The sequence below is a fragment of the Collinsella aerofaciens genome (assembly GCF_032584215.1).
Classification (GTDB): domain Bacteria; phylum Actinomycetota; class Coriobacteriia; order Coriobacteriales; family Coriobacteriaceae; genus Collinsella.
Map to the genome: position 1 here is coordinate 1 of NZ_JAWHPN010000021.1, position 42,169 is coordinate 42,169.

The 42,169-nt window shown below is 58.8% G+C and carries 32 protein-coding genes and 2 rRNA genes; 4 read left to right on the plus strand and 30 right to left on the minus strand.

The window, feature by feature from the left end:
* Positions 1–232 precede the first annotated feature (232 nt).
* From RX395_RS07035 to uvrA, 25 genes are all read right to left on the minus strand, one after another.
* Positions 233–1,261: an ABC transporter ATP-binding protein gene (locus tag RX395_RS07035; RefSeq protein WP_022094888.1), complete on the minus strand. Its 1,029-nt coding sequence runs from the start codon at positions 1,259–1,261 to the stop codon at positions 233–235.
* On the minus strand, positions 1,261–2,352 hold the full coding sequence (locus tag RX395_RS07040) for an ABC transporter ATP-binding protein (protein ID WP_022094887.1): 1,092 nt from the start codon (positions 2,350–2,352) through the stop codon (positions 1,261–1,263). Before RX395_RS07040 ends, RX395_RS07035 begins: the two co-directional genes overlap by 1 nt.
* 2 nt (positions 2,353–2,354) lie before the next feature.
* Positions 2,355–3,290, minus strand: coding sequence for an ABC transporter permease (locus RX395_RS07045; RefSeq protein ID WP_035138881.1), 936 nt, complete (start codon positions 3,288–3,290; stop codon positions 2,355–2,357).
* A 14-nt stretch (positions 3,291–3,304) separates the two neighbouring features.
* On the minus strand, positions 3,305–4,342 hold the full coding sequence (locus tag RX395_RS07050) for an ABC transporter permease (RefSeq protein ID WP_161144843.1): 1,038 nt from the start codon (positions 4,340–4,342) through the stop codon (positions 3,305–3,307).
* A 156-nt stretch (positions 4,343–4,498) separates the two neighbouring features.
* Positions 4,499–6,175, minus strand: a complete 1,677-nt coding sequence (locus RX395_RS07055) for a peptide ABC transporter substrate-binding protein (protein ID WP_316366497.1) — start codon at positions 6,173–6,175, stop codon at positions 4,499–4,501.
* Positions 6,176–6,468: 293 nt separating this feature from the next.
* Positions 6,469–6,723, minus strand: a complete 255-nt coding sequence (gene secG / locus RX395_RS07060) for a preprotein translocase subunit SecG (protein WP_006236144.1) — start codon at positions 6,721–6,723, stop codon at positions 6,469–6,471.
* Between the two features lie 164 nt (positions 6,724–6,887).
* Positions 6,888–8,441 (minus strand): 2,3-bisphosphoglycerate-independent phosphoglycerate mutase, encoded by a 1,554-nt coding sequence (gene gpmI, locus RX395_RS07065; RefSeq protein WP_316366499.1) that lies wholly within the window; start codon positions 8,439–8,441, stop codon positions 6,888–6,890.
* 5 nt (positions 8,442–8,446) lie between these two features.
* Positions 8,447–9,214 carry a triose-phosphate isomerase gene (tpiA, locus tag RX395_RS07070; RefSeq protein WP_022094882.1) on the minus strand — a complete coding sequence of 256 codons (768 nt, stop codon included), beginning with the start codon at positions 9,212–9,214 and terminating at the stop codon, positions 8,447–8,449.
* Positions 9,207–10,397, minus strand: a complete 1,191-nt coding sequence (locus RX395_RS07075; protein ID WP_035138885.1) for a phosphoglycerate kinase — start codon at positions 10,395–10,397, stop codon at positions 9,207–9,209. The genes tpiA and RX395_RS07075 overlap by 8 nt, the downstream gene beginning before the upstream one ends.
* A 140-nt stretch (positions 10,398–10,537) precedes the next feature.
* Positions 10,538–11,563 (minus strand): type I glyceraldehyde-3-phosphate dehydrogenase, encoded by a 1,026-nt coding sequence (gap, locus tag RX395_RS07080; RefSeq protein ID WP_316366502.1) that lies wholly within the window; start codon positions 11,561–11,563, stop codon positions 10,538–10,540.
* A 193-nt stretch (positions 11,564–11,756) separates the two neighbouring features.
* Positions 11,757–12,686 carry a DNA-binding protein WhiA gene (gene whiA, locus RX395_RS07085; RefSeq protein WP_117800625.1) on the minus strand — a complete coding sequence of 310 codons (930 nt, stop codon included), beginning with the start codon at positions 12,684–12,686 and terminating at the stop codon, positions 11,757–11,759.
* 6 nt (positions 12,687–12,692) lie between these two features.
* Entirely contained in the window at positions 12,693–13,613 is a 921-nt protein-coding gene (gene rapZ, locus RX395_RS07090; RefSeq protein ID WP_022094878.1) for an RNase adapter RapZ, read from the minus strand.
* A 101-nt stretch (positions 13,614–13,714) separates the two neighbouring features.
* The gene (locus RX395_RS07095; RefSeq protein WP_022094877.1) at positions 13,715–14,401 is read right to left on the minus strand and encodes an N-acetylmannosamine-6-phosphate 2-epimerase; all 687 of its coding nucleotides are present in this window, start codon (positions 14,399–14,401) and stop codon (positions 13,715–13,717) included.
* A 140-nt stretch (positions 14,402–14,541) separates the two neighbouring features.
* Entirely contained in the window at positions 14,542–15,507 is a 966-nt protein-coding gene (locus tag RX395_RS07100; RefSeq protein ID WP_022094876.1) for an ROK family protein, read from the minus strand.
* A gap of 171 nt (positions 15,508–15,678) precedes the next feature.
* Positions 15,679–16,599, minus strand: coding sequence for a dihydrodipicolinate synthase family protein (locus RX395_RS07105; RefSeq protein ID WP_035138887.1), 921 nt, complete (start codon positions 16,597–16,599; stop codon positions 15,679–15,681).
* Between the two features lie 68 nt (positions 16,600–16,667).
* Complete coding sequence (locus tag RX395_RS07110; RefSeq protein WP_316366506.1) at positions 16,668–17,519, minus strand: acetylxylan esterase; 852 nt, start codon at positions 17,517–17,519, stop codon at positions 16,668–16,670.
* A complete protein-coding gene (locus RX395_RS07115) occupies positions 17,512–18,489 on the minus strand; it encodes an acetylxylan esterase (RefSeq protein ID WP_316366508.1) in 978 nt (325 codons plus the stop codon). The genes RX395_RS07110 and RX395_RS07115 overlap by 8 nt, the downstream gene beginning before the upstream one ends.
* 80 nt (positions 18,490–18,569) lie before the next feature.
* A complete protein-coding gene (locus tag RX395_RS07120) occupies positions 18,570–19,397 on the minus strand; it encodes an ABC transporter ATP-binding protein (RefSeq protein WP_316366510.1) in 828 nt (275 codons plus the stop codon).
* Positions 19,398–21,413, minus strand: a complete 2,016-nt coding sequence (locus RX395_RS07125; RefSeq protein WP_035138893.1) for a dipeptide/oligopeptide/nickel ABC transporter permease/ATP-binding protein — start codon at positions 21,411–21,413, stop codon at positions 19,398–19,400.
* Between the two features lie 3 nt (positions 21,414–21,416).
* Complete coding sequence (locus tag RX395_RS07130) at positions 21,417–22,373, minus strand: ABC transporter permease (protein ID WP_035138896.1); 957 nt, start codon at positions 22,371–22,373, stop codon at positions 21,417–21,419.
* 157 nt (positions 22,374–22,530) lie between these two features.
* Entirely contained in the window at positions 22,531–24,144 is a 1,614-nt protein-coding gene (locus RX395_RS07135) for an ABC transporter substrate-binding protein (RefSeq protein WP_035138897.1), read from the minus strand.
* A 363-nt stretch (positions 24,145–24,507) separates the two neighbouring features.
* Positions 24,508–26,448: an excinuclease ABC subunit UvrC gene (gene uvrC, locus RX395_RS07140; RefSeq protein ID WP_316366513.1), complete on the minus strand. Its 1,941-nt coding sequence runs from the start codon at positions 26,446–26,448 to the stop codon at positions 24,508–24,510.
* A gap of 6 nt (positions 26,449–26,454) precedes the next feature.
* Positions 26,455–28,035, minus strand: a complete 1,581-nt coding sequence (gene murJ / locus RX395_RS07145; protein ID WP_316366515.1) for a murein biosynthesis integral membrane protein MurJ — start codon at positions 28,033–28,035, stop codon at positions 26,455–26,457.
* 105 nt (positions 28,036–28,140) lie between these two features.
* Positions 28,141–28,641 carry a Cys-tRNA(Pro) deacylase gene (gene ybaK / locus RX395_RS07150; protein ID WP_316366517.1) on the minus strand — a complete coding sequence of 167 codons (501 nt, stop codon included), beginning with the start codon at positions 28,639–28,641 and terminating at the stop codon, positions 28,141–28,143.
* A gap of 135 nt (positions 28,642–28,776) precedes the next feature.
* Positions 28,777–31,653, minus strand: coding sequence for an excinuclease ABC subunit UvrA (gene uvrA / locus RX395_RS07155; protein ID WP_316366519.1), 2,877 nt, complete (start codon positions 31,651–31,653; stop codon positions 28,777–28,779).
* A 193-nt stretch (positions 31,654–31,846) separates the two neighbouring features.
* Between uvrA and RX395_RS07160 the strand changes: the two genes are divergently transcribed.
* The 4 genes from RX395_RS07160 (at position 31,847) to RX395_RS07175 (ending at position 37,969) form a co-directional block, all read left to right on the plus strand.
* The gene (locus RX395_RS07160; RefSeq protein WP_316366521.1) at positions 31,847–34,000 is read left to right on the plus strand and encodes an LTA synthase family protein; all 2,154 of its coding nucleotides are present in this window, start codon (positions 31,847–31,849) and stop codon (positions 33,998–34,000) included.
* A gap of 145 nt (positions 34,001–34,145) precedes the next feature.
* Entirely contained in the window at positions 34,146–34,976 is an 831-nt protein-coding gene (locus tag RX395_RS07165; RefSeq protein ID WP_022094864.1) for an Mrp/NBP35 family ATP-binding protein, read from the plus strand.
* Positions 34,977–36,248: an NAD(P)/FAD-dependent oxidoreductase gene (locus RX395_RS07170; protein ID WP_316366523.1), complete on the plus strand. Its 1,272-nt coding sequence runs from the start codon at positions 34,977–34,979 to the stop codon at positions 36,246–36,248.
* An 80-nt stretch (positions 36,249–36,328) separates the two neighbouring features.
* Positions 36,329–37,969 (plus strand): NAD(P)/FAD-dependent oxidoreductase, encoded by a 1,641-nt coding sequence (locus RX395_RS07175; RefSeq protein ID WP_316366525.1) that lies wholly within the window; start codon positions 36,329–36,331, stop codon positions 37,967–37,969.
* Between the two features lie 65 nt (positions 37,970–38,034).
* On the opposite strand, the gene uvrB is transcribed toward RX395_RS07175, so the two are convergent.
* From uvrB to RX395_RS07200, 5 genes are all read right to left on the minus strand, one after another.
* Positions 38,035–40,275, minus strand: a complete 2,241-nt coding sequence (gene uvrB, locus RX395_RS07180) for an excinuclease ABC subunit UvrB (RefSeq protein ID WP_316366527.1) — start codon at positions 40,273–40,275, stop codon at positions 38,035–38,037.
* 51 nt (positions 40,276–40,326) lie between these two features.
* Positions 40,327–40,908 (minus strand): lytic transglycosylase domain-containing protein, encoded by a 582-nt coding sequence (locus RX395_RS07185; RefSeq protein WP_022093787.1) that lies wholly within the window; start codon positions 40,906–40,908, stop codon positions 40,327–40,329.
* The gene (gene coaE / locus RX395_RS07190; protein WP_035138906.1) at positions 40,901–41,542 is read right to left on the minus strand and encodes a dephospho-CoA kinase; all 642 of its coding nucleotides are present in this window, start codon (positions 41,540–41,542) and stop codon (positions 40,901–40,903) included. The genes RX395_RS07185 and coaE overlap by 8 nt, the downstream gene beginning before the upstream one ends.
* 191 nt (positions 41,543–41,733) lie before the next feature.
* Positions 41,734–41,849, minus strand: a 5S ribosomal RNA gene (rrf, locus tag RX395_RS07195).
* A 142-nt stretch (positions 41,850–41,991) separates the two neighbouring features.
* Positions 41,992–42,169, minus strand: a 23S ribosomal RNA gene (locus RX395_RS07200); the annotation flags it as partial.

Sequence of the window (42,169 nt, forward strand, 5' to 3'; positions counted from 1 at the left end):
CAAGCCCATAAGGAGGGCCTACGAGGCATGGGTCGAGGCGGGGCTCCCGCTCGATTGGGACAGGCAGGCCTTCGAGGCCGAGCGCAAAATGGATTCTAAAAAACACCTTGCCAAATAGGAGCGTCAGGACGCAAGAAACCCCCGCCGCACGAAGTGCGCAGCGGGGGTTTCTTGCATGTCCGAGGACGTTCTGAAAAGTAACTTCAGGGCGGGCCCGGACGATAACAACCGACTACAGGTCGATGTGCGATTCCTTGATCGGGAACGGCTCCGCGAAGTGGCACGCGCAGCAGTGACCCGGTGCGACTTCCTTAAACTCGGGAAGCTTCTCGGAGCAGATGCCCTGCGCGATCGGGCAGCGAGTGTGGAAACGGCAGCCGGTCGGCGGATCCAGCGGTGACGGCGGATCGCCGGCGAGGATGATGCGCTTACGGGTCTTCTGGATATCCGGATCGGGAACCGGCACGGCAGACAGCAGCGACTGCGTGTACGGATGGTGAGGCTCGCTATAGAGCGTCTTCCAGTCCGAAACCTCAACCATCTTACCCAGATACATAACGGCAACGCGATCGGAAATGTGCTGCACGACGGACAGGTCGTGAGCGATAAACAGATACGCGGTACCGAACTTGTCCTGCAATTCCTTGAGCAGGTTCAGAACCTGGGCCTGAATGGACACATCCAGAGCGGAAACCGGCTCGTCGCAGATAATCAGCTTGGGCTTCAGAGCGAATGCGCGGGCGATGCCGACACGCTGGCGCTGGCCGCCCGAGAACTCGTGCGGATAGCGGTTGATGTGCTCGGGGTTCAGACCGACGACGTCCAGCAACTCGCGGACGCGCTCGATACGCTCTTCCTTGGTACCCACGCCATGAATGGTCATGGGCTCAGAGACAATCTCGCCGATGGTCATACGAGGGTTGAGCGAAGCATAGGGGTCCTGGAAGATGAACTGCATCTCGCGACGCATATCCTTGATCTCGTGCTTGCTCATCTCGGCAACGTCTTTGCCCTGGAAGAACACTTTGCCTGCCGTCGGCTTGGTCAGGCGCATGATGGTGCGGCCAGTGGTGGACTTACCGCAACCAGACTCGCCGACCAGGCCAAAGGTCTCGCCCGGATAAATCTCGAACGAAATGTCATTCACAGCAGAGACGACACGCTTGGAGAAGCGCTTGGCGAACATGCCGGACTCAGCGGGGAACTCCTTAGAGAGGTGCTCGACCTTAAGCAGCGGAGTACGCTCGTTGGTATCTGCCATTACGCCTCGCCTCCCTTCTTGGAATCCTTGCGGGTACGGGACGTCTCAGGAGCGTTCTTGAGGAACTCGGGGTCACCGGAGTAGTGGCACGCAGAGTAATGACCAGACTCGGTGACAACGCGCTCGGGGCGCTGCTTGCGGCACTTATCGGTCGCATAGGGACAACGAGGCGAGAACACGCAGCCCTCGGGCAGGTTCATGAGCGAAGGCGGGTTGCCGTGAATCGGCGTAAGCGGCTTCTTCTCTTCGATGGCCTGCTCCGGGATGGAGCGGATAAGGCCCCAGGTGTAGGGGTGGCGGCTCTCGTAGAAGATTTCCTCAGCAGTACCGAACTCGACGGGACGGCCGGCGTACATAACCATGATCTTATCGGCCATATCGGCAACGACACCCAGGTCATGGGTAATCATGATGATGGCGTTGCCGTTCTTCTCCTGCATCTCCTGCATGAGCTCGATAATCTGAGCCTGAATGGTAACGTCCAGGGCAGTCGTGGGCTCGTCGGCAATCAGGATATCGGGATCGCAGGCAAGAGCCATAGCGATCATGACACGCTGACGCATACCGCCGGAGAACTGGTGCGGATACTCATTGACGCGCTTCTCGGGCTCGGGGATACCCACGAGGTCCAAAAGCTCGGTAGCGCGCTTGAGCGCCTCCTGCTTGGAGTAGCCACGGTGCAGACGAAGACCCTCGCCCACCTGCTTGCCAATCTTATAGACCGGGTTCAAGGAGGTCATAGGATCCTGGAAGATCATCGCGATGTCGTTACCGCGAATGTGCTGCATCTCTTCCTCGGTCATTTCGAGGATTGAGCGACCGCGATAGCGAACGTCGCCGCCCTCGATCTTTCCCGGAGGCATCGAGATAAGGCCCATGATGGTCATGGCGGTCACGGACTTACCGGAGCCGGACTCACCGACGACGCCCAGGGTCTCGCCGCGATCGAGCGTGTAGGAGACACCGTCGACAGCGCGAACGACGCCATCCTCGGTGTGGAAATACATCTTAAGGTCATCGACCTCGAGCAGATGCTGGCCCTCGGGAACCGGCTGGTCCTTCAGGTCCACATAGTTCTTGTTCTTCTTCATCCTTATGCGTCCTTCATCTTGACGTCGAGGGCGTCGCGCAGACCATCACCCAACAGGGTGAAGGCGAGCACCGTCGAGAGAATTGCCAGACCGGGCATGATCATCATCCACGGAGCAGTCAGAAGATACTGCTGACCGTCCTGAATCATGGAGCCCCACGAAGGCGTAGGCGGAATAACGCCCATGCCGAGGAAGGACAGAGCGGACTCGGTCAGAATGGCACCACCAATGTTCATGGTCGCATAGACCACGATGGAGGCGACAGAGTTCGGGAAGATGTGACGTACGACGATGCGAGCGTCAGATGCACCCATCGCGCGCGCAGCGTCAACATAGTCGTTTTCCTTGACCGTCAAGATCGCAGAGCGGAAGACGCGCGCAATCGAAGGCCAGCCAAGAATGCCGATGGCGATAAAGACGTTCTGAAGACCACGGCCGATAACGGCGATCATGGCGACAACGAACAGCACGTACGGGAACGCCAGGAAGATGTCCGCACAGCGCATGATGATCGTATCCCAGATGCCGCCGTAGAAACCGGCCAGAGCACCCATGACCAGACCGATCAACGTGGAGATCGCGGTGGCCATAATGCCGACGGACAGCGAAACGCGCGCACCGTAGATAACGCGGACGAGAATGTCACGACCAAGGGCGTCGGTGCCAAACGGGTGCTCGGCACACGGAGCCAGCAGTGACGTCTCGGCCATTGTAGTCGAGTCGGAAGCCGTCGGGGAACCGAGCCAGGGCTTAGCCCATAGATCTGCGGTCAGGGCAACCACAACGACGATGATGATCCAGCAGACACCGATAACGGCGAGCTTGTTCTTGCGAAGACGCTTAAAAGCGTCGCCCCACAGCGTGCGGGACTTGGCGGGAGCAGATGCGGCCTTGGTGGCGGTAGCCTGCTCCTGAGACTGAGAATCAGTTTCCTGCATGAGACGTACCTCCCTTAGGCCTTATCCGACGGACCGCCAAGGCGGATGCGCGGGTCGAGGAATGCATAGCTAATGTCGACGAGCAGGTTGATCACCATGACGACGACAACGATGAGCGTAACGCCGCCCATAACGATGGGCCAGTCACGCATGCTAATGGCGCGATAGACCTCATAGCCGATACCGGGCCAGTTGAAGACCGTCTCGGTCAGGATGGCGCCCGAAAGCATGCCGCCAAAGTCGACACCAATATAGGTAACGACGGGGATGAGTGCATTCTTAAGCGCATGCTTGACGATGATCGCACGATTGGAGAGACCCTTGGCCTTTGCCGTACGGATGTAATCCTGATTCATGACGTCAAGCAGCTGCGAGCGCATGATGCGCGCAGCATAAGCGGTCGAAACCGAAGCCAGCGTAATGGTCGGAAGCACATAGTGCATCCAATCCTGATACTGAGAGCTGGAACCGCCGGCACCCGAAATCGGCATGGAGATTGCACCGCCCGTGGCGTCCTTGAGGATGACGCCAAAGAACAGCTGCAGCAACATACCGAGCCAGAAGGCCGGGACCGCAACGAGGATCGACGTGGTGAGCGTTACCAAAATATCCCAGAAGGAATAACGCTTTACCGCCGAAATGATACCCGCACCGATACCCATAATTGCCTCGAGCACGATGGCGCACGCGGCAAGTTTGACCGTATACGGATACTTCTGGGCAAAGATATCCGTAACCGGCAGCTTGCGCTGATACGAATTGCCCAGATCGCCATGAAGCAGGCCGTTCATGTAATACAAGTAACGGTCCACGAGCGACGTTTGAACGGGGTCGCCGTTCTCGTCAAGGATCGCGTTGCCGTCCTCGTCCGTCTGGACCAGGTGATAGCGGACGCGAAGCTGAAGCTCCACCTCGGGGGACAGAGCCTTGTCTCCACCGATCAGCTTGATCGGATCTCCCGGCACGATATTCTGGAGGGCGAACAGAATCAGCGTAACGCCCAAAAACACCGGGATGAACTGAAGCACACGTTTAACGATGTACTTACCCATACCACTCCCCTATCTAGGGATTAACCTAAATGGGATGCCGATCGCCAGACCGGCATCCCAAAATTACCATCAGCCAGTTTACCCCAGGTTAGGGAGAACTGTATGTTTCCCATGAGGTCTACGTAAATACTTGACCCTCACGGAAGCTGCAAACTCTTAGGCGAGCTCAGCGGTACCCAGATCGGCGTGCTTCTGCGGATCGACATAGAGGTGCTTGATGCGATCGGAGCCGGCGATGGTGTGCGTGTAGAACATAATCGGGATGACCGGGCAGTCGGCAGCGACCATTGCGTCGGCCTCCTGCATCTTAGTGACGCGCTCCTCGTCGTCAACAATAGTACGAGCCTCGTCGACCTTGGCGTCGAACTCGGGGTTGTTGTAACCGGAGCGGTTGTCGCCACCGAGGGAGTCGGAGTGGAACAGCGGATACAGGAAGTTGTCCATGATCGGGTAGTCGGCAATCCAACCCAGACGACCGAACTGATAGTTAAAGTTCTGATACTGCTCGAGCAGGGCAGACCACTCAGGGGTATCGGAGACAGCGGTAACGCCAACCTTGGCGAGGTCGCCGATGATGGACTCCATGATCTCCTTGTGACCGCCGTCCTGGTTGTAGGACAGGGTCACGCTAATGCCACGATCCCCGTTAGCGCCAGCGGGAGCAACCTTGTCGAGGTACTCGTTAGCCTTGTCGACATCGTAGGCGCAGAACTCCCATGCGCCCTCCTTGTAGCCATCGATGCCCGGAGGAACAATGCCGTCGGCAGGGGTACGGGTACCCTTGAAGATGGTCTTGCAGATGGCCTCACGGTTAATGGCCAGGGAGATGCCCCTGCGCAGGTCGGCGTTGTTGAACGGCTCGGCCGTGGTGTTGCAGGTCAGATAGTACGTGGAAGGCTCAGCGCCGAGCAGCATGCGCTCGCCGTCACCCATGGTGTAGCCGTCCTTGGACACGCCGCGATCCTTCTTGGCGGCATCGATCTGAGCGACGGGAACGTCGCAGACATCGAGGTTACCGGCCTGGAACTCCTTGTAAGCGGTCTCCATGTCCTTGATGACCTGGAAGTGGATGCCATCGATCTTGGCCTTGTCGCCATAGTAATCGTCGAACTTCTTGACGTTGATCTCCTGACCATCCTCCCACTTGCCGTCCATCATGAACGGGCCGTTACCGACCGGGGCAAGATAGAAGCTCTTGACATCGGACTCGGCGCACTCGGGAACCGGGGCCAGAGCCGGATGAGAGGCGACGAAGGGGAAGTCAGCGTAAGCGGAAGACAGCTTGACGACGAGGGTCTCATCGTCGGGGCACGTAACACCGCTGAGCTCGGTAGCGTTACCGGCAAGCAGGTCGTCATAGCCCTCGACCATGGAAAGGTGATAGGAGACCTCGGAAGGGCCGTACTCGGTAGCGATGGCCGACTTGGTGTTGACTAGACGCTCCCAACCGAGCTTGAAGGACTTGGAGGTAACGTCGTCACCGTTGTGGAACTTGGCCTTCTTGATCTTGAAGGTAAACTCGGTGGCGTCGTCGTTGGACTCAAAGGACTCGCAAGCCAGCGGAACGATCTCGCCCTTCTCGGCGTCGTAAGAGGTCAGAGCGTCAAAGAGCTGATACTCGACCTGAGTGCCCTGGTCCTCCTGGACGTTGTAGGGGTCGATGCAGACCGGGTTGTTGATGTAGAAGTTCAGCGTCGAACCGGACTCAGAACCGGAAGCGTCGCCGCCCTTCTTGCCGCATGCGGCAAGAAAAGCCATGGAGCTCGCAGCAAGGGTACCGCCAACGAAGGCGCGACGACCCATAACGGGCTGGTGGAACATAGAATCAGCCATGCCATCCTCCTTATGAGATAGGACAAAGAAATGTTCAGTCGGACACATGTCGAGACAATCCGATCCGAACCATTAAAACGCCGCCCGTTGCTATGGCTGGTTATGCACAACGGACCAACGTTTCGCAATACAGTAGCGCATTTTATGCACAATTTGGGGCTAATTCCGGTCAACGGTCAAGAATTTCTTTAGTTGGGCGAAGTATGTGGGGATATTTTGACTCTGTTACAAATATGTAAACAAAAAGGGTCCCGCACCTGCGAGACCCATTGCAAACGTATATACGCCGATGCTTAGTAGCCGACGATGCCCTGCGGGAAGAAGAACATGCACAGGACGACACACACGGCAAAAACGACGGCCATAATTACCGTCAGGCGATCGAGGTTCTGCTCCATGACGCCCGTGGCAGAGCTGGAGTTATACAGCGAGCTAGCGATCATATCCGAAACGCCGGTGCCCTTACCGGAATGCATCAGGACGAGAATCGTCAACGCCACGGCAGAGACAGCCCAAACGACAAACAGAAGAATCTGGAACGGACCCATAGATAAGCTCCTTAATAGAACAGTTCAAACTCCAGTACTGTACCACAATCCCCCGCTCTCCCCTACCTGCCACTCAAGGACGGGGTGGAAATGGCAGAAATACCAAAAAGGGGGTTGTCCGGTTGTGGACAACCCCCTTACTAGAAAACGGTATTTGTTTTCTATTAGGCCTCGGTGGCGAGCACGCGGCCCGTCATCTCGGCGGAAGGCTCAATACCAGCCATGGTGAGCATGGTCGGAGCGATATCGGAAAGGCGGCCGTCCTCGATACCGGTGAGCTGTGCCTTCTCATCAACGATGATGAACGGCACGCGGTTGGTGGTGTGAGCCGTAAACGGATGCTTGGAACCGTCGGAAGCAACGTCAAACATGTGATCGGCGTTGCCGTGGTCGGCGGTAATCAGTGCAAAGCCGCCCTTGGCGAGAATCGCCGGGACAACCTTGGACAGGGCATCGTCAACAGCCTCGACAGCCTTAACGGCAGCGTCGAAGACACCGGTGTGACCAACCATGTCGCAGTTCGCGAAGTTCACGATGTAGAAATCAGCGCGATCCTCGTTGATGGCGGCGACGAGCTTCTCGGTAACCTCGGGAGCGCTCATCTCGGGCTGCAGATCGTAGGTAGCAACCTTGGGGGAAGCGACGAGCACGCGCTCCTCGCCCTCCTTGGGCTCCTCGATGCCACCGTTGAGGAAGAACGTCACGTGGGCGTACTTCTCGGTCTCGGCAGTGTGCAGCTGCTTCAGGCCATTGGCGGCGATAACGTCGGCCAGGACGTTCTCGGGGAACGTCTTGGGGAAGGCGACCTCGACGTCAAACGTCGGATCGTACTCGGTCATCGTCACAAAGTGCGAAAGCTTGATTTGCTCGCGCTCAAAGCCGTCGAACTCCTTGTCCGTGAACACGCGGGTCATCTGACGAGCGCGGTCGGGACGGAAGTTGAAGAAGATGGCCGCGTCGCCCTCGTGAATGCCCTCGTTGTGGGCAGCGAAGGGCTCGACGAACTCGTCGCCGCGCGGGTCCTTCTCGTAGTAGGCCTTGATACCGGCAACGGGGTCGGTATCAGCATCGGACGCGTTGACCATGACGTCGTAGGCGCGCTGGATGCGCTCCCAACGGTTGTCGCGGTCCATCGCCCAATAACGACCCGAGACGGTGGCAACGCGAGCGTCGCAACCGGTCTCCTCGGAAATCTTGGCCAGGAAGGCGCAGAACTCGCTCATGTAGCCAGCACCGGACTGCGGGTCGACGTCGCGGCCATCCATGAAGGCGTGGACACGAACGGTCTTGACGCCATGCTGGGCAGCCATCTTGACCAGAGCCTCAACGTGGTTCATATGGGAATGAACACCGCCAGGGCTCATAAGGCCCATGAGGTGGAGAGTCTTGCCGTCAGCCTTGACATCGTCCATAGCCTTGACGAAAACCTCGTTCTTGGCGATGGAGCCGTCCTTGATGGCATTGTTGATGCGCGAAAGCTCCTGGAACACGATGCGGCCGGCACCGATGTTGAGGTGACCCACCTCGGAGTTGCCCATCTGGCCGTCGGGAAGGCCCACGTCCTCGCCCGAAGCACCGAGCGTGGTGTGGGGGTACTTCTCGTACAGGCCATCAAGGAAGGGCGTCTTGGCAGCGGCGACGGCATTCTCGCCATCGGCCGGAGCAAGGCCGCAGCCATCCATGATAATCAGGAGTGCAGGAAGATGACGTTGTGCCATATGTCCTACTCGCCTGCCTTGACGACCATAGAGGCGAAGTCGGCAGCCTTGAGCGAAGCGCCGCCCACGAGGGCGCCGTCAACGTCGGGCTTGGCGACGAGCTCGGCAATGTTGCCGGGCTTGGCGGAACCGCCGTAGAGAACGCGGATGCCGTTGGCGAGCTCCTCGCCGAACATCTCCTTGAGGGTCTCACGGATAGCGCCGCAGACCTCCTGAGCGTCCTCGGCGGTAGCGGTCTTGCCGGTGCCGATGGCCCAGATGGGCTCGTAGGCGACGACGACCTGCTTGGGGCAGGTGATCTCAAGGCCAGCAAGGCCAGCCTTGACCTGGTTCACGACGTGCTCGACATAGGTGCCAGCCTCGCGGACCTCAAGGGACTCGCCGCAGCAGAAGACGGGAACAAGACCGGCGGCAACGAGAGCCTTAGCCTTCTTGTTCTGGTCCTCGTCGGTCTCGTGGAAGTAGTCGCGACGCTCGGAGTGACCGATAATGCAGTAGGTGCAGCCAGCGGACTTGAGCATGTCGCAAGAAGACTCACCGGTGAAGGCACCCTTGGCCTCCCAGTACACGTTCTGTGCACCGAGGGCGATGGGGGCAGCTTGAATGCGGTCATGAACCGTGGTGATGTCGATGGTCGGAGGGCAGACGAGCACCTCGACGCCAGCCGGAACCTCGGGCAGAGCCTGAGCCAGCTCGTCGGCGAGCTTGGCGGCCTCGGCGACGTCGTTGTTCATCTTCCAGTTACCAGCGATAAGAAGGGTGCGATTAGGCATCGAGAAGCGCCTCCACTCCGGGCAGGGCCTTACCCTCGACGAGCTCCATGGAAGCGCCACCACCGGTGGAGATCCAGCTCATCTTGTCGGCCAGGTTGAACTTGTTGACAGCTGCGACAGAGTCACCACCGCCGATGATCGAGGTGCAGTCAGCCTCGGCGAGAGCCTCGGCGATAGCCTGGGTGCCGTGAGCAAAGTTGTCAAACTCGAAGACGCCCATGGGGCCGTTCCAGAACACGGTCTTGGCGCCCTTGACAGCCTCGGCATAGAGCTCCTCGGTCTTGGGACCGATGTCCATACCCTCACGATCGTCGGGGATAGCGTCGGAAGCAACAACCTCGGGGACAGCGTCCTCGCCAAAGTGATCGGCAACACGGTTGTCGATGGGGAGCAGGATCTTGACACCCTTCTCCTCGGCCTTCTTGAGCATCTCGCCGGCGCGCTCGACCCAGTCCTCTTCCTTGAGGGACTGACCAACGGACAGGCCCTGAGCCAGGAAGAAGGTGTAGGCCATGCCGCCACCGATGATCAGAGTGTCAGCGGAGTCGATAAGGTGATCGAGAACGCCGATCTTGGAGGAAACCTTGGAACCGCCGACGATGGCGACGAAGGGGCGCTCGGGCTCGGCGAAGATGCCGGTCAGCGTGTCGACCTCCTTCTCGAGCAGGAAGCCGGCGACGGCAGGCAGGTAAGCGGCGGGGCCCACGACGGAACCCTGGGCGCGGTGAGCGGTGCCGAAGGCATCGAGAACGAAGACGTCACCATAGGAAGCGAGCTTCTTGGCGATCTCGGGATCGTTCTTCTTCTCACGCTTGTCAAAACGGACGTTCTCGAGAACGAGGACCTTACCCGGCTCGACGGCGGCGACAGCCTCAGCAGCCTTCTCGCCGTAGGTGTCAGCGACAAAGGCAACGTCGAGACCAGAGAGCTCAGCGAGCTTCTTGGCGACGGGCTCGAGGGACAGCTCGGGCTGGAAGCCGGTGCCCTCGGGACGGCCGAGGTGGCTCATGAGGATGACGCGAGCGTTGTGCTCAACGAGGTAGTTGATGGTGGGCAGGGCAGCCTTGATACGGGTGGTGTCGCCAACGACGCCATCCTTGATAGGCACGTTAAAGTCAACGCGGACGAGAACGCGCTTTCCGTCGACATCGATGTCGCGGACGGTCTTCTTGGTAAAGGCCATGTTTGCTTCTACCTTTCGTACGTGTCTGCCTCCCATTACGGCAGACGATTTCTTATAAAAAGGGCGCGACCCTAGGGTGTAAGCCCTATAAGGCCGCGCCCTTCTTTAGACGCTCAACGAGCTATTCGCTAAAAGCTAAATTAAGCAACGAACTTCTCGAAGTACTTGATGGTGCGGACCATCTGAGAGGTGTAGGAGTTCTCGTTGTCGTACCAAGAGGTGACCTGAACGAGGGTCTGGCCGTTGCCGAGGTCAGAGCACATGGTCTGAGTGGCGTCGAAGATGGAGCCGTGGGTCTCGCCGACGATGTCGCGGGAGACGATCTGGTCCTCGTTGTAGGCGTAGGTCTCGGGGATGGTCTCGGCGTAGGCCTTCATGGCAGCGTTGACCTCCTCGACGGTGACCTTCTTGTCAACGACGGCGTAGAGGTTGGTCAGCGAGCCGGTCGGCGTCGGGACGCGCTGGGCGGCACCGATGAGCTTGCCGTTGAGCTCGGGGAGAACCAGGCCGATGGCCTTGGCAGCGCCCGTGGTGTTCGGGACGATGTTCTCGGAGCAGGCGCGGGAGCGACGGAAGTTGCCCTTGCGCTGCGGGCCGTCGAGCGGCATCTGGTCGCCGGTGAAGGCGTGGATGGTGGTCATGATGCCGGACACGATGGGAGCGAAGTCGTTCAGACCCTTGGCCATCGGGGCGAGGCAGTTGGTGGTGCAGGAAGCAGCGGAGATGATGTTGTCCTCAGCGGTCAGCGTCTCATGGTTGACGTTGTACACGATGGTGGGCAGATCGCTGCCGGCCGGAGCGGAGATGACGACCTTCTTGGCGCCAGCGTTGATGTGGGCCTGAGCCTTAGCCTTGCTGGTGTAGAAGCCGGTGCACTCGAGAACGACGTCGACGTCAAGGTCGCCCCAAGGCAGGTTGTTGGCGTCGGCCTCCTTGTAGATCTTGATCTCCTTGCCGTCAACGGTGATGGAATCCTCGCCAGCAACGACCTCGTGATCGCGAGCGTAGTTGCCCTGCGTGGAGTCGTACTTCAGCAGGTAAGCGAGCATATCGGGAGAGGTGAGGTCGTTGATAGCGACGATCTCGGAGCCCTCATGACCGAACATCTGACGGAAAGCCAGACGACCGATGCGACCGAAGCCGTTAATAGCAACCTTTACTGCCATTGTGTCTCCTTTCGTAAGGCCCCCGCGAGCTACAGCGCCCGCCGTTGAGGCCCACAAACTAACCACTCGCCTAATATACCTTTTTTTTGACTTGAATTTCACGAGAATGCTCGAAATTGAAAATCAAATTTACGTTAAAACGTTTTAAAGACTAAAATAGCAGCTAAATCCATATATAAGTCGTTACTTCAAACTACCTGTTTGCTTCAATGAGCTTTTCAAGCCGTAAAACACGATGGTAGAGGGCTGACTTCGACAAGGGAGGGTCAGCCATCTCCCCCAAATCACGCAGCGACAGATCAGGATAGCGCTCGCGCAGGTCGCAAAAGACCGCCAAGGCATCCGGAAGCGCATCGCGAAGGCCACGCTGCTCGAGCTCATCGATAAGCGCAAGCTGATGTTGGGCAGCACCGGCGCTTCTGGTCTGGTTGGCGAGCTCGGCATTCACGCGACGGTTCACATCGTTCTTAACCAACTTGACCGCGCGCGCCTCCTCAATCTCGGCAACGCTGCGCTTGGCACCAATCAGCTTTAATAGATGCTCGATTTCCTCGGCGCTCTTAATGTACACGGCATATGACCCCCGCCGTGCATTAACACGAGCATGGACCCCAATCTGCTCCAACAGATCGCAAAGTCCCTTGGCATATTGCTCGCCCTGCACAGCGATCTCCAGATGAAAATCGCCGCGTGGATCGGCCACGAAGCCGCCCGCGATGAGCGCGCCGCGGATATAGGCAAGTCTACAGCAAGGACGGGCAACGATATGTCGGGGTACGCCGGCGACAAGTCCTCCCCTACGGTCGAGGATACCCAGCAGAACCAAGGCCTTATCCAGGTCTGGCTGATCAGGCAAGGTGATGAGGTAGTTTCGAACCTTATGCAATACAGATTTACGGACGGTGAACTCCGTTTTGAGCTTAAGGATACGATGCGTCAGCGTGATCATCGTGCGCGCGACGGCTCCCGTCTCAGTCGCAACCGTCAAACGATACCGCCCAGAGCCGGTAAGCGAGAGCGTACCGCTCACGCGCGTGAGGGCGGCAAGCGTCGACAAGTCGCAGTATTCACATTCGGGTTCGCAGCGCGCAAGCTCGTCGCGCACCTCAGCGGTAAACGACATGCAGGCCTATGCCTTCGTGTTGGCGCGCGACAGGTCGCGGTGAGAGATACTCACGTGGTACTGAGCGCCTTCCAGGTAACGGGCCGTGGCCTCGGCAATGGCAACGCTGCGGTGCTGGCCGCCCGTGCAGCCGATGGCGATAGAAAGCTGCGGCTTACCCTCCGCGATATAGCCCGGCATCACCGTATCGAGCAGCTGTGTCCAAGCCTTCCAAAACTCCTGCGTCTTGGGATGGTCCAGAACAAAATCGGAGACCTTTTTATCGAGACCGGTCATCGTGCGCATCTCGGGATCGTAGAACGGATTGGGCAGGAAGCGGACGTCGATCATAATGTCCGCCTCGACGGGCATGCCGTGCTTAAAGCCAAACGAGAACACGTGGACGTCCATGAGCTGCTGGTCGGACAACTCGGAAAATGCCATACGTAGCTTGTTGCGCAGCGCAGAGGTGCGCAGACGGCTCGTGTCGATAATCATATCGGCTCGGTCGCGCACGCCCTGAAGCTGAAGGCGCTCGCGCTGAATGGCATCGGCCGTAGTCTCCCCCGGCTTGGCAATGGGATGACGGCGGCGATTTTCGCTGTAGCGACGAATCAGCACCTCGTCAGAAGCCTCCAGGAACACGATGTCGCAGCTCATCTCGCGCTCTTCGAGCGCGGCGACCGCATCGAGCAACTCGTCAAACAGTCCCTGGCTACGCAAATCGCAGGTGACGGCGAGATGCCTGCCCACGCCCGTATTGATGCCGACGAGCTCGGCAAGCTGGGCGATGAGACGTGGAGGCAGGTTATCGATGCAAAAATAGCCCATGTCCTCGAACACGTGCATGGCCTGCGTGCGGCCCGATCCGGACATTCCGGTGATGATGACGATATCGGGGATGCGCTCCGAGCGCTCCGCCGCATCCATGGCATCTCCCTTTTGCATGTGCTGCCTCCCGAAAACAAGCGCGGGACCCAGCAACCCGGATCCCGCGCGGTCAATTGCCTATATTGAGTATACCGCCCCGAGCGGATACGAGGCCTGTCTTACGCCTCAAGCGCAGCCTTGAACCAACTCGTAATACTCGTGGGGTGCGTGATGGCGGTGCCGACGACAACGGCCCAGGCGCCAGCATCGATCGCGGCGCGAGCCTCCTCGGGCGTATGCACGCGACCCTCGCAAATGATGGGAAGGCCGGGGAATTCCTCGGTCGCCTGACGCAGGAGCGGCAGATCGGGGCCATCGGCCATGGTGCAGTCGATGGCGGCGACGCCGTGAGAAAGCGTGGTGGATACCAGGTCAAAGCCCATATCAACAGCACGGCGAATATCCTCGATGGTGGCACAATCCGCCATCAGGAGCACACCTTCCTCGTGCAGCGGACGGAAAGTATCCTCGACCGTTTTGCCATCGGGGCGCGGACGATCGGTGGCGTCGATCGCCACGATATCGGCACCCGCAGCAACGCAGGCGCGAGCGTGGCGCAGCGTCGGCGTGATGTAAACGCCCTCGTGCCCATCCTTCCACAGGCCGATAACAGGAACCTCACAGCGACCCTTAATGGCGGCAATGTCGGCAAGGCCCTGGCAGCGAATGGCGGCGGCGCCGCCGAGCTCGCAAGCGCGAGACATTTGAGCCATGGTCTCAGGCGTACGAAGCGGCTCGCCCATATACGCCTGAACGCTCACGACGAGCTTGCCCTTCAGGGACTGGATCAAAGGATCAACGGTCATGTTCGACTCAACCTTTCTCAAAACAGCCTTCTGAGACACCGCACCTTGACGTTCAAACCGTCGCTCGCGTACCGAAGTACGCTTCGCTCCTCTTTCACGTCAATCTGCGGCACCTCAGAAGGCGCACTTGGTAGTTATGTTTACTTCAACGAGGCAAGAAGATGCTCAGCGGCACCGATGAGCGGAGCATCGCCCTCCAGAGAACCGATAAGGATCGGCGTGTCCTGAAGCGGATCGAGCGCCTGGCTGGCATAGCCCTCGTGTACCGAATCCTTCCACGTCTGTGAACGCCAATCGGGACCTTGGTGAATCACGCCACCCGAAAGCACGATGACCTCAGGGTCCAGGATGTTAGCGAGCGAGCCCAAGCTGGCACCCAGCGCAAAGCCGGCGTCATGGATGACCTCGGTCGCCTTTGCGTCGCCCGCGCGGCACAGGTCGTTCACATCGCGACCGACCGAAGGACGGCTGGGGTCGACGCGGCCAAAACGCTCATCGTACATTCGACCAATGGAAGTGCCTGAAGCAACCGACTCCAGATGGCCAGAACGCCCGCAGGCGCAGGGAATGCCGGCGGCAGCCGAGCACTCGATGTGGCCCATATGGCCAGCAGCACCATGGAAGCCTTGCATCACGCGGCCGTTCTCGACATATGCGCCGCCGATGCCCGTACCGATGCCAAGACACAAGACGGAGAACTTGCCCTTGCCGACGCCCCAGTGGGCCTCGCCCAGAGCATGAGCCTGCACGTCGCCTACAACGGCAACGGGAAGACCGAGGTCCTCGCGCAGACGCGGCCCCAACTGGACGCCGGACCAGCCGGGCATGATCTCGTTGGCATACGCGATGGCGCCCGTCTTGGGATCGACGACGCCGGCAGCACCGATACCGACGCCAAGGACCTCGACATCGGGATTCGCCTCGAGAGCAGCCTTGATGGACGCCTCGATACGCTGGAAGACGGCCTCGCCGCCCTCTTGGGCCTCGGTGGGAACCTCGGCCTCAAAAACGGGATGAGGCACGCTGCCGTCAGCCGGGTACTCCATGATGGCAGTCGCGATCTTAGTTCCGCCGATATCGACAGAGCAGACGTACTTGTTCTCCATGTCGCTCTCCTTAGGAGATAAAAAACAACTACAGGAAATGAAGGCTGCGTTATCGCCGCAGCTTGGTAAAGGTTTCCCAGGTGCCCGAGGTTGGGGTGAAAGTGGTCGGGCGTTGACCTAATGGGTCACGACCGACCACTTGAGCCCCAAGATCGGGTGCCTGGGGAAGCTTTACAGGAGACCGTTGTCCTGGAGGACCTTCTTAATAGCCTCGACGTTCTCGCCGGTCATGGCCTTCACCGGGCGCGGCATGGTCGGGCTGTCGAAGATGCCCATGAGGTTCATAGCGGTCTTGAAGGCGCCGACGCCACCGGCATAGCCCTGGACGCCCGAGGTGACATCCCAGATGTGCGAAATCTCATTGAGGCGATCCTGCTCGGCCTTGACGGTAGCCCAGTCACCAGCCTGAGCGGCCTTCCACTGACGCACGTAGCCCTCGGGCTCAACGTTGGCGAGACCCGGGACGGAACCGTCGGCGCCACCGAGGTAGGCGCCGTCGACAACAACCTCGTGACCGGTGAGAATGCTCATCGGATGGCCGTTCTTCTCGTTCTCCTGAACGAGGTAGCGGAACGAGATGTCATCACCCGAGGAATCCTTGACGCCGGCCAGAACGCCCTCGGCACCGAGCTTGGCAAGGAGCTTCCAAGGGAGCTTGGTGTGGACACACACGGGGATGTCGTAGGCGAAGATGGGCAGGTCGAGTTCCTCATGCAGGATGCGGAAGTGCTCCTCGACCTCGGTCATGCCCTGCAGGGCATAGAACGGGCAGGTGGCGACAAGCGCATCGGCGCCCAGCTCCTGAGCGACCTTACCGTGCTCGATCATGCGCTCGGTCTCGGTGTCGATGATGCCGACCAGAACGGGAACGCGGTGGTCGACGATACGGACGGCCTCGGCGATGATCTGACGGCGACGCTCGTCGGTGGAGAAGACGACCTCGCCCGAGGAGCCCAGGAAGAACAAGCCATCGACGCCGGCATCGATCATGCGGTTGATGCTGCGCTCAAAGGAGGCAACATCGAGCTGGTGGTCTTCGGTATCGGGAACAACGACGGGAGGGATAACGCCGGTGAATTTCTGAGTTGCCACAAGAATCTCCTTAGTTGTCTGGCGGGCAGCCCTATGCCGCCCACTCTTGTTGGCAGTGTCCAGGCCGTCTAGGCCAAAGAACACGGGTAGAACGTTTGGTTAAAGAAGTCGACGACTTCGTTTTCGAACGCATTGATGCGCTCGTGAGCGTATTTTGCATAGATGATATGCCTCCGGTCACACTCAAGACCGTTGAATACGGCAAACTGATCCTTGGGGTCGCTCGCGGCATCCATAAGCGATGTGCCCATGAGAACCGATCCGCGCACCCGAGACGACAGCGCCTCAAGGCCACCGGGAATTGGATTGGCAACCGCCGTGCAGGCAAGGCCACACTTATCCAAGGCGGAGACCGCCAAAGCGACACCGCCACCAAGGCCCTCGCCCCATGCAAAGATGCGGTCGGGGTCCATGCCATCAAGATTGCGCGCCACCTTCGCCAGCGCGCAACCCCAACGGACGCGCTCGACAAAAGCGGGCGAAGAAATCCCCCGCTGCAGGTCGTCCGCACCAGCAACATCGTCATCCAGCGCGAGGACGGCATACCCCATGGCGGCAAATCTCGTCATGTGATGCCAGCCACGCACAGGCCGATCGATGTCGTGGAACATCAGGCACAACGGCACGCACTCAGATACTCGGGCACGACCGACAGGCTCGATCAAACGAGCGTGAATCGCATCGTCACCGAGCTCAAAGGAGACCTCCGAGTAACGGGCGCAGGGGTTAACAAAGTCAATCGCCGTAATGGTCAGGCCTTGAATCTCAAGATTCGAAGCGCATGTCTCTAAATCAGAAACATCTGCTTGGACATCACCGCGCCAGTCCCGATATTCTGCGAGCCTTGACGAAACCGTTCCAGGAATTCCCATGAGCCCGGGGACAATCAGCTCATTGACATTGCTCTCGCACTTAGACATGAGCCTCCCCTCCCTTGCAGAAAAACGGAATGATCAGATCGTCAAAATCCTGAATCTCCTCGTGGCCAAAGCCTTCAAAGAACTCATGACGCTTTTCACAGGTCAGGTTGTTATAGACCGCAAACTGCGTCGCTGGCGGACAGACGATATCGGCTGTGCCGGTGCCAAACAGCACAGGGCATTTGACCATAGGGGCAAAGTTCTTGGAATCGAAGTACGCCAGCTTGGCATAGGCTTCGTCAATACGAGTCGAGTCCTCGTCAAACCAGCGAGACCAATAGCGCAGGCCCTCGTAGGCAATGTCGTCGGCATCCAAATCCCAGACTAGGCGGAAATCCGACAGGAAGGGATAGAGGATGGCGGCACGATTGATAAGCTCGCTGTTAAGCGCACAGGTCGCAATGCCCAAACCGCCACCCTGCGACGCGCCGTTCACAAACACACGGGAAAGATCGATGCCCTCAAGCTCGCGAACAATACGGCACAGAATGCGAATATCTTGGTGCAAGCGGACATAGTAGAGGTTGGCCGGGTCGCCGTCGATACCGGCGACGATATGGCCCGCGACCGTTGTGCCCTCAAATCCGCCAATGTCCTCGGAGGGACCTCCTTGGCCGGGGCAATCGAGGGCGATGAGTGCCATGCCCATGCCCGCAAACGACGCCTGCTCAAACCAGCTGCGGCTTGCACCCGGATACCCATGGAACTGAAGCACCAATGGCACGGGCTCGTCCGAGACGGGTTTAAGGTACTTGGCATGCAGGCGAGCGCCACACATGCCGGTATACCAGAGGTCGAAAAGCTGGCAGGTCACGGCATCGGTGACCGATGCCGTCTCGATCGCATAGTCAAGCCCAACGGCGTCGGCCTCGGCCATGCGATCCTTCCAAAAGAGATCGAAATCTGATGGACGGGGCATGGCACCTCGATATTCACCAAATTGATGTTGTAGCTCCTGAGCACTTGGCATGGCTCGTGAACCCAACCTTTCGAAATCGCAACGGAGGTGCGCCCGGCAAGGGAACCGGGCGCACGGGAGGGAAAGCGAGGCTACTCGCCGAGCTTGGGATGCAGCAGCGACGGCGCAGCGCCGAGCAGCATCTTGGTGTAGGGGTCCTGGGGATGCTGGAAGACCTGCTTGGCCTCGCCCTGCTCGACGATCTTGCCGCCATTCATGACGATGATGTCGTCAGAGATATAGCGGACCGTCTGGATGTCATGGCTAATGAACACCATGGCCAGGCCGAGCTCCTTCTTAAGGTCGGTCAGCAGGTTCAGGATCTGCGCGCGGACCGAAACGTCCAGAGCTGAGGTGGGCTCGTCGGCGATGATGGCGTCGGGGTTCAGCGACAGGGCACGGGCAATTGCCACGCGCTGGCGCTGACCACCCGAAAGCTGGCCGGGAAGAACCTCGGCGGCAGAGCTGGGCAGACCGGTGAGCTCCAGGAGCTCCTTGACGCGCTTCTCCTGCTCTGCCTCGGTGCCCAGACTGTGGACGCGCATGGGATCGAGCAGTTGCTCGCGAACGACCATGCGCGGGTTGAGCGCCGTGGCCGGGTTTTGGAACACGACCGAGATGACTCGACCCATGTGGCGACGGTCCTCGGCGGTACGTTTGGTAACGTCCTTGCCCTTAAAGTAGACCTTGCCGCTCGTGGGGGCCTGCAGGCCGCACATGACGTTGGCGGTGGTGGACTTACCACAACCGGACTCGCCGACGATACCGATCGTCTGACCGGGCATGAGCTTAATCGTTACACCCTGGACGGCGTGAACCAGGTTGGGGTGCAGAATCGAGCCGGTACGGGTCCTAAAGGTGACGTGGACGTCATCAAGGAAGATGATCGGCTCGACGCCGTTGACTGCGGTCTCGCTCATCTACATCACCTCCGCGTGAGGGGTCAAACCATTTGCCTTGAGCACCTCGTCGGGGAGCTCGGAATAGAAGTGCTCGGTGCCGGGCACGCGCTTGAAGACCGGACGGGTGTCCAGGCCAATACGCGGATGGCTCGAGCGGGGCGCGAAGCGATCACCCTTGGGGAAATCGCGCGGGCTCGGAACGGCGCCGGGCACCTGGTGCAGGCGGCCCGAACCGCTCTCGATGGACAGAACGGAACCCAGAAGACCGCGGGTGTACTCATGGATCGGGTTAGTGAGCAGCTCCTTGGTGGGCGCCTGCTCGATAACCTGGCCAGCGTACATAACCGTGATGTTGTGGGCGACCTCGGCGACCAGCGCCAGGTCATGCGAAACGAAGATCATGGCAAAGCCGAGCTTGGCCTGAAGATCGTTGAGCAGCTTGATGACCTGCTTCTGGACGGTAACGTCCAGAGCGGTCGTGGGCTCGTCGCAGATGACCAGCTTGGGGTCGCGGGTAAGGGCCATAGCGATCAGGACACGCTGACGCTGGCCGCCGGAAAGCTCGTGCGGATAGCTCTCGAGCGTGCGCTTGGGATCGAGGCCGACGAGCTCCAGGAGCTCCTCGGCGCTGCGGGTTCCGCCGCGCTTGGTGAGCTGCTTCATCTGGGCAGAGATGAGCATAGAGGGGTTGAGCGAGGACAGGGCGTCCTGATAGACCATGGCGATATCGGTACCGCGCAGGCCGAACCACTCCTTCTTGCTCATCTTGAGCAGGTCACGGCCCTCCCAGAGAACCTCGCCGGAAAGATGCTCGTCATCGTCGGTCAGGCCCATGATGGCCAGCGTGGTGATGGACTTACCGCAACCGGACTCGCCCACCAGGCCCATGGTCTGACCAGGACGAACGTCAAAGTTGACATGGTCGACGACGTTGATATCACCGTGATGCTCAAACTGAATGCAGAAGTCGCGGACCGAGAGAATCGGCTCAACGGACTCGTCGGGCACGTGGCGATCGTCACGCTTGAGCTCGACATCGCGCAGGGCGCCAAGGCGAGCGGAGAGGGACTGGGCCTGCTCCTTGTAGGCGCGAACGGGGTCGGAGACCAGCAGATCGGCCTCGCGACGCTTGGAGGAATCGGTCGGATCCAGGGCGGCGGAGGGAGCAGCGGCCATGGCGTCGGTAATGCCCTCGGAGAGGATGTTGAGCGCCAGGCAGGTGATCATGATGGCCAGGCCCGGGAACAGCGCCTGCCACCAACGGCCAGCGAGCACGCCGCCGCGGGCGTCGGCGAGGATGTTGCCCCAGGTAGCGGTGGGCTCCTGGATACCAGCGCCGATGAAGGTCAGCGAGGCCTCGAAGATGATGGCGTCGGCGACCAGGGTAACGGTAAAGACCATGATCGGGGCGATGCAGTTACGCAGAACATGCTTGATCAAAATCCACGGAGCCTTGGCGCCGGAAACGATGACCGCGCGGACATAGTCTTCGCCGTACTCGGACACGATGTTGGCGCGCACGATACGGGCAATCTGCGGAGTGTACATAAAGCCGATGGCGAAGATGATCGACGGCACGGAGTTGCCCAGGATGGAGACGAAGACGGCCGCGAGGGCGATGCCCGGGATGGACATGATGATGTCCAAGATACGCATGATCGTCTCGGAGACGGCCTTGCGCGAAACCGCTGCAAGGGCGCCCACGACCGAGCCGCAGACCAGAGCCATGGCGGTGGCGCCAAAGCCGATGATCAGCGAGTAACGACCACCGTAGAGCATACGCGACAGAATGTCGCGACCCTTATCGTCGGTACCGAAGATAAATCCGTTGCCGGGAGCCTGGCGAGCCGTAAAGATCTCGACCGGGCTATAGGGGGCAAGAAGGGGCGCCAGAATCGCAGTCAGGGCGACCAGCACCAGCACGACGGCGGCAATCTTAGAAGACAGCGTCATCTTCTTCCAGCCACCGAGCTTGAGCCCCTTGGAGGCAGCCTTCTCGAGCTGCTCGGTTTGCTTCTCTCGAATCTTTACCATAATCTACACCGTCCTGATGCGCGGGTTGATGAGCAGGTAGAGCATGTCAACCACGATGTTGATGATGATGAAGGCAAGAGCAACGACGATGACGACGCCCTGAACCAGGTTCGCCTCGTTGCCCTGAACGCCCTGCAGAATCGCGGTGCCCATGCCGGGGAGGTTGAAGATAACCTCGATGACGACGGCGCCGCCCATGAGGTAACCGATCTTAAGACCGAGGGTGGTGACCGGGGTGATCAGCGCATTGCGAAGAACGTTGATGCCGACGACGACCTTCTCGGGAACGCCGGCGCCGCGAGCCATACGGACATAATCCTTGTCGAGCTCCTCGACCATGGCGGTACGCACGATACGAGTCATCTGGCCCGTCAGCGGAAATGCCAAGGCGATAGCGGGCATGATCATACGTCCCAGATAGCCAACCGGATTCGTGGTGAAGTGAGGCAGAGCACCCGATGCCGGGAGCACCTTAAGGTAGGAAGAGAACAGAAGGATCAACAGAACGGCAAGCCAGAACGACGGGGTTGCCAAGCCGGCAATGGAAAAGACGCGGATCACTTGGTCCGGCCATTTGTCGCGATACAGTGCCGCGATGACGCCGAGCAAAAACGAAACGACCGCACCGATGGCAAGACCGATGAAGGTCAGCTGCATCGTGACGGGCAGGGCCGTGGAGATGCGCTTGGCAACGGAGTTGCGAGCAGCACCATAGGTGCCCATGTCGCCATGGATCAAATCGCCCATATAGCGCACGTAGCGCACGGGCCAGGGGTCGTCCAGACCATACTTCTCATGGTACTCGGCAACCGCCTCTGGCGAGGCGCCGTCACCCAACGCCGTGTAGGCGGGGTCGGTCTTGGAGAACGACATAAGGAAGAACACCAGGACGGTGACGCCCAATGCCATGATCGGCAGCGCCACAAGACGCCTTCCAATCAAACGTAGCAAGTTGTTCACGTTCTCTCCCCTTTCTTTTGTCGGTAGGACCAACTGGTATATGAGTACGGATACTCATTACAAGACCCGAGCGACATCGTTGCCGCCCGGGTCTTTGTTTCAACTATGAGGATACGGTCCCAACGACCGACATCCTGCATACAGACTCAAGCGAGTCTTACGCCTTGACGGTCGCAACGCCCCTGAAGGACATGCTCGTCGTGCCGATGCCCTTGAAGCCATCGAGGGCCTCGCCGTTGGGCGCAGTGGACGGATCGTCCCAGGAAGCGGAGACGGTCTTGACGTGGACAACGGGGTACAGAACGGCGTTGTCGGCAATGATGTCGAAGCACTCGTTCCACTTCTTCTGCTGCTCATCGCCCTCAGCGGCGAGAGCCTCGTCCATGAGACCGTGGAGCTTCTGCCACTCAGCGGACTCCTTCCACGGGCAACGGGTCTGCATCCAGACGTTGTCGCCGTACCACCAGTTGAGCAGCAGGTCAGGGTCGGCGCCGAAGCAGGAAGGATCGCCAGGGGCAAGGAGGATATCGTAGGCCTCGCCGCCGTCGATGGCAGCGTAGGTGGCCGGCGAGGTATCGGTCTGGATGGTCACATCGAAGCCGAGAGCGTCGAGGTCGTTCTTGACCTGGGCGGCCATGCCCTTAATCTGCTCGTTGTCGGTGGTGCGCAGGGTGATGGCACCCGGGGTGATGCCAGACTCCTCGATGAGCTTCTTAGCCTTCTTGGCGTCGGTCTTGTACACCGTGGAAGCCTCATGATAGTTGGTGAAGCTCTTGGGCAGGTAGCAGCTGGCAGCGGTGGCAAGGCCGGCGAAGGTGTTGCTGACCATCTTCTCAGTGTCGAGCGCATACATGACAGCCTGACGGACCTTGACGTTGTTCCAAGGCTCCTTGGCGACGTTGAACATGATGAAGCGGGTGCCGAAACCCTGAACGTTATCGATCTTGCAGCCGGCGCTCTCGAGCTGGTCGACGGCGTCAGCGGTAACGAGCTCCATAACGAGCGTGGAGCCCTCCTGCTGAGCGGTAACGCGAGCGGTGGGGTCGGTCAGGATGCTGTACTGGATCTTCTTATCCTCGGCAGCATACTCACCGTTGTACTCAGGATTGGGAACCAGGGTAATCTCGGTATCGGAGATAGAGTCGTACATCCAGGGGCCGGAGCCGATCGGCTGCTTGGCGCGATCCTCCTCGGTCTGAGTGGCCGGGGTAACGCGGACGATGGCCAGACGATCCTTGAGCAGGGAGAAGTTGGGGACCTTGGTCTTGACCGTCACGGTGCTGGCGTCCTTGGCCTCGATGGACTCGAAGGGCTGGAAGAACGGAGCATAGGTAGCGGAAGCGGCGCAAGCGGTGTAGGAGGCAACGACATCGTCAGCGGTGACCTCGGTGCCATCGGAGAACTTGGCGCCCTTGCGGATGGTGACCTCGAAAGTGGTGTCGTCCACGGACTTAGGATCGTCGGTGGCGAGCTCGTTGAAGGTGCTGTAGTCGTGGTAATCGATGCCGTAGAGGCCCTCGACGACGTGCCAGTTAGCACCCAGGCCCACAGCGGAGCCGGTGCTGGCGGGATCGAAGCTGGACGGAGCGTAAGCGGAACCAGCGGTGATCACGCCGCCGCCACGGTTGGCGGAATCGGTGGAACCGGAAGCGGAACCCTCGTCGCTAGAGCTGCCACCGCAGCCGGTGAGACCAAGCCCTGCGACAGCAGCGACGCTGCCGGTGAGGCCGAGGAACGAACGCCTGGACATACCCTTGTTGATGATGGCCATGTCTTCTCCTATCAATAGAGAATCTTACTCGGGAGCACCTAGACTTGCCCCCGCGCAACTTGCGGACGATATATACCTTACCTACCGACGAACCCAACTGAGGTGCCGCGCTCGGCGACCGATACATACATACGCTTGAACGGTATTTACTACCGTTCACCGAATTCGTTGACAAACGATTCGCCAGACAGTATGTATCGGCGAGGTGAGATATCAGTCTTCGTCAACCCGCAGGATAGCAGGGTTTTCGCTTGGGTTAGTCAAACGTTTTAGCGTTAATAAAACCCGAAACCAGCAGGCAATCATGGCGAAATAAATGGTTGAAAATCGCGCAATCATGTATATCAGTTGTTTGGCTCGTGTTTAGCTATCGGAATGGCCAGCCGCCGCCTCGGCGCGCTCGGCATTCCATGCAACGAGCGCCTCGTGGACCGCCTTGGCAACATCGGCAGGTATGCCGCGAACTTCCGCGATCTCTTGCTCGCTCGCCGCGCGCAAACGCTTCATCGAGCCAAAATGGCGCATAAGGGCACGTTTTCTGGTGGGTCCCACGCCTGGAACGTCATCGAGTACCGAAACCGTCATGGCTTTATCGCGCAACTCGCGATGGAACGTGATGGCAAAACGGTGCGATTCATCGCGAACCTGTTTAATTAGATAGAGCGAAGCAGACCCGGTCGGCAGCACGACGGGAGTCTCGTCCCAAGGCACGAAAACTTCCTCATCGGCCTTCGCCAAGCCACAAACCGGTATATCGAGCCCAAGAGCCTCAAGTTGCTTGATCGCAGCGGTCAATTGCGGCTTACCGCCATCGACAACGAGCAAATCGGGGCGCGAGCCAAAGCGCTCGTCGACCATGCGCTCGGGAGCATAGCGTCGTCCCAAAACCTCGGACATCGACACGAAGTCGTTTGCCTCGTCCAATTCGGCCTGAATTTTAAAACGACGGTACTGGCTCTTGTCGGCGCGTCCGTTGGTAAACACCACCATCGAGGCGACCGTAAAGGTTCCATGCAGCGTCGAGATATCGAAGCACTCGATACGCATCGGCGGCGCCGGCAGCGCCAGCGCGCTTTCGAGCTCCAGGAGCGCTTGATTGGTGCGGTCGTCAGCGTACCCCGTTCGCATCATGTAGCGCATGAGGGCATGGCGCGCATTTTTGGATGCCATATCGAGCAAACGGTGCTTTTCGCCACGCTGCGGCCTATGGAGATGGCAGGAACGCTCGCGCTTGCCTGCAAGCCACTCCCCCAGCGCCTCCGCATCCTCAAGCTCGACAGAGAGGTTTATCTCAGCTGGAATATCAGCCGTCTCGTCGTAATAGCGCTTAAGGAAGCCCGATTGAAGTTCCTCTTCGTCGACATCCAAACCCTTATCGAGAATAAACTCGCAGGTTCGAACCGTTCGACCCTCACGCACGACAAAGACGCAAGCGGCGGAGATGGTCTCCTCGCGATAGAAACCGATGACATCGATATCGACACTGGAGGGAAAAACGACTTGCTGACGGTCGTCCAGACCCCTGATGACCTCCAAACGACGTTTGACGCGTGCCGCGCGCTCAAAGTCGAGCGCCTCGGCGGCATCCGTCATCTCGGAGGTCAGCTCATCGACGACATCCTTGCGATGGCCCGACAAAAAGCGCTCGACACGCTTGACGTTCTTGGCATAGTCCGTAGGAGAAATCGCGCCGACACACGCACCTGGGCCGCGCCCGACATGGTAGTCGAAGCAGGGACGCCCGTTTTGCGCGCAAATCATATTGACGATGTCTTCCTCGCCCTTGTGGGACTCGACGATACGACGACAACGACGCCACTCCGCACAAGAAGCCGAGCAGATCGGGATCACCTTGCGCAGCGTGTCAATGGTCTCACGCGCCGCGCGGCTATCGGTATAGGGACCAAAATAACGCGTTCCCGGCTTATGACGCTCGCGCGTGTATTTGATAGCGGGATACAGGTCGCCCTTTGTAATGGCGATAAAGGGGTAGCTCTTGTCATCCTTGAGGTCGACGTTAAAGTACGGATGGTACTGGCCGATCAGGTTGCGCTCGAGTACAAGCGCCTCATGCTCGGTTTCGACAACGATGTAGTCAAAGCTCGCAACCAATTGCATCATGAGCGGTATTTTTTGGCGCTCATCCTGCAGCGTCACGTACTGGCGCATACGGGAACGCAGGTTTTTCGCCTTGCCAACGTAGATGACATCGCCCTTGGCATCTTTCCAAAGGTAACATCCGGGCTGCGTGGGAACGCGCGAAACCTGCTCGGCGAGTGTTGGAATGTTGTCGTGACCGGCCACACGCACCTACTTGCGACGAAGCAGCGCCGAGACCTCGGGCATCTTAAGAACGACGGCAAGGCCAAAGGTAACAGCAAGCGAGACGACACCCGCAACGCAAACATAGCCAAGAGTAATCAGAATCGAGCCGCCAAGTGCCCCGACAAAGTGTTCAAGCGCATACATGACGCCGGCGCCTGCGGCAGCACCTAGGCCACCGAGCAAAAGGCCAAAGAAACCGCCATGTAGGATAGATTTGACCTGAAGGCCACGCAGGCGACGACGCAGCCACCACAGCGAACAGCCGACCAAGATCACGTAGTCGACGACATACGAAAGCGCGATTGCCGGCATACCGAAGCCCAGCACAACGCCAAACAGCAGAACCGAGCCGGCCTGGCCGATGGCGGAATACAGGCAATAGCGGCTATAGGGCTTCATGTCGAGCAAGGCAGAGAAGCTCTTCTGCATCAACACGACCACGCCGTAGAGCGGCAGCGAGAGCGCCAGGTAGACAAGGTACTCGGACACCAGCGTCACGCCGGACTCATCAAACTTGCCGGCACAGTAAATCATGTTGAGCGGACGCGCGAAGACAATCAGGTACAGCGCGAACGGAATCAGGAAGAACAGCATCTGGGCGACACCACGCGAAATGCCCGTGCGAACGCTGTCGTAATCCTTCTCCTGCGCGTCGTGAGAGAGCTCGGTATAGAGCGCCGTCGAAAGCGAGGCGGCAATCAGCGCGTAGGGCAGCGTGTACCACAGGCGCGCATAGGCGATGACGGAAGGACCAGTCTCGGGCTGGACCACCAGCGCGGCAGCGTTGGTGATAGAAGTCGAGACAAACATGCACACCGTGGCGAGCAGCGTCGGGATACCAAGCGCAATCGTCTGGCGCAGTGCGGGGTCCTTAAAGTCGATATGGATATGGGGATGCACGCCGTGCTTGCCAAGCGCGGGAATCTGACATGCCATCTGAACAAAGACACCGAGGGTCGTACCGGCCGCAATCAAGATGATGCCGGTACGTTCGCCAAACTGTGCGGACACGGGCGCAAAACCCATAAAGCTCGCAATGACGATCACATTGTTGAGGACCGGGGCAAACGTCGACCAGAAGTAGTCGCGGTGTGCGTTGAGAACGCCCGAGAACACCGAGCCCAAACCATAAAACAGAATCTGGATGGCAAAGAAACGGAACATGAACGCAGCGGTATCCATGCTGCCGCCGTCACCCGAAAGGAACGATTGCGTCCAGATAAAGCCCGGGGCGAACACGGTCCCCAGCAACGAAATGCCACCCAGCACCAAAAGCAGAATGCCGAGCAGGTTGCCCACGTACTCGTTCGAGGCCTCGCGACCCTGCTCACGCCTCACGCCCATGTACACGGGCAAAAACGCCGTCACGAGCATGCCGCCCATCACGAGTTCGTAGAGCATATTGGGCAGGTTGTTGGCGACCTGATAGGAGGACGAGAGTAGCGACATGCCGATAGCGGCCGCCATTGCCCACGTGCGGATAAAACCGGTGACGCGAGACACGATGGTCAGGATGGTCATAAGCCCGGCGGAACGACCAACCGTGGAGTAGTCCGACGAGCCCATGTCGTCAGTGTCATCTCGCGACGAAGGAGCTTCGGACGAGGGTGTCTGAGGCGCAGATTCTCTTGCAAAATGAGCTCCGCGCTTCAATTCTTCCTGCGGCATCGCTCAGTCCTCTCTCGTAATCGCGGCAACCGTCGCCCCGCAAAATGCAATTAAATCATCGGGTGCAAGCTCGAGCTGATAACCACGCTTGCCTCCCGAAATAAAAATGGTATCCCAAAGGATACATGTCTCATCAATGAGCGTCCGGTAGCGTTTTTTCATACCGACCGGGCTGCAGCCGCCGCGAACGTAGCCAGTCGCCGCAAGCAAATCCTTCACATGCATCATGGCCAAGGACTTCTCCCCCGCGGCACGCGCGGCGGACTTTAGATCGAGCTCGTCGGCAACAGGGATGCAGCACACGACATAGTCGTTGGACGGTGTCACGCAGACCAAAGTCTTAAATCCTTGACCGGGCTCCTCGCCAAGCTGCTCCGAAATCGCGACCCCCAGGCCCACCGACTCATCACCATCGTCTTCGTACGTATGTAGAACATAGGAAATGCCGGCACTTTCCAGCTCGCGCATCGCATTGGTTTTTGGCGTCTTTACAGCCTTTGCCATGACATATCCTTTCCCTCGCATTCGGACGCAAAGATTAAGTATATGTCCAATTCGACTGCATACGTCACATCGGCACAGCATGCGCCATCGAATCACAAGGAGTCGATGGCGCCCATAAACTGAATCGCCTATTTATTAAGCATCAAGTTGAGCCTGACGCTCCCGGTCACGCCTGAGCAACGGCGCCAAAAACTTGCCCGTATAACTCTGCGGACAGTCCGCAACCTGCTCCGGTGTGCCCGAAACCACGACGGTTCCGCCGCCGTTACCGCCCTCGGGACCCATATCGATCAGGCGGTCGGCAACCTTGATGACATCAAGGTTGTGCTCAATCACCAGCACCGTGTTGCCCGCATCGACCAAGCGCTGCAGCACATCGAGCAGCTGGCGGACGTCCTCAAAATGAAGACCGGTCGTCGGCTCGTCCAAAATATAGAACGTCTTGCCCGTCTGGCGTCGATGAAGCTCCTTGGCGAGCTTCACACGCTGCGCCTCGCCGCCCGAGAGAGTCGTGGCGGGCTGGCCCAGGCTCACGTAGCCTAAGCCTACATCGTACAGCGTCTGGAGCTTGCGCTTAATCTGCGGGATATTCCCAAAGAAGGCCAGCGCCTCGGTGACGCTCATGTCGAGCACGTCCGAGATGGTCTTGCCACGGTAGGTGACCTCGAGTGTCTCGCGGTTGTAGCGTTTACCGCCGCAAACTTCGCAGGGAACGTAGATATCGGGAAGGAAGTGCATCTCAATCTTGATCTGCCCGTCGCCCTTGCACGCCTCGCAGCGCCCGCCACTCACATTAAAGGAGAAACGACCCGGCGAGTAGCCGCGCGCCTTCGACTCCGGCGTACTCGCAAACAGCGCGCGAAGATCATCCCACAGGCCGATATAGGTAGCAGGGTTGGAACGCGGCGTGCGGCCAATCGGCGACTGGTCGATATCAATAACCTTATCGATACACTCGATGCCCTCGATTTTTTTATACGGACCCACAGGGCGCGTCGAACGGTGAATAGCATTCGTAAGGGCAGGCGCAATGGTGTCGGTAACCAGGGAGCTCTTGCCCGATCCCGACACGCCGGTAACAACCGTAAGCGTACCAAACTCGATCTTGGCGGTAACGTTTTTGAGGTTGTTGGCTCGAGCGCCCGTAATTTTAAGGCAGCCGCGACCGGGCTTGCGCCGTTCATCAGGCACCCGAATCATTCGTTTGCCGGTCAGATAAGCGCCCGTCATCGACTCAGGACACGCCATGATATCGGCAGGCGTTCCCGCCGCGACTACGTGTCCGCCGTTGACACCGGCGCCGGGCCCCATGTCGATCACGTAGTCGGCGGCACGGATTGTATCCTCGTCGTGTTCGACAACGATAACGGTATTGCCGATATCGCGCAGGCGCTCGAGCGTCTTGATCAGGCGCTCGTTGTCACGCTGATGAAGACCGATCGAGGGCTCGTCCAGAATATAGAGCACGCCCATGAGACCCGCGCCGATCTGCGTTGCCAGTCGAATACGCTGTGCCTCGCCACCAGAAAGCGTCGCCGAGGCACGATCGAGCGTCAAATAGTCGAGTCCAACATCGACCAGAAAACGCAAGCGCTCCAGAATTTCCTTGACGATACGACCGCCGATAAACTGTTGGCGCTCGGTGAGTTCCAGGCCCTCAAAAAACTCGAGCGATTCACGGCACGACAGGCAACAAACCTCGTAAATGGACTTGCCGCCCACGGTGACGGCGAGCATCTCGGAGCGCAAACGAGCGCCGTGGCAGGTCGAGCACGGCTCCTCGCGAATGTACTTCTCCAGGCGCGCCTTGGTGTTCTCGTTCGTCGTCTCGGTATAGCGTTCGTACAGGATGTTGCGAACGCCCGAAAACTTGGTATCCCACTGGCTGCGACGTCCGTCGAGCTTTTGGTAGTCGACCGAGATCTTCGTATCGCCCAGGCCATCCAAGAATGCACGACGCACGCGAGGGGGCAAGTCCTCCCACGGCGTATCAGCGTTCACCTTAAAGTGTTTGCAGACCGCAGCAAAAATCTGCGGATAGTAGTTCGAATTGCCAAACAGGCTACCAAAGACTCCGTCGGCAATGGACTTCGAGGGATCCTCAATCAGCGCCTCGGCATCAACGGTTTTCTTAAAGCCCAGGCCGTCGCACTCAGGACATGCGCCATAGGGAGCGTTGAACGAAAAATCACGCGGCTGAAGATCGTCAATGGAATGTCCATGCTCCGGGCACGCCAAGGCCAACGAATACTCCAGAAGCTCGCCCTCGGTCCCCTCGGGAGCATCACGATCGGGCAGCATGTACACGTTTACATTGCCGTGAGCCAGCGCGGTCGCCTGCTCAACAGACTCGGCGATACGGCCAAGAGAGTTCTCACGGATCACGATGCGATCGACCACGACCTCGATATCGTGCTTGAACTTTTTGTCCAGATCGATAGGGTCGTCGAGCGAGCGCACTTCGCCGTCAACGCGCACGCGGCTAAAGCCCTCGGCGCGAAGGTCCTCGAACAGTTTGGTGTACTCGCCTTTTCGCCCGCGCACCACCGGTGCCAGCACAAACGCGCGGCGGCCCTCCCCCGCCGCCAAGACCTTGTCGGCAACCTGGTCGGTCGTCTGGCGCTCAATGACGCGGCCGCATTCGGGACAGTGCGGGGTGCCCACACGAGCGAACAGCAGGCGCAGATAGTCATAAATCTCGGTTACGGTGCCAACCGTCGAGCGAGGGTTTTTAGACGTCGTCTTTTGGTCGATCGACACCGCCGGCGAAAGGCCGTCGATTGAATCCAAGTCGGGTTTGTCCATCTGGCCCAAGAACTGGCGCGCATAGCTCGAAAGGCTCTCGACGTATCGACGCTGGCCCTCGGCATAGATAGTGTCAAATGCAAGCGAACTCTTGCCCGAGCCAGAAAGACCGGTAATGACCACGAGTTGGTCACGCGGAATGGAAACATCGATATCACGGAGGTTGTGCTCACGAGCGCCGTGAATAACGATAGAAGAATCAGACATGGAAGCTCCTTGCCTCCTATTGCATCGAATCATACTGCCGATGAGTTTAGCGCACTCGACGCGCACAGATGTTCGTAATACAAGATTCGCAGACCTTTAGCTTTGCGTATCGGGTGCTTTGTTTCTCGAAATGCCGCGGAAAGGTTACAGTAATCTAATACTGAACTTAATTTGCTGTAACAGAGGAACGTCCATGACCGAAGATATCCCCCTTGAAATCACTTCGAGTGACATGGCCAATCTGCCCATATTCATCGCCATCCTTATCGTGGCCACCGTCGTCGTGCGCGTGTATTTTTCAATCAAACACAATGAAAAGCCGCCCATTGCCCGCGTCTTTTGGTGCGCGACGCTCCTCATCCCGCTCGGCATGGTAGCTGCATGGATTACGAATCAATTGCTCGTAAATGAGGACAGTTCCCTATGGGTCCTTTCTTATTCGGCGCTCGGTGCTGCCGCCGTCATACTTCTTGTCGAGCCCTTGGTTTCGGGACTTATCGACCAAACCGATCTTGCGACGGGAACAGTTGCCTGTATTTGCCGTGACATCCTTGTCATCGCCGCTGTTTCAGCGCTCTCGTTCGTTTCACTCGAAATTGCCTGCAACGAAACGTTCTATCGCATTCCTGCCAACTCATTCGGGTTTTCCGTCGGGCTGCTCGCGACGGTTCTGCTCTCCCTTTATTTGCTGGGACAGCGTCATGGAGGCGTCATGGTCCTCGTGCCCGTCGTCTGTTGCATCCTTGGCATTGCCGAGCACTTCGTCATTACGTTTAAAGGCGAAGCCATCCTGCCAAGCGATATCTTGGCCCTTGGCACCGCAATGGAGGTGAGCGAGGGATACGAGTTTACCTTTACCGCCGGAATCGTAACCTCTCTCGCCCTGCTGGAGATTTCTCTGGGGCTTCTTTCGCTTATCCGACCGCGAAAGCTCCGTACGTCCACCCATGTCTTCCCCGCAATCGCCGCTAACCTCTGCGCTTTTCTGCTAGTGACCGTTGTGGGGCTCTCGGGCTTTTCCAGCATCGACTTGGAGCAGGCGCTGGATTTTGGATTTGACCGTTGGCAGCCCATCACCACATATACGTCTCAGGGTTTTATCACTTCGTTCACCGAAATGGTCAACGAGTTGCCCATTGAGAAGCCCGAAGACTATACGCCCGATGAGGCGCAGAGCATCGAGCAGGAGCTCGCCGCCGCCTACGACAGCACGTATGGCTCGAGCGAGCAGCGCGCGGCTGCCGTTGCCCAGTTCAATGAAATCAAGCCGACGCTTGTTGCCGTCATGAACGAGAGTTTTAGCGACCTTTCGTGCTTTGAGCAGCTCCAGGCGGCCGGGTACACCGGCCCCGCATTCTACAACTCGCTTCCCGACACACTTGTTCGCGGCACCATGCTCGCTTCGGTCACCGGTGGCGGAACGGCAAACTCCGAATTCGAATTTTTGACCGGAGCGACAACGGCCTTTGTCGGATTAGGCAAGATCCCCTATCAGCTGTATCAGATGAATGGCGTCAACAGCCTGGCAAGGGACCTTAAAGAGCTTGGGTATACCGCTACCGCCATGCACCCGCAAAACCCCGTCAACTACCATCGAGATAAAATCTATCAGCAGCTGGGCTTTGGAGACTTTCTTTCAATCGGCGATTTCGAAGGTGCGCCCTGTTACCATGCCGGCGTATGCGACTACGCCACCTACGACAAGATACTCGACCTGCTTAGAACCGACGAAGCGCCGCAGTTCATCTTTGACGTCACGATGCAAAATCACGGCGGCTACGACTATGGCACCGTTCCCGCCGAAGAGCTGACAAACTATTGGGTCGAGGGAGCCAGCGAGGGCGCCAATAGCGCGCTCAACACCTATCTCACCTGCATCAACGCATCCGACCGGGACCTCGAGTACTTTATCAACGAGCTCCGCAATATCGGCAGACCGGTTGTCCTTGTCTTTTTTGGCGACCATCAGCCGAGCGCCGCAACGACTCTCAACGACGAGCTGTACCCTCAGGAAGACACGGCAAGCCACGCTTTCCGTGTCTATCAGTCGACCTATTTCGTCTGGGCTAACTATGAAATCGCCGGCAATACCGAGCTCAACGTCTACGACACCGTCGGGGCAAACGAGATTGCAGCCATTACCCTTAATAAGATCGGCGCCCCGCTCACCGACTATCAAAAGGCCCTGCTTGCAACAAGATCAGATGTGCCCACCATCAATGTCGCCGGCTATCTCGGTGCCGACGGGCTGCGCTACGACTTGGAATCTGAAGACAGCCCATACACCTCGACGATCGACAAGCTGCAGCGCATGCAATACCTCGAGTTCGCCAGCAAAGTTCAGTAAGCCCGCCCATTCGCTTGGGCCCATCGTATTGCAAGCACGCTCGGCCCAAATGCATCGCAAATGACTCCCGCTCGCAAACGAGGGTACAATGACGCTCGTGTCACATCGCGGGGCCCCGGCCCCAACATATACAAAGGAGTCATACATGGGTTGCGAGCACGCACAGGCCGCCGGCGGACAAACGTCGCCGTCGCAATTTGAGGAGAATACGCTGTCCGAGGTCAAGCGCGTCATCGCCGTGCTTTCCGGCAAGGGCGGTGTCGGCAAGTCGTTTGTCACCGGTGCCATCGCCACCGAGCTTGCCCGCCACGGCCACAAGGTCGGCGTCCTCGATGCCGACATCACCGGTCCCTCCATCCCCAAGATGTTCGGTATGAGCGGACGCCACGTCCATGCCCTTGGCAACCTTATGCTGCCTGAAATCTCCGAGCACGGCGTCAAGGTCATGAGCTCCAACCTTCTGCTCCAAAACGAGACCGACCCCGTCCTTTGGCGCGGTCCGGTCATCGCAGGCGCCATTAGGCAGTTCTGGAGCGAGACCTCGTGGGGCCCCATCGACTACCTGCTGGTCGACATGCCTCCGGGAACAGGCGACGTCGCGCTCACCGTCTTCCAGTCGCTGCCCGTCGACGGCATCGTTATCGTCACGAGCCCGCAGGATCTGGTCTCGATGATCGTCGCCAAGGCGGTCAACATGGCCGAGAAGATGAACGTCCCCATTCTGGGCATTGTCGAGAACATGAGCTATATCGAGTGCCCCGACTGCGGCAAGAAGATCGAGGTCTTTGGCAAGAGCAAGCTCCCCGAGGTCGCAGAGCGCTATAACCTCGACATCTTGGGCCAGCTTCCCATTAATCCGGCACTCGCCGAGGCCTGCGATAAGGGCGAGGTCGAGACCGCGCTGCCCGATGGCATGTTGCCCAAGGCAGTCTCTGCCGTCGAGGCTATTACCCCGCACGAGACCGACGAGGCCTAAGTGAACACGAGCGCCTTCTATGACGTCCTGGTAATCGGCGGCGGAGCTTCAGGCCTCGCCGCCGCCATTACGGCCGCACGCGCTGGCAAAAGCGTCTGCATCGTTGAGCGCGATGTCGCCTGCGGCCTAAAGCTCCTTGCGACCGGTAACGGCCGCTGCAACCTCTCCAACGAATCGATTGATCCTCAGCGGTATAACCACCCCGCATTCGTCGAATCCGTCATGGGCCCCCAGCCCGAACAAGAGCTTATGGGTTTCTTCTCCTCGCTGGGCATCATGACAACCTCCGAGGAAGGCCGGCTGTACCCGCGCTCCCTTCGCGCCGAATCGGTGCGCGACGCACTTCTCAATGTTTGCGACCGCCTGGGTATCACCTTAATCTGCGGAGCCAACGTTGCCTCGGCACACAAAGCTTCCGAAGGCTGGGCACTCCAAATAGACCGTCCAGCGCGGGCGCTCAAGGCAAAAAAGCACGACGACCGAAAATCGGAGCTTCGCTCGCTTCGGAAAGCGCTCGCCGATGTCCCTCGCAAGAACGAGGCCCTGCAGGCACATGCCGTAATTATCGCCACGGGCGGCAACCCCACCGGTATCGCCGATACGTTTCGCCTCCCCCTCACTTCGCTGCGCCCCATCCTCTGCCCCGTATCGGCAACGGTCGTCGGCGATCGGGCGGCACTCAAGACGTTGGATGGCCTGCGCGTCCGCGCCCGCTTGACGCTCGCCCGCAATCATAATGAGCTCTGGCACGAAGACGGTGAAGTCCTGTTTCGAACCTTCGGTATCTCGGGCGTCGCTGTCTTCAACCTCTCCCGTCGTATCCAGCGCGGCGATACGATCCTGCTCGACGTTTTCCCCGACCTCTCCAAAGACGAGCTGCTCGATATGCTCAACCGGCGCGTTGAGCTGCTCGGCGGCTTTTCTCCCCGCGATCCCCGTTGGCTCGACGGCATGCTCGCCCCGCAACTCTCCCGCGTCGTCTGCACGACGTTCGAGCAGTGCCATCCAGGCTCCAACGATGTCATCCACCTGGTCTCAATCCTCAAACACTTTAAGTTGCTCGTCGAGGGAACAGCCGAGGAGCGCTCGGCGCAGGTCACGCGTGGTGGCGTATCTGTCGAGAGCATCTCAATACCCAGTCTACGCGCGCGCAGCGTTGTCGACGCCCCGCTTTACGTCTGCGGCGAAGCGCTCGACATCGACGCCGATTGCGGAGGCTTTAACCTTGCGTGGGCATGGCTCTCGGGCATTCGCGCTGCAAGCAGCCTGTAGCCGCGCAGTCTATAATCAAAAACGCATTCGGGCCGTCTGGGATACCGGACGGCCTCTTTCTTGCCTCTAAGGAGACCTCGATGATCGAAATCACCCAAGTCAACGCGTCGCTCGATGAAGCCGGCGATGAAAATGCCTGCCTCATTGTTGGCAAGCGAGTCGCCAAGCGCGTCCTACGTTGCAAGGACTCCGAGATCAAGTCCATCGTGCTCCATCGCAAGTCAATCGATGCTCGCAAAAAACGAGACGTCCATTTTATCCTGAGCTTTCGTGTTGAGCTGACCAGTCCCCACCTCGAGCGAGAAGCGGTCGACAGCGTTTCCGAGCGTGACCGCTCGCGCGTACGCGCGATAGAAGACGATGGGTCTTCATTCCCCACCCCCGTCTCCGACGCACCTCAAGAACGCCCTGTCGTTGTCGGCGCCGGATGCGCTGGCCTTTTCGCTGCGCTAACTCTCGCCGAAGCAGGTCTTAAGCCCTTGCTCATCGAGCGCGGCGACCCGGCATTTCGCCGCTCGCATGCGATCGACCTCTTTCTAAAGGAGCGCATCCTCGACCCCGAGAGTAATATCCAGTTTGGTCTGGGCGGCGCGGGGACCTTCTCGGACGGCAAGCTCAATACGGGAACAAAAAATCCCGCCCATCGCCTTATCCTCGAAACCTTCGTCGAGGCGGGTGCGCCCCGCGATATTCTGTGGGATGCCAAGCCGCACATTGGCTCCGACATCCTTCCCACGGTTGTCACCGCCATATCCCAGCGCATCGAGCAGCTCGGAGGTGTCGTCCGTTATCGAACAAAGCTCGTCGACATTCACATCGACGCGTCTGGCGCCATTACCGGTATTGATGTCCAATCGTCCCAAGACGCCGCTTGCGAGCCAATCGAGACAAAGCACCTCATCCTCGCCTGTGGGCATTCTGCTCGCGATATTTTTGAGCTCCTTAAAGACCACAACGTGGCCCTCGCACAAAAGACCTTTGCCATGGGCGTTCGCATCGAGCATCCGCAGCGCGACATCGACCGAGCCCAATATGGAGCCTCGGCGGGACATCCTGCCCTCGGAGCAGCCCCCTACAAGCTCGTCGCCCATCTTCCCAACGGCCGCAGCGTGTTCTCGTTTTGCATGTGCCCCGGCGGGCAGGTTGTCGCCGCCTCTTCCGAGCAGGGCCACCTGTGCGTCAACGGCGCCAGCCTCAATGCCCGCGACGGACGCAACGCAAACGCCGCCCTGCTCGTTAACGTCACGCCTGAGGACCTTCCCAACGATGACCCGCTCGCCGGCATCGAGCTCCAGCGTGCCTGCGAGGCGGCCGCCTATCGCCTGGGCGGTTCCAACTGGAACGCACCGGCACAGCTCGTCGGAGATTTCCTCGCAGGACGCGTCAGCATGGCGCCCGGAAAGGTAAAGCCCACCTATCCGCTCGGTGTGACCTGGACGGCAATTGACGAAGCCCTGCCGCAGCATATCGTCGAGTCGCTCCGCCTGGGACTTCCCCTACTCGGAAAAAAGCTACGAGGCTACGACCGCCCCGATGCCGTTCTTACCGGCGTGGAGACTCGTTCAAGCTCACCGGTCACTGTCACCCGAGACCGAACGTGCCATGCCGTGTCGACCCCTGGCCTCTACCCTTGTGGTGAGGGAGCTGGATATGCCGGCGGCATCATGAGCGCGGCCACCGACGGCATCCGTTGTGCCGAAGCCCTGATCGCAGACCTCTAGCGCACGAATTCCAGCACGCAAAAGACACAGGCCCCGAGCTCCACAGGGAACTCGGGGCCTGTTCGCTATTTCTTAAACCGTGCACCCTGGCGTTTTCTGCCCGATGCGAACGTGGAACCCTTGCGGGCCTGCGAACGTAAGCGCTCGATCGTCTCGTCCTCAGACGCACCCTCGAGCATCGCCCGAATCTGAACGACGGCATCGCGCAGGCGCGCCGCCTCCTCAAAGTCCATGGCGGCAGAAGCGTTGCGCATATCCTCTTCCATGGTTTCGACGATCCGCACAAGCTCGTCATGCGGCAGTTCTTCCAACTGCTCCGCAAGTGTCTGCTCGGGTGCCACCGTTTCCGGCACGCCGCCCTCGCCCGACTCATCGGGCGTATAGAATGCGCCATGGCCAAGGGAGTCGCCCTTCGAGCGCCCCTTGGAACCCACGGTTTTTTCGGCTTCGGCAATAAAACTTGAGATGTCGTTGATGGCTTTGCGCACCGTCTTGGGCACAATGCCATGCTCTTCGTTATATGCCATCTGAATCTCGCGACGGCGCTGCGTCTCCTCGATGGCCTCTTTCATCGAATCGGTCACAACGTCCGCATACATGATGACTTCGCCATCGGCGTTACGGGCCGCGCGGCCAATCGTCTGAATCAGCGAACGGCGGTTGCGCAAGAAGCCTTCCTTATCGGCATCGAGAATTGCCACCAGTGAGACCTCGGGAAGATCCAAGCCCTCGCGAAGCAGGTTGATGCCAACGAGAACATCAATCTTGCCCTCGCGCAGCGTTCGCAGGATCTCGACACGGTCCATTGTCGCCGTATCAGAATGCATGTAATTGACCTTAATGCCCGCATCAAGCAGATGGTCGGTCAGGTCCTCGGCCATGCGCTTGGTCAACGTGGTCACCAGCACGCGCTCCTTGCGGGCAACGCGCTCGCGAATCTCGTCCTCAAGATCGTCAATCTGACCGCGAACCGGACGCACGTCGATCTTGGGATCGAGCAGACCGGTCGGACGAATAATCTGCTCAACGTCGTTCTGGCTCACCCGCAGCTCGTAATCGCCCGGCGTGGCCGAAACATAGATAAACTGGGGTATCCTTGCCTCAAACTCATCGAAACGAAGCGGGCGGTTATCGAGCGCCGAGGGCAGGCGAAAACCGTGTTCCACCAGCGTCACCTTACGCGAGCGGTCACCTTCGTGCATGCCGCGAATCTGCGGCACCGTCACATGGCTCTCATCGATGATGCAGAGCATATCCTTGGGAAAGTAATCGATTAGGGTAAACGGCGGCTCACCCGGCTTGCGACCGTCCAGATGACGCGAGTAGTTCTCGATGCCGTTGCAAAAGCCCATCGTCTCGAGCATCTCAAGATCATAATCGGTGCGCTGCTGCAGACGCTGCGCCTCGAGCAACTTGTCGGTCGCCTTGAGCTCCGCTACGCGCTTCTCGCACTCTTCGCTGATCGATTTCAGAGCCGTCTTGACCTTCGGCTTCTCGGTCACGTAGTGCGATGCCGGCCATACGGGGATGGCCTCGTACTCACGAAGCATCTCACCGGTGACCTCATCGATCTCGGCAATCAGCTCGACCTCGTCGCCAAAGAACTCAAACCGCAACGGATGCTCGGCATAAGGCGGATACACGTCGACAACATCGCCGCGCACGCGGAACGTGCCGCGTGCCAGGTCATAGTCATTGCGATCATATTGAATGTCGATAAGTGCATGGATAAAGTCATCGCGCTCGAGCGGCACCTTCTTGTCGACGTTTGGAGCCAGACCCGCATAGTCCTCAGGAGAGCCAATGCCATAGATACACGAGACCGATGCGACAACGATCACATCGCGTCGAGAGAGCAGCGATGCGGTCGCCTGATGTCGCAGCATCTCAACCTCTTCGTTAATCGAGGAGTCTTTCTCGATATATGTATCGCTTTGCGGCACATACGCCTCGGGCTGATAGTAGTCGTAGTACGAGACGAAGTAGACCACAGCGTTGTTGGGAAAGAACTCTTTGAGCTCGCTCGCAAGCTGAGCGGCGAGCGTTTTATTCGGAGCCATGACCAGCGTCGGCTTTCCCAGGGCCTCAATAGTCTTTGCCATCGTGAAGGTCTTGCCCGAACCAGTCACGCCCAGCAAAACCTGATAGCGGTCTCCGTCCCTCACGCCCTGCACAAGCGACTCAATGGCCTTAGGCTGGGAACCGGCAGGCTCATAGGGAGACACGACCTTAAACGGCACGTCAGAGCCTTCAACGCCAAAGCGCTTAAGTTCACCACCAACGCGTTCTACTTCAAATTCCGCCATGGATACTCCTAACTCATATATCTGCAGTATACGCAGGCGGCAGGCATAGTCCTATACGAACCGATCGGGATAGAGGGTCTTGTAGCGAACCCAGGCATTATTGACACGAATCAGATACGCCTGCGTCTCGGGAAAGGTGATTGCATTATGAAGCGACGTACTCTGCTGCGCCCATCCGTCGACATTGCCCATGCCGGCGTTATAGGCGGCAATGGCACTGTCAGTCGACCCGTTAAAATACGCTAGAAGATACGAGAGATACGCACAGCCAAACTCGATATTCGTAGCCGGATCGTTAAGGTTGTCGGCCGAATACTCGCCACCGTCGACAAGGCCCTTGGCGATCATATCCTGGGCAGTCTCGGGCATCAGCTGCATCAATCCCTGAGCACCCTGATTCGACTCGGCCTCGGGATCCCAATTCGATTCAGACTTAATGACAGCGCACACCAGATACGGATCCAGATTATGCGAAATACTGGATTGCTTTACATACGCCTCGTAGTCAATCGGATACAGCGGCTTAAAGAAAGCGGCAGGAGCATACGAGTAAACGAATGAGATAAGGCCGAAGGCAAAAACGGCAGCCAGCGGTATAAGGCGATACCACGTAAGGAAACGTGTCTTAGGCATCGGCCTCCTCCTTATCCACTACATCCCCGAACCCATGGCGCGAAAGCCATGCGTCCAGTTGTTCAAAGAGCGAGTTATCGTCTGCCGCATTGTCAATCACAGTTGTAGCGAGATTGCACAGCGCAGACTCTTCGGGCTGGCAAGCAGAACGGGCATCGAAATCAGATGGCTCCATGCCACGTTGAATAGCGCGCTCGCGACGAACTGACAAAGGGGCGCTGATGACCAAAATTTCATCAGCCAAGCCAAATGCATCCTCAAAACCAGTCGGAGCAGAAACCTCGACCACCGCAAAAGGATAACGGGGAGATGAAACAGTACAACAAACCGGATCGAGAATCCTAAGCGAAAGCTGTTCAATCAGAATGGGATGCACGATGTCATTGAGCCGTGCGACCGAATCAGGAGAAGCGAAAGCTCGAGAAGCGAGGATGCCGCGGCGAATGCCGCCTTCCTCATCCAAAATGTCCCAACCGAATTCATCCGCGAGTGTATTGACGATATCAGAGCCCGGCACATACAGCGATTTTGCAAGCTCATCCAGATCGATAAGCATAGCGCCACGAGATTCGAAATAGCGGCAGGCAGTCGACTTACCCGAAGCAATATTGCCCAAGACAAATACGGTAAACATCAAGCCCTCCCTAACGCCAATGCGAGTAATTATCGCTCAAATACACTAGATGGACTCAAAATACAGCCAAACAGTAAGAGCGCATACGGGGGAGCTAGGTCCCAAAGTACAACGTGTATACAACGCAAAAAGGGGGAGGCCGCGAGGCCTCCCCCTTCTCAGTTCAAGCGTACGGCTCGGTGCCGTCCACCGGTCAGCGGCGCCCTGGCCTCCCACGGGCTGACCCCGCAGTACTCTCGGCGCGATGGGGCTTAGCTTCCGGGTTCGGAACGGGACCGGGCGTGCCCCCCATGCTCTGGCCGCTGACCGGTGGGCGGCGCCCACCGTTACGGTGTCCGGGTGTCTTCTCACGTGCCCTGGGGGCCGCATGGCGCATAGGAAAGATGACTCGGGGGCATCCTCGTGCCCGGACCGCGCATGAGCGCATGTCCCGCGGGCCGCGAGGTGCGGTTCCGGAAGAGCTCGGGCGATTAGTGCGGCTCGGCTGAGGCTGTCGCCAGCCTTGCACCTGCCGTCTATCGACCAGGTAGTCTACCTGGGCCCTTACCGGAAGGAGAACTAATCCCTGGAACGGCTTCCCGCTTAGATGCCTTCAGCGGTTATCCGCGCCGCACGCGGCTACCCGGC

What these genes read in the sequence shown, in the direction of transcription:
- RX395_RS07115 (WP_316366508.1), bottom strand. Translation starts at nt 18,489, where the DNA reads ATGCCAAGTGCTCAGGAGCTACAACATCAATTTGGTGAATATCGAGGT.
- RX395_RS07100 (WP_022094876.1), bottom strand. Translation starts at nt 15,507, where the DNA reads ATGGAGAACAAGTACGTCTGCTCTGTCGATATCGGCGGAACTAAGATC.
- RX395_RS07125 (WP_035138893.1), bottom strand. Translation starts at nt 21,413, where the DNA reads ATGGTAAAGATTCGAGAGAAGCAAACCGAGCAGCTCGAGAAGGCTGCC.
- uvrA (WP_316366519.1), bottom strand. Translation starts at nt 31,653, where the DNA reads ATGTCTGATTCTTCTATCGTTATTCACGGCGCTCGTGAGCACAACCTC.
- RX395_RS07045 (WP_035138881.1), bottom strand. Translation starts at nt 3,290, where the DNA reads ATGCAGGAAACTGATTCTCAGTCTCAGGAGCAGGCTACCGCCACCAAG.
- RX395_RS07185 (WP_022093787.1), bottom strand. Translation starts at nt 40,908, where the DNA reads ATGCCTAAGACACGTTTCCTTACGTGGTATCGCCTTATACCGCTGGCT.
- RX395_RS07040 (WP_022094887.1), bottom strand. Translation starts at nt 2,352, where the DNA reads ATGAAGAAGAACAAGAACTATGTGGACCTGAAGGACCAGCCGGTTCCC.
- ybaK (WP_316366517.1), bottom strand. Translation starts at nt 28,641, where the DNA reads ATGGCAAAGGCTGTAAAGACGCCAAAAACCAATGCGATGCGCGAGCTG.
- whiA (WP_117800625.1), bottom strand. Translation starts at nt 12,686, where the DNA reads ATGTCGTTTACCGCTGAGGTGCGCGACGAGCTTGCGCGCTGCGAACCC.
- rapZ (WP_022094878.1), bottom strand. Translation starts at nt 13,613, where the DNA reads ATGCAAAAGGGAGATGCCATGGATGCGGCGGAGCGCTCGGAGCGCATC.
- RX395_RS07165 (WP_022094864.1), top strand. Translation starts at nt 34,146, where the DNA reads ATGGGTTGCGAGCACGCACAGGCCGCCGGCGGACAAACGTCGCCGTCG.
- RX395_RS07160 (WP_316366521.1), top strand. Translation starts at nt 31,847, where the DNA reads ATGACCGAAGATATCCCCCTTGAAATCACTTCGAGTGACATGGCCAAT.
- RX395_RS07135 (WP_035138897.1), bottom strand. Translation starts at nt 24,144, where the DNA reads ATGGCCATCATCAACAAGGGTATGTCCAGGCGTTCGTTCCTCGGCCTC.
- RX395_RS07110 (WP_316366506.1), bottom strand. Translation starts at nt 17,519, where the DNA reads ATGTCTAAGTGCGAGAGCAATGTCAATGAGCTGATTGTCCCCGGGCTC.
- RX395_RS07075 (WP_035138885.1), bottom strand. Translation starts at nt 10,397, where the DNA reads ATGGCCTTTACCAAGAAGACCGTCCGCGACATCGATGTCGACGGAAAG.
- gap (WP_316366502.1), bottom strand. Translation starts at nt 11,563, where the DNA reads ATGGCAGTAAAGGTTGCTATTAACGGCTTCGGTCGCATCGGTCGTCTG.
- secG (WP_006236144.1), bottom strand. Translation starts at nt 6,723, where the DNA reads ATGGGTCCGTTCCAGATTCTTCTGTTTGTCGTTTGGGCTGTCTCTGCC.
- murJ (WP_316366515.1), bottom strand. Translation starts at nt 28,035, where the DNA reads ATGGGCTCGTCGGACTACTCCACGGTTGGTCGTTCCGCCGGGCTTATG.
- RX395_RS07120 (WP_316366510.1), bottom strand. Translation starts at nt 19,397, where the DNA reads ATGAGCGAGACCGCAGTCAACGGCGTCGAGCCGATCATCTTCCTTGAT.
- RX395_RS07095 (WP_022094877.1), bottom strand. Translation starts at nt 14,401, where the DNA reads ATGACCGTTGATCCTTTGATCCAGTCCCTGAAGGGCAAGCTCGTCGTG.
- RX395_RS07050 (WP_161144843.1), bottom strand. Translation starts at nt 4,342, where the DNA reads ATGGGTAAGTACATCGTTAAACGTGTGCTTCAGTTCATCCCGGTGTTT.
- coaE (WP_035138906.1), bottom strand. Translation starts at nt 41,542, where the DNA reads ATGTTTACCGTATTTGTCTTGGGCAATATTGCTTCGGGTAAGTCGACT.
- tpiA (WP_022094882.1), bottom strand. Translation starts at nt 9,214, where the DNA reads ATGCCTAATCGCACCCTTCTTATCGCTGGTAACTGGAAGATGAACAAC.
- uvrB (WP_316366527.1), bottom strand. Translation starts at nt 40,275, where the DNA reads ATGGCGGAATTTGAAGTAGAACGCGTTGGTGGTGAACTTAAGCGCTTT.
- gpmI (WP_316366499.1), bottom strand. Translation starts at nt 8,441, where the DNA reads ATGGCACAACGTCATCTTCCTGCACTCCTGATTATCATGGATGGCTGC.
- RX395_RS07175 (WP_316366525.1), top strand. Translation starts at nt 36,329, where the DNA reads ATGATCGAAATCACCCAAGTCAACGCGTCGCTCGATGAAGCCGGCGAT.
- RX395_RS07055 (WP_316366497.1), bottom strand. Translation starts at nt 6,175, where the DNA reads ATGGCTGATTCTATGTTCCACCAGCCCGTTATGGGTCGTCGCGCCTTC.
- RX395_RS07035 (WP_022094888.1), bottom strand. Translation starts at nt 1,261, where the DNA reads ATGGCAGATACCAACGAGCGTACTCCGCTGCTTAAGGTCGAGCACCTC.